Source organism: Aeribacillus sp. SP014, assembly GCF_054055575.1.
On sequence record NZ_JBSRXI010000001.1, the window covers coordinates 2892197 to 2949867 of the forward strand.

Annotated in this window: 54 protein-coding genes, 1 other RNA gene, 3 pseudogenes and 2 other annotated features (2 of these 60 running past the window's edge); of the genes and pseudogenes, 7 read left to right on the forward strand and 51 right to left on the reverse strand. The window is 39.8% G+C overall.

The features are described 5' to 3' along the window. The 8 genes from dnaK to gpr all read right to left on the reverse strand — a co-directional run. On the reverse strand, positions 1–1777 hold the 5' portion of the coding sequence (dnaK, locus tag ACVIJU_RS14140; protein ID WP_063388025.1) for a molecular chaperone DnaK. 56 nt of this gene lie to the left of the window's left edge; 1777 of the gene's 1833 nt are visible here — the first part of the coding sequence; the start codon lies at positions 1775–1777; its stop codon lies beyond the left edge, outside the window. Between the two features lie 33 nt (positions 1778–1810). Then, entirely contained in the window at positions 1811–2443 is a 633-nt protein-coding gene (gene grpE / locus ACVIJU_RS14145; protein WP_261308784.1) for a nucleotide exchange factor GrpE, read from the reverse strand. Between the two features lie 52 nt (positions 2444–2495). Further along, entirely contained in the window at positions 2496–3521 is a 1026-nt protein-coding gene (gene hrcA / locus ACVIJU_RS14150) for a heat-inducible transcriptional repressor HrcA (protein WP_063388023.1), read from the reverse strand. An 81-nt stretch (positions 3522–3602) separates the two neighbouring features. After that, positions 3603–4748, reverse strand: coding sequence for a radical SAM family heme chaperone HemW (hemW, locus tag ACVIJU_RS14155; RefSeq protein WP_340734003.1), 1146 nt, complete (start codon positions 4746–4748; stop codon positions 3603–3605). Positions 4749–4811: 63 nt separating this feature from the next. Further along, the gene (gene lepA / locus ACVIJU_RS14160) at positions 4812–6641 is read right to left on the reverse strand and encodes a translation elongation factor 4 (RefSeq protein WP_327848029.1); all 1830 of its coding nucleotides are present in this window, start codon (positions 6639–6641) and stop codon (positions 4812–4814) included. A 184-nt stretch (positions 6642–6825) separates the two neighbouring features. After that, the gene (locus ACVIJU_RS14165; RefSeq protein ID WP_456687697.1) at positions 6826–7173 is read right to left on the reverse strand and encodes a DUF3679 domain-containing protein; all 348 of its coding nucleotides are present in this window, start codon (positions 7171–7173) and stop codon (positions 6826–6828) included. A 23-nt stretch (positions 7174–7196) separates the two neighbouring features. Beyond that, positions 7197–8366 (reverse strand): stage II sporulation protein P, encoded by a 1170-nt coding sequence (gene spoIIP, locus ACVIJU_RS14170; RefSeq protein WP_063388019.1) that lies wholly within the window; start codon positions 8364–8366, stop codon positions 7197–7199. A gap of 74 nt (positions 8367–8440) precedes the next feature. Continuing rightward, on the reverse strand, positions 8441–9535 hold the full coding sequence (gene gpr, locus ACVIJU_RS14175) for a GPR endopeptidase (RefSeq protein ID WP_063388171.1): 1095 nt from the start codon (positions 9533–9535) through the stop codon (positions 8441–8443). A gap of 195 nt (positions 9536–9730) precedes the next feature. On the opposite strand from gpr, the gene rpsT reads away from it, so the two are divergent. Further along, positions 9731–9997: a 30S ribosomal protein S20 gene (gene rpsT / locus ACVIJU_RS14180; RefSeq protein WP_063388018.1), complete on the forward strand. Its 267-nt coding sequence runs from the start codon at positions 9731–9733 to the stop codon at positions 9995–9997. Between the two features lie 15 nt (positions 9998–10012). On the opposite strand, the gene holA is transcribed toward rpsT, so the two are convergent. After that, entirely contained in the window at positions 10013–11065 is a 1053-nt protein-coding gene (holA, locus tag ACVIJU_RS14185; protein ID WP_063388017.1) for a DNA polymerase III subunit delta, read from the reverse strand. 287 nt (positions 11066–11352) lie between these two features. On the opposite strand from holA, the gene ACVIJU_RS14190 reads away from it, so the two are divergent. Next, entirely contained in the window at positions 11353–11484 is a 132-nt protein-coding gene (locus tag ACVIJU_RS14190; protein ID WP_065095531.1) for a YqzM family protein, read from the forward strand. Positions 11485–11584: 100 nt separating this feature from the next. Here the strand turns inward: ACVIJU_RS14190 and ACVIJU_RS14195 are convergent. The 3 genes and pseudogenes from ACVIJU_RS14195 to ACVIJU_RS14205 all read right to left on the reverse strand — a co-directional run bounded on the left by ACVIJU_RS14195 (position 11585) and on the right by ACVIJU_RS14205 (position 15165). Further along, positions 11585–13949 (reverse strand): annotated as a pseudogene (locus tag ACVIJU_RS14195) (DNA internalization-related competence protein ComEC/Rec2). Then, positions 13921–14481, reverse strand: a complete 561-nt coding sequence (locus ACVIJU_RS14200) for a ComE operon protein 2 (RefSeq protein ID WP_063388016.1) — start codon at positions 14479–14481, stop codon at positions 13921–13923. Before ACVIJU_RS14200 ends, ACVIJU_RS14195 begins: the two are co-directional and overlap by 29 nt. 33 nt (positions 14482–14514) lie before the next feature. After that, positions 14515–15165 (reverse strand): helix-hairpin-helix domain-containing protein, encoded by a 651-nt coding sequence (locus ACVIJU_RS14205; protein ID WP_456687698.1) that lies wholly within the window; start codon positions 15163–15165, stop codon positions 14515–14517. Positions 15166–15299: 134 nt separating this feature from the next. Here ACVIJU_RS14205 and comER point away from each other — a divergent pair, with 134 nt between their 5' ends. Next, positions 15300–16124: a late competence protein ComER gene (comER, locus tag ACVIJU_RS14210; RefSeq protein ID WP_456687699.1), complete on the forward strand. Its 825-nt coding sequence runs from the start codon at positions 15300–15302 to the stop codon at positions 16122–16124. 72 nt (positions 16125–16196) lie between these two features. Here the strand turns inward: comER and ACVIJU_RS14215 are convergent, their stop codons facing one another. The 8 genes from ACVIJU_RS14215 to ACVIJU_RS14250 are packed head-to-tail and all read right to left on the reverse strand — an operon-like array spanning position 16197 to position 21229. After that, positions 16197–16946 carry a class I SAM-dependent DNA methyltransferase gene (locus tag ACVIJU_RS14215; RefSeq protein WP_232515575.1) on the reverse strand — a complete coding sequence of 250 codons (750 nt, stop codon included), beginning with the start codon at positions 16944–16946 and terminating at the stop codon, positions 16197–16199. Further along, complete coding sequence (gene rsfS / locus ACVIJU_RS14220; RefSeq protein WP_063388012.1) at positions 16934–17287, reverse strand: ribosome silencing factor; 354 nt, start codon at positions 17285–17287, stop codon at positions 16934–16936. The genes ACVIJU_RS14215 and rsfS overlap by 13 nt, the downstream gene beginning before the upstream one ends. A gap of 13 nt (positions 17288–17300) precedes the next feature. Further along, a complete protein-coding gene (gene yqeK, locus ACVIJU_RS14225) occupies positions 17301–17861 on the reverse strand; it encodes a bis(5'-nucleosyl)-tetraphosphatase (symmetrical) YqeK (protein WP_456687700.1) in 561 nt (186 codons plus the stop codon). After that, complete coding sequence (locus ACVIJU_RS14230) at positions 17851–18420, reverse strand: nicotinate-nucleotide adenylyltransferase (protein WP_066250550.1); 570 nt, start codon at positions 18418–18420, stop codon at positions 17851–17853. Before ACVIJU_RS14230 ends, yqeK begins: the two co-directional genes overlap by 11 nt. A gap of 22 nt (positions 18421–18442) precedes the next feature. Next, positions 18443–18739 (reverse strand): ribosome assembly RNA-binding protein YhbY, encoded by a 297-nt coding sequence (yhbY, locus tag ACVIJU_RS14235; protein WP_456687701.1) that lies wholly within the window; start codon positions 18737–18739, stop codon positions 18443–18445. Next, positions 18736–19581 carry a shikimate dehydrogenase gene (gene aroE, locus ACVIJU_RS14240; protein WP_066250548.1) on the reverse strand — a complete coding sequence of 282 codons (846 nt, stop codon included), beginning with the start codon at positions 19579–19581 and terminating at the stop codon, positions 18736–18738. Before aroE ends, yhbY begins: the two co-directional genes overlap by 4 nt. Before the next feature lie 26 nt (positions 19582–19607). Continuing rightward, the gene (gene yqeH, locus ACVIJU_RS14245) at positions 19608–20714 is read right to left on the reverse strand and encodes a ribosome biogenesis GTPase YqeH (RefSeq protein WP_456687702.1); all 1107 of its coding nucleotides are present in this window, start codon (positions 20712–20714) and stop codon (positions 19608–19610) included. Further along, positions 20714–21229 (reverse strand): YqeG family HAD IIIA-type phosphatase, encoded by a 516-nt coding sequence (locus ACVIJU_RS14250; protein WP_063388006.1) that lies wholly within the window; start codon positions 21227–21229, stop codon positions 20714–20716. The genes yqeH and ACVIJU_RS14250 overlap by 1 nt, the downstream gene beginning before the upstream one ends. A gap of 317 nt (positions 21230–21546) precedes the next feature. Here ACVIJU_RS14250 and sda point away from each other — a divergent pair, with 317 nt between their 5' ends. Together sda and sigK are read left to right on the forward strand one after the other, a co-directional pair. Beyond that, entirely contained in the window at positions 21547–21687 is a 141-nt protein-coding gene (gene sda, locus ACVIJU_RS14255) for a sporulation histidine kinase inhibitor Sda (RefSeq protein WP_063388169.1), read from the forward strand. A 278-nt stretch (positions 21688–21965) separates the two neighbouring features. After that, positions 21966–22685, forward strand: a complete 720-nt coding sequence (sigK, locus tag ACVIJU_RS14260; RefSeq protein ID WP_063388005.1) for an RNA polymerase sporulation sigma factor SigK — start codon at positions 21966–21968, stop codon at positions 22683–22685. A 465-nt stretch (positions 22686–23150) separates the two neighbouring features. Here the strand turns inward: sigK and ACVIJU_RS14265 are convergent, their stop codons facing one another. The 21 genes and pseudogenes from ACVIJU_RS14265 to cymR form a co-directional block, all read right to left on the reverse strand. Further along, on the reverse strand, positions 23151–23384 hold the full coding sequence (locus ACVIJU_RS14265) for a YrhC family protein (RefSeq protein WP_063388004.1): 234 nt from the start codon (positions 23382–23384) through the stop codon (positions 23151–23153). Between the two features lie 90 nt (positions 23385–23474). Next, positions 23475–24170, reverse strand: coding sequence for a 5'-methylthioadenosine/S-adenosylhomocysteine nucleosidase (gene mtnN / locus ACVIJU_RS14270; protein WP_063388168.1), 696 nt, complete (start codon positions 24168–24170; stop codon positions 23475–23477). Between the two features lie 109 nt (positions 24171–24279). After that, the gene (locus ACVIJU_RS14275; protein WP_456687703.1) at positions 24280–24948 is read right to left on the reverse strand and encodes a DUF1510 family protein; all 669 of its coding nucleotides are present in this window, start codon (positions 24946–24948) and stop codon (positions 24280–24282) included. Between the two features lie 53 nt (positions 24949–25001). Next, the gene (locus ACVIJU_RS14280; RefSeq protein ID WP_144596741.1) at positions 25002–26759 is read right to left on the reverse strand and encodes a peptidoglycan D,D-transpeptidase FtsI family protein; all 1758 of its coding nucleotides are present in this window, start codon (positions 26757–26759) and stop codon (positions 25002–25004) included. A 69-nt stretch (positions 26760–26828) separates the two neighbouring features. Then, positions 26829–27305, reverse strand: coding sequence for a transcription elongation factor GreA (greA, locus tag ACVIJU_RS14285; RefSeq protein WP_063388001.1), 477 nt, complete (start codon positions 27303–27305; stop codon positions 26829–26831). A 195-nt stretch (positions 27306–27500) separates the two neighbouring features. Beyond that, positions 27501–28772, reverse strand: coding sequence for a peptidase U32 family protein (locus ACVIJU_RS14290; protein WP_456687704.1), 1272 nt, complete (start codon positions 28770–28772; stop codon positions 27501–27503). A 24-nt stretch (positions 28773–28796) separates the two neighbouring features. Next, positions 28797–29726, reverse strand: coding sequence for a peptidase U32 family protein (locus ACVIJU_RS14295; protein WP_063387999.1), 930 nt, complete (start codon positions 29724–29726; stop codon positions 28797–28799). Continuing rightward, positions 29723–30373 carry an O-methyltransferase gene (locus tag ACVIJU_RS14300; RefSeq protein WP_456687705.1) on the reverse strand — a complete coding sequence of 217 codons (651 nt, stop codon included), beginning with the start codon at positions 30371–30373 and terminating at the stop codon, positions 29723–29725. Before ACVIJU_RS14300 ends, ACVIJU_RS14295 begins: the two co-directional genes overlap by 4 nt. A gap of 120 nt (positions 30374–30493) precedes the next feature. Further along, positions 30494–31624 carry an endolytic transglycosylase MltG gene (gene mltG / locus ACVIJU_RS14305; protein WP_339210150.1) on the reverse strand — a complete coding sequence of 377 codons (1131 nt, stop codon included), beginning with the start codon at positions 31622–31624 and terminating at the stop codon, positions 30494–30496. 140 nt (positions 31625–31764) lie between these two features. Continuing rightward, on the reverse strand, positions 31765–32043 hold the full coding sequence (locus ACVIJU_RS14310) for a DUF1292 domain-containing protein (protein WP_063387996.1): 279 nt from the start codon (positions 32041–32043) through the stop codon (positions 31765–31767). A 15-nt stretch (positions 32044–32058) separates the two neighbouring features. Continuing rightward, positions 32059–32475: a Holliday junction resolvase RuvX gene (gene ruvX, locus ACVIJU_RS14315; RefSeq protein WP_094246262.1), complete on the reverse strand. Its 417-nt coding sequence runs from the start codon at positions 32473–32475 to the stop codon at positions 32059–32061. 1 nt (position 32476) lies between these two features. Beyond that, a complete protein-coding gene (locus ACVIJU_RS14320; RefSeq protein ID WP_063387994.1) occupies positions 32477–32743 on the reverse strand; it encodes an IreB family regulatory phosphoprotein in 267 nt (88 codons plus the stop codon). Between the two features lie 71 nt (positions 32744–32814). Beyond that, positions 32815–35451: an alanine--tRNA ligase gene (gene alaS, locus ACVIJU_RS14325; RefSeq protein WP_094246263.1), complete on the reverse strand. Its 2637-nt coding sequence runs from the start codon at positions 35449–35451 to the stop codon at positions 32815–32817. A gap of 72 nt (positions 35452–35523) precedes the next feature. Continuing rightward, positions 35524–35730, reverse strand: a binding site (T-box leader). 49 nt (positions 35731–35779) lie between these two features. Continuing rightward, positions 35780–36841 (reverse strand): AI-2E family transporter, encoded by a 1062-nt coding sequence (locus ACVIJU_RS14330; protein ID WP_063387992.1) that lies wholly within the window; start codon positions 36839–36841, stop codon positions 35780–35782. 72 nt (positions 36842–36913) lie between these two features. After that, on the reverse strand, positions 36914–37099 hold the full coding sequence (locus ACVIJU_RS14335; protein ID WP_094246265.1) for a hypothetical protein: 186 nt from the start codon (positions 37097–37099) through the stop codon (positions 36914–36916). A gap of 199 nt (positions 37100–37298) precedes the next feature. Then, the gene (gene recD2, locus ACVIJU_RS14340; RefSeq protein WP_456687950.1) at positions 37299–39371 is read right to left on the reverse strand and encodes an SF1B family DNA helicase RecD2; all 2073 of its coding nucleotides are present in this window, start codon (positions 39369–39371) and stop codon (positions 37299–37301) included. Continuing rightward, positions 39310–39675, reverse strand: a complete 366-nt coding sequence (locus tag ACVIJU_RS14345; RefSeq protein WP_456687706.1) for a YrrC family ATP-dependent DNA helicase — start codon at positions 39673–39675, stop codon at positions 39310–39312. Before ACVIJU_RS14345 ends, recD2 begins: the two co-directional genes overlap by 62 nt. A 21-nt stretch (positions 39676–39696) precedes the next feature. Next, positions 39697–40351, reverse strand: a pseudogene (locus ACVIJU_RS14350) (tetratricopeptide repeat protein). A gap of 81 nt (positions 40352–40432) precedes the next feature. Further along, positions 40433–41548: a tRNA 2-thiouridine(34) synthase MnmA gene (mnmA, locus tag ACVIJU_RS14355; RefSeq protein WP_063387989.1), complete on the reverse strand. Its 1116-nt coding sequence runs from the start codon at positions 41546–41548 to the stop codon at positions 40433–40435. A gap of 15 nt (positions 41549–41563) precedes the next feature. Beyond that, complete coding sequence (locus tag ACVIJU_RS14360; protein ID WP_327863353.1) at positions 41564–42709, reverse strand: cysteine desulfurase family protein; 1146 nt, start codon at positions 42707–42709, stop codon at positions 41564–41566. A gap of 18 nt (positions 42710–42727) precedes the next feature. Beyond that, complete coding sequence (gene cymR, locus ACVIJU_RS14365) at positions 42728–43147, reverse strand: cysteine metabolism transcriptional regulator CymR (RefSeq protein ID WP_063387987.1); 420 nt, start codon at positions 43145–43147, stop codon at positions 42728–42730. A 135-nt stretch (positions 43148–43282) separates the two neighbouring features. On the opposite strand from cymR, the gene ACVIJU_RS14370 reads away from it, so the two are divergent. Then, positions 43283–44560, forward strand: coding sequence for a replication-associated recombination protein A (locus ACVIJU_RS14370; protein WP_063387986.1), 1278 nt, complete (start codon positions 43283–43285; stop codon positions 44558–44560). A gap of 132 nt (positions 44561–44692) precedes the next feature. On the opposite strand, the gene ACVIJU_RS14375 is transcribed toward ACVIJU_RS14370, so the two are convergent. The 5 genes from ACVIJU_RS14375 to ACVIJU_RS14395 all read right to left on the reverse strand — a co-directional run bounded on the left by ACVIJU_RS14375 (position 44693) and on the right by ACVIJU_RS14395 (position 49328). Continuing rightward, a complete protein-coding gene (locus ACVIJU_RS14375) occupies positions 44693–45460 on the reverse strand; it encodes a tRNA threonylcarbamoyladenosine dehydratase (protein ID WP_063387985.1) in 768 nt (255 codons plus the stop codon). Between the two features lie 42 nt (positions 45461–45502). Beyond that, a non-coding RNA gene (gene ssrS, locus ACVIJU_RS14380) (6S RNA) lies at positions 45503–45695 on the reverse strand. Between the two features lie 66 nt (positions 45696–45761). Next, positions 45762–47537, reverse strand: a complete 1776-nt coding sequence (gene aspS / locus ACVIJU_RS14385) for an aspartate--tRNA ligase (protein ID WP_066250519.1) — start codon at positions 47535–47537, stop codon at positions 45762–45764. A 15-nt stretch (positions 47538–47552) separates the two neighbouring features. Next, entirely contained in the window at positions 47553–48821 is a 1269-nt protein-coding gene (gene hisS / locus ACVIJU_RS14390; protein WP_144596729.1) for a histidine--tRNA ligase, read from the reverse strand. Between the two features lie 61 nt (positions 48822–48882). Beyond that, positions 48883–49101, reverse strand: a binding site (T-box leader). A 59-nt stretch (positions 49102–49160) separates the two neighbouring features. Then, positions 49161–49328, reverse strand: a complete 168-nt coding sequence (locus tag ACVIJU_RS14395) for a hypothetical protein (protein ID WP_158640147.1) — start codon at positions 49326–49328, stop codon at positions 49161–49163. A 139-nt stretch (positions 49329–49467) separates the two neighbouring features. On the opposite strand from ACVIJU_RS14395, the gene ACVIJU_RS14400 reads away from it, so the two are divergent. Further along, positions 49468–51153 carry an SH3 domain-containing protein gene (locus tag ACVIJU_RS14400; protein WP_165381952.1) on the forward strand — a complete coding sequence of 562 codons (1686 nt, stop codon included), beginning with the start codon at positions 49468–49470 and terminating at the stop codon, positions 51151–51153. 31 nt (positions 51154–51184) lie between these two features. On the opposite strand, the gene dtd is transcribed toward ACVIJU_RS14400, so the two are convergent. The 5 genes and pseudogenes from dtd to secDF form a co-directional block, all read right to left on the reverse strand. Beyond that, positions 51185–51625 (reverse strand): D-aminoacyl-tRNA deacylase, encoded by a 441-nt coding sequence (gene dtd, locus ACVIJU_RS14405; RefSeq protein WP_063387981.1) that lies wholly within the window; start codon positions 51623–51625, stop codon positions 51185–51187. 15 nt (positions 51626–51640) lie between these two features. Next, complete coding sequence (locus ACVIJU_RS14410) at positions 51641–53824, reverse strand: RelA/SpoT family protein (RefSeq protein WP_327863352.1); 2184 nt, start codon at positions 53822–53824, stop codon at positions 51641–51643. Between the two features lie 224 nt (positions 53825–54048). Further along, complete coding sequence (locus tag ACVIJU_RS14415; RefSeq protein ID WP_063387979.1) at positions 54049–54561, reverse strand: adenine phosphoribosyltransferase; 513 nt, start codon at positions 54559–54561, stop codon at positions 54049–54051. Between the two features lie 20 nt (positions 54562–54581). Beyond that, positions 54582–56961 (reverse strand): annotated as a pseudogene (gene recJ / locus ACVIJU_RS14420) (single-stranded-DNA-specific exonuclease RecJ). 423 nt (positions 56962–57384) lie between these two features. Then, a protein-coding gene (gene secDF, locus ACVIJU_RS14425; protein WP_117016753.1) for a protein translocase subunit SecDF crosses the window boundary here: on the reverse strand, positions 57385–57671 show its 3' portion. It continues 1936 nt past the right edge of the window; 287 of the gene's 2223 nt are visible here — the last part of the coding sequence; its start codon lies off the right edge, out of view; it ends in the stop codon at positions 57385–57387.

Sequence of the window (57671 nt, forward strand, 5' to 3'; positions counted from 1 at the left end):
TTTTGTTTTCAGAATTATTTTGTTGATTATTTGTCTGTGCTTGTTTAGCCGCTTCCTCATAAAGTTTTACAGAAAGGTTTTGAACGATTTCTTGAAGTTCTTCTTTTTTCGCTTTTATTTGATCGAAATCATTTTTATCAATCGCTTCTTTTAATGCGTCTTTTATTTCGTTTGCTTTTTTCACTTCTGCTTCATCAACTTTTCCTTGCAGCTCTTTTAATGTTTTCTCTGTCGTAAAGACAAGCTGGTCAGCTTCATTTCTCAATTCTGCCTGTTCTTTTCGTTTTTTGTCAGCTTCAGCGTTTTCTTCCGCTTCCTTAATCATGCGCTCAATTTCTTCTTCGGATAATCCCGTGGATGATTTAATTGTAATTTTTTGTTCTTTTCCAGTTCCTAAATCCTTAGCACTTACGTTTACAATTCCGTTTTTGTCGATATCAAACGTTACCTCGATTTGCGGCACTCCTCGCGGCGCAGGCGGGATATCTGTTAATTGGAAGCGTCCTAATGTTTTATTGTCAGCAGCCATCGGACGTTCCCCTTGCAGAACGTGAATATCGACCGCAGTTTGGTTGTCAGCAGCAGTTGAAAAGATTTGCGACTTGCTCGTTGGGATCGTAGTGTTCCGTTCAATCAGTTTTGTAAACACTCCGCCCATCGTTTCAATTCCAAGCGATAATGGAGTAACGTCTAGGAGCACAACGTCCTTCACATCACCTGTGATGACACCGCCTTGAATTGCAGCACCTAACGCAACGACTTCGTCCGGGTTAACACCTTTATGAGGCTCTTTGCCAATTTCCTTTTTAATCGCTTCTTGAACAGCAGGAATCCGAGTGGAGCCTCCGACTAAAATTACTTTATCGATATCGTTTTTCGTTAAACCAGCGTCGCTCAATGCTTGGCGAACAGGACCCATAGTTTTTTCTACAAGATGCGCAGACAATTCTTCAAATTTTGCCCGCGTTAATGTCACTTCCAGATGAAGCGGTCCTTGTTCACCTGCAGTAATAAACGGCAAAGAAATTTGTGTTGATGTTACGCCTGATAAGTCTTTTTTCGCCTTTTCCGCAGCATCCTTCAATCTTTGCAGAGCCATTTTGTCTTTGGAAAGATCAATGCCATTTTCTTTTTTAAATTGATCTACTAAATAGTCAATAATGACTTGGTCAAAGTCATCACCGCCGAGATGGTTGTCGCCCGCTGTTGCTCTTACTTCAAAAACACCGTCCCCAAGTTCAAGAATGGACACATCAAATGTACCGCCGCCCAAGTCATAAACTAAAATGGTTTGATCTTCATCCATTTTGTCAAGACCGTAAGCTAAAGCAGCTGCAGTCGGCTCATTGATAATCCGTTCAACTTCAAGACCGGCTATTCTTCCTGCATCTTTTGTTGCTTGGCGCTGAGCATCGTTAAAATAGGCAGGAACAGTAATGACAGCTTTTTCTACTTTTTCCCCTAAATAATCTTCTGCATACGATTTTAAATGCTGCAAAATAATGGCAGAAATTTCCTGTGGTGTATATTTTTTTCCGTCAATCTCCACTTTGTAGTCAGTTCCCATGTGGCGTTTAATAGAAATAATTGTATTTGGATTCGTGATCGCTTGGCGTTTTGCAATTTCACCTACTTGACGCTCGCCGTTTTTAAATGCAACAACCGACGGTGTCGTCCGGTTTCCTTCTGGGTTTGGAATCACTTTCGGTTCGCCGCCCTCCAGAACCGCTACACAAGAGTTCGTTGTTCCTAAGTCAATACCGATGATTTTACCCATATATCACAACCTCCTGCTAATTATCATATGTAATTACTCATTAACCTTTACCATAGATGGTCGAATAACCCGGTCTTTCAGTTTGTAGCCTTTTTGCAGCTCTTCCACAACAACATTGGATTCGAAATTTTCGTCTTTCACTTGCATTACCGCTTGATGAAGGTGCGGATCAAACGGTTTCCCAACCGCTTCGATCACTTCAACTCCTTCATTTTCAAGTGCTTGAAGGATCTGACGGTAAACCATTTCCATGCCCTGCAAAACGGATTTTGTTTTTTCATCCTCTGCCTCAATTTTCAACGCCCGTTCAAAATTATCAATAGCAGGCAAAAGATCTGATATTAAACTTTGCGCACGATATTTTTGCTGTGCTTCCATATCAAGCCTGCTGCGCCGGCGAAAATTTTCAAAATCGGCCTGAGCTCTAAGCATGCGATTTTCCATTTCCTCCAGCTTTGCCTCAAGCTCAGCGATCTTTTCATTCGCTTTCACCAATTCCTCTTCAGCATTTGAAGAAGATTGTTCTTCACCTTTTTCCTCTTGGCTGCCCTCTTGGCGCAATTCTTCTTGATCAGGCATTTCTTCTTTCTCGTTTTCGGCTTTCTCGTTATTGTATTCAACTTCTTCTTGGATTGTTTGTTCTTTTTCAGTCTGATCGTTTGCCATCATTTCACCTCCCTTAAAGTGCAAAGGAAAAGGGATGGAGAATTCCCCCATCCTATCCTTGATATAGCTTTGTTAAAACTTGTGATAAATCTTTCGAGAAAAATTTTAAAAGGCTGATGACCCTTGAATAATCCATTCGTTTCGGGCCAAGCACCGCGACTGTGCCGATTTGCTTCTCGCCAATTGAATAGGTGGCAGTAATTAAGCTGCAGTTTTCCATAGCAGATATTTTATTTTCCGTGCCAATTTTCACCGTAATGCCTGACGGGTTTGTCTTTAGCAAATCATACAGTTCATCTTCTTGTTCTATGAAATCTAAAAATGTTTGAATTTGAGAGACATCGCGGAACTCCGGCTGGCTCAAAATATTCGTTTTTCCTCCGAAATATATTTTTTCGTGACCTACATTCAGCGTGCCAGTAATCAATTTTAATAAAATATCATAATTTCTAATATGCTTCCGTAAAATGTTTGCAATTTCCTTGTATATTTTATCCTTTAATTCGCTTAGAGGCACGCCAGCAAGCTTTTCATTTAAAATATTTACGATTTTTTCCAGTTCACTCATGTCTATTTTTTCTGGAAAAGTAATCATTTTATTCTCAACATGGCCTGTGTTCGTTACAAATATGGCAACCGCCTTATCTTCGTTAATTGGAACGATTTGCAAACGTTTGAGTCGGTTCTCCGAAACTTTCGGACCTAAAACAATCGCTGTATAGCTTGTAAGCTCAGATAAAATTTGAGCTGATTTTTGAACAAGCGTTTCTAATTCATATATTTTCTCGGCGAAAATGGATCTTATCGCCATAATTTCTTTTTTCGTTAATTTTTTTGGTGACAATAAATGGTCGACATAGTATCTATACCCTTTTTCGGACGGCACTCTGCCTGATGACGTATGGGTCTTTTCAATCAATCCTAATTCTTCCAAGTCCGCCATTTCATTTCGGATTGTAGCCGAGCTGAACGTAATCGATTCCTTTTTCGATAAAGAACGGGAGCCAACCGGCTGAGCATATTGAATAAAATCATCAATTATAATTTGCAAAATTAATAATTGACGATCTGTCAGCAAGGAACATCACCTCTGTTAGCACTCATATTACTCGAGTGCTAATTCTATGATAAAGTTATCAAATGAAAGAAGAATTGTCAATTAACTAACTGCGAGAAATGCTTGAAATACTTCATTGCCTAAAAGCATTCCTTTTCTTGTTAAAAAAAGATGTGATGCACTTTCAGATAAAAGACCTTTTCTTAATTGTTCTTCAATTTGCGGGCCAAATACTTCCCCAACATCTAATCCGTATTTATCTCGGAACCGTTTTTTGGAAACCCCTCTAATCGTCCGCAATCCGAGAAACATTTCTTCCTCCATCATTTCTTCTTTTGTCAGCATATTCTCCGAAACAAAAGCCGTTCCATTATTTTTATAAATCATTTCAATATATTTTTTCAGCGGTCGAGCGTTTTCCCGCCGGATCCCGTCCAAATAGCTGTGTGCTCCAGCTCCAAATCCATAGTAATGGTTATTATGCCAATACGTTAAATTATGTTTGCTTTCAAAGCCTTTGCGTGCGAAATTGCTTAATTCATACTGATGGTATCCGTGTCGTTCCATTTCATTCATAACGGTCTCATACATAAACGCCTCTTCCTCTTGAGAAGGAAGCAAAAGCTTTCCTTTTCGCATTAAATTATAAAACACCGTTTTCGGTTCTACGATTAGCGAATAAGCAGACATATGCTGGACCTCTAATGAAAAAGCAACGGAAAGAGTTTCTTTCCATTCTTCTATCATTTGGCCGGGAAGACCGTACATAAGATCTATGCTAATATTTTCAAAGCCTAGCGATCTTGCCCGTTCAACTGCTTGAAAAACTGTTTCTTTATTATGAGTCCTTCCAATTTTTTTCAGCAATGAATCTTGAAAGGCTTGCACTCCGATGGATAGGCGATTGACTCCGGCGTTTTTCAATACAGACAGCTTCTCCATCGTTAATTGATCTGGATTGCATTCAACTGTAAATTCAACTACGGATTGCATCGGCAAAGTTTGATGTATGCTCTCCATTAAATGATCGAGCTGTTTGGCTGACAGGGAAGTAGGCGTACCGCCGCCGATAAATATCGTTTTTAATTCTTCATTTAATACTTGATCCTCCATTGCCTTTTTCATTTCCAAACACAGTGCTTGCAAATAGTCATCAACAGGCTGGTTTTGTAAAAAAAATTTATTGAAATCACAGTAGTGGCATATTTGTTCGCAAAACGGGATATGAATATACGCGGCTTCAGCCATTTTTCATTCTCCTGCCTTTCCAAAGCGCTAATGCCGCAGCAATGGCTGCGGCACTCGTCAACATCATTTTTGGTTTTCATCCATTTTCAGCACAGCCATGAAGGCTTCTTGCGGCACTTCGACAGAGCCGACTTGTTTCATTCGTTTTTTTCCTTCTTTTTGTTTTTCAAGAAGCTTCCGTTTACGCGACACATCTCCACCGTAACATTTTGACAACACATTTTTACGTAAAGCTTTAATCGTTGAACGTGCGATGACCTTGTTTCCAATTGCAGCCTGAACAGGAACTTCAAATTGCTGCCTTGGAATAAGCTCTTTTAATTTTTCAACGATAGCTTTGCCGCGTTCATAGGCGCTGTCACGATGAACAATGAAGGATAAAGCATCGATTTTCTCCCCGTTTAAAAGAATATCCATTTTCACAAGTTTTGAAGGTTTGTAGCCAATGAGTTCGTAGTCAAACGAAGCATACCCTTTTGTGCTTGATTTCAACTGATCAAAAAAATCATAAACGATTTCCGAAAGGGGGATTTCATAAACAATATTGACTCTCGTTTCATCCAAATATTGCATATCTATGAATTGGCCGCGTTTTCCTTGGCAAAGCTCCATCACCGCACCAACATAGTCGTTTGGAGCCATAATCCCGGCTTTCACATAAGGCTCTTCTATTCGGTCAATTTTTTGCGGATCCGGCATGTTCGAAGGGTTATCAACTTGAACCATGCTGCCGTCTGTTAAATAAACATGATAAATAACGCTAGGCGCCGTCGTAATTAAATCAATATGAAATTCCCTTTCAATTCTCTCTTGGATGATTTCCATATGCAGCAGACCTAAAAAGCCGCAGCGAAATCCAAAGCCCAGCGCTTGCGATGTTTCAGGTTCAAATTGCAATGCGGAGTCATTCAGCTGCAATTTTTCAAGAGCATCACGTAAATCGTTGTATTTTGCCGTATCTATTGGATACATCCCGCAAAAGACCATCGGATTTAATTTTCGGTACCCCGGCAGTGGCTCGGCAGCCGGATTGACAGCGCTAGTGATCGTATCACCAACTCGTGTGTCACTGACATTTTTAATGGAAGCCGTTAAATAACCGACGTCGCCAACCGTGAGCTCCTGTACAGGATGCGCTTTTGGCTTGAATACACCGACTTCCGTTACTTCAAATTCTTTCCCCGTCGCCATCATCTTTATACGGTCTCCGACTTTTACCGTACCATCAAAAACGCGTATATAAGCAACAACTCCACGGTATGCATCATACAGAGAATCAAATATAAGCGCTTTGAGAGGTGCGTCTGGGTCACCTTGCGGAGCTGGGACTTTTTGAACAATTTGTTCTAAAATTTCTTCGATGCCGATTCCTGCTTTTGCTGATGCCAACACAGCCTCAGAAGCATCAAGCCCAATCACGTCTTCAATTTCTTGTCGCACTCGTTCAGGCTCAGCGCTCGGCAAGTCAATCTTATTAATAACAGGCAAAATTTCTAAGTCGTTGTCAATCGCTAAATAGACGTTCGCCAGCGTTTGCGCTTCGATCCCTTGCGCCGCATCCACAACTAAAATGGCGCCTTCACAGGCAGCCAAGCTTCTCGAAACCTCATACGTAAAATCAACATGTCCAGGGGTATCAATTAAATGAAAAATATATTCATTCCCGTCTTTCGCTTTATATGATAACTGAACCGCATTCAGTTTAATTGTTATACCTCTTTCGCGTTCAAGATCCATCGAATCGAGCAGCTGCTCTTTCATTTCCCTTTGGGTAACAGCAGCTGTTTTTTCCAGAATCCGGTCAGCTAGTGTTGATTTCCCGTGATCTATATGAGCAATGATGGAAAAATTGCGAATTCTCTTCTGGCGTTCTAATTTTTCTTCCCTTTTCATATTTTTGTCACCACTCCTACTAGCCAACTACACTAGCTTTGATTATATCAGTAGAAAATTGGAGATTCAATGAAAATTTATTCTGTGATTGAATACGCAAAACAGGGATCAGAATGACTGTCTGAACCCTGTTTTGAAATAGACTAGACCTGCGGATTGCTTCAAGTCTTTCTTTTAAATTTGTTTAGGTGTATGCTTCAATCAGTTCCAATATTCCTTCAATGAACGCTGACGTTCCTTTCTGCACTAGATTCGCAAGCGATTTTCCAATTTGAGAGAAGAAATTGAATGCCTCTATTTTTTCAAGCTGCTCCTGCTTTTTTTGTAAATCGTGGCTTGTCACTTGATTTCCCAAAATCGTGGCTTCCAGTTTTCCGTCGTCCTTTTGCTTTAGTTGAACGGCTTCGACTGTCTCTTCCGTCTCATAGCCTCTCATTTGTTGAATGCCATGGCTCGCTTGCTGTATGCCAATTATTACTCCTAAAAACATAATGAAGGTTAGAAGCAGACTTTTGGCCATAAACTTCGCCATCAAACATTCCTCCTTTCAAGCCGTCACTCGTTCTGAACGCTCCCGCTCACCTTTTCTGCCTGCCAATAATATTCGCTAAATATGTTTGCAACAGCTTCGACAGTTCTGCTGAGTTCTTCCATGTTATTATCAACTCCCCCGAATTCAATCAGCAGCGAATTCTCTGATAAGTCTTGATTGTAAACGCCGTTAACTCCTTCGCCTTTTTTGGAAAACACACCACGGCTTAAGCCCGGATATTTCTTTTCAAACAATTTGTGCAAATTTTGTGCAATTTTTTTATTTTTATCAGCATTTGGATTATTCCCACCAATCACAAATGCAATTTTGGCATAACTCTTTCCATTAATCGTAATGGTTGTTTTATCCCTTTTTTGTGAATCACGGTGGATGTCGAAAATGTATTGAAGATCTCGATTCGATGCCAATGCTTCTTGAACAACAGGTCTTGATGCATCATATGATTTGTAATATTTCCATTTTTTCTCATTTAATACAGTTTGAAAATTCGTTTTGTCCACAACCGCTCCTATTCCTCTTTCTTCAAGCTCCTGTCCAAACTTTTCTCCGACTAATGTGACATTCGCCTTTGAATGAAAAGGAGATTTTGCCCCATTTAATAAAGGATAATAAGATTCGGTCGTGTGAGTATGATAAATAAATACGACTTTTTTTCCATTCGTTGTTAAGTTAGGAGACTGTTTTGGCTTTTCCTCGCCTTCCACATCTTCAAGCTTGTCAATCGAAGCTTCCCTTTCCTCTAAAAGCACTTCTGTCGGGGGAGCGGATTCAATCGGCATGTTCGTATAATTCGTCCCTTCTCCAGCCACAATGATGTCGCCATCGAACAAAGTAAACCCTGGAAGCTCCCTTCCGAGCAAGCTGCGCGGATCATCAGGATTTATGCTTGTCGTTAATTGAAAAAGGACGGAAGAAACTGAAAAATCCGGTTTACTTTCTTCTAATCCTTGAGAAAAATAATGGTTTTCAAAGTTTAATAAATGAAGAAACATTCTGCCGTTTATATTTCCCGTGATTTCATGAATAGAACTAGAGGCGGGACGATATTCAATCTTAATCGACGTCAAAAGCCCTGTAATGAAAAACATAAAAATGATTAAAAAAAATCCCGCTAAGATGATTTTTTTTAAGCTTGTCCTATCAACTGTTACGACCATTCTGCGATGCTTCATGAAAATCCTCCTCCAAGGCTTGTCTACAAAATATGTATGACAGCACTTGGAGGAATAGAACTTTTACTTTGTTTTTAATGTGTGTAAGCCCCGGTATTTTCTTCATTCACCGCGGAATGGAGCGCCATGTTTAAACCGCTCGCAAGCACATTCGCCATATCTTCAATAAACATATCTACTTCTTTCGGTGTTACCATTAAATTATGTCCAAGTGGACTCAGCACTTCATGAATCAGCATTCTCTTTTCATTTTCTTCCAGTGTACCGATTATCCCTAAAAACTGCTTTCTCTCTTTTTCCTCAGGCAAATCTTCATCCGTCAGCTTCTTTTTTTCAGCAAAGCTAAACCAAGACGGAGCCAACGCATTTTTTGGGCGATTTCCTTCCCGCATTTCTCTGCCGAGATGCTTTAATATAAAATCAATCGTATCACTAGTTATCGTTACAGCATCAACTACTGTCGGAATTCCGATTGATATAACCGGAACGCCTATCGTGTCCACACTCAATTCTTTTCTTTTGTTTCCTACGCCGGATCCAGGATGGATGCCGGAATCGGCAATTTGTATTGTGCTGTTTACACGCTCTATTGATCTTGCAGCTAATGCATCAACGGCAATAATGAAGTCAGGTTTTGATTGTTTTACAACTCCCGTTATAATATCAGATGTTTCAATTCCCGTTAGCCCCATCACTCCTGGTGCAAGGGCGCTGACAGGTCGATAGCCTTCTTTGACGTTTTCTGGTTCAAGCTGAAACAAATGTCTTGTGACCAATAAATTTTCACATGTTAAAGGGCCTAAAGCATCTGGAGTGACATTCCAATTGCCAAGACCGACCACTAAGCAGCTTGCATCTTTAGAAATTTGCAGCTGTTCCAAAAAAGAACTGAAATGCTTTGCAAACATTTTGATTACTTTTTCCTGCAGTTCGGTATCTTTATTGCGGATTCCCTGCACTTCCAGCGTTAAATATTTACCTTTCTTTTTGCCGATTGTCTCAGCACCTTTATCCGTAATGTCCATATGGACAATTTTCATACCGTCTTCCTCTTCTTCTTGAACGATGACCCCTTCCATTTCTTTCTTTTTTTCAAGAGCCAAATCTCTCGCTTCAAGCGCCAAATCCGTTCTGATTGAATATTTGCTTAAATCAAGCGCGTTGTTCATCATTGTCACCCCAAGTTCATTTTTATCTATTTTTTCCAAAGTCATTTTATTTCATCCCATTTCTTAGCTTCAAAGGGGGATTTCATTTACATTAGTATTGCAAAAGAAAAAACCGTTTGATAGAATAACTTTTGTTCTATATCCAAAAAAGAATGCGGCAGCTTTGATTTTATATAGTCAGTAGGAGGTGAAACAATGGCTAACATTAAATCCGCTATTAAACGAATGAAAACAAATGAAACACGCCGTGCCCGCAATACATCAATGAAATCGGCTATGCGTACAGCAATTAAAAAGTTTGAAGCGTACGTTGTAAATAAAGATGTTGAACAAGCAAAAGAAGCGTTTAAAGTAGCTGCGAAAAAAATTGATAAAGCTGCTTCCAAAGGAATCATTCATAAAAATGCAGCCGCTCGTTTCAAATCACGCTTAGCTAAAAAATTAAACAGCTTATCAGCATAAAAATAAAAGCAATCATCAAGCTTTTATCCCGCTTGTTGATTGCTTTTTTTCTTGCTGAAACAGCTTCAGCAGCAAAAACTCTAACGCTAATTGTCTATCTTTTTTTCCTGTTTTTATTTCAAAATCTGTCTCCGCAAGAGCTTTTATGATGCTCTGCAATTCACTGGCAGAAAACTGCTTCTCCTGTTTTAAAGCCAGCTTAATGCGAAACGGATGAACCTTTAAGGATGACGCCATCCGATCCTGTCCGTAACCGGATTTCGAAAGCTGCTTCACTTGATATAATAGACGGAATTGTTGTGTAAGGAGGCTTAAAATTTTAATCGGTTCTTCGTTTATTTTTAACAAATCATAAAAAATTTTAAAGGCTTCTTCTGTTTTCTTTTTGACGACGGCATCAATTAAATCAAAAACATTTTGTTCAAGCGAGCGTGCAACGAGCTGCTTGACCATTTCTGCAGTCAACTTATTTCCGCTTCCAACATATGCACATAATTTTTCCATCTCTTTATCTATGATCATTAAGTTACCAGATGTTTTTTCCATAAGCTCATCGATCGCTTCTTTTTCCATCGCCACATTTTCTGCTTCCGCTTTTTCCTTTATCCATTTGACTGTTTCCTCTTCTGAAAAGGAATTCATTTCAACTACTGTTGCCGCTTTCTTTATTTGTTTTGTCAGCTTTTTTCTTTCATCAATTTTTTCATGTGGAAGCAAAAAGACAAAAACAGTAAACGGGGCAGGATTTTCTACATATTGTTCAAGTTTTTTAAGATTATGCTCCACTTTTTCTTTTTTCTTTTCGCTCGTCAAAAAATAAGGATTTTTCACAACAACCATCCTGCGTTCACCTAAAAACGGCATCGTTTCCCCATCTTCAACAGCCGTTTCTATATTTGTTTCTTCCATATCATAGACGGAATAATTAAATTCCCGTTCGTCTTCACTAATTGCCTCGGTTAACAATTTGCGAATTGTTTCATTTAATAAAAATGATTCTTTTCCATAAAATAAATAAAGAGACTGAAATTGTTTCTTTTTAAATGAATTCCATAAATCGACAATCATCTTAAGATTCCCCTAAAAAATGAAGTGTGCTTCATTCATCATATATGGAAAAAAATTTTTTCGCAACACTTCAACATATGGAGAATTGGCAGCGAAGCCAATCCTCCGATTTATATGAACGTTTTTTGTAAGCCCCGGGACACTTACAAAAAAACGATTACCCATTCATATATTCTCCCTTTCGAAAAAGAATATAGTTGTTAATCGTTAACATGAATCATTTTTAAGAATGTAGATTTTTTTGCTGAAATCGCTTATACTACTTATGACGATGAGGAGGGGTATAGATGAACGAATTTGAACAAAATGTAAGCAAACGTAATGATGCTGTTGATTCTGCCGTCGGTTTTATTGTTTCTTTTGGCTTTTTTGCCACATTGTTTATCATTGCAACAGCGATTAAATTGATCGGCTCGTAAAGAGAGAGGCTGCAAACGGCAGTCTCTTTCTTTTTGCTCCTTGTACAATCCGGACCCAGCCGTCCAATCATCTCTCCATTTTCAAGCTGTCAAAACTGCCCTATTTTGTTAATGTATCGTATGGCGGGTAGAATAAAAAGGTTCCTTGAGACTTTCGATATTTGTATTGGACAGCACCCATTTGATCTGTACGAAAAATGGATACGTTTTGTTTTTTTAATCGATTCAATACTTCTTGATGAGGATGTCCGAAACGATTGTTTCTTCCTGCTGAAATGACCCCGATCTTCGGATCAATTGTTTGTAAAAATATATCGCTAGTCGAAGTTCTGCTTCCATGATGCCCGATTTTGACCACATCCGCAGTCATTTTTGGATATTGTTTAATCATGTGCCGCTCTCCGCTTTCTTCAAGATCACCGGTAAACAGCCAGCGCAACCCGCCTATTTTTGCCATGAGGACGAGAGAATCATTATTTTTAGAATCCGATTTTGTGAAAGGAGAGAGAACGTGGAAAGCTGTTCTGCCTGTGATCCGATCTCCTGCTTCTAATTCAAATATTTCAATTCCTCGATTTTTCGCTTCTTTTACTATTTGCTTTTCAAGCTCTTCTCTGGAAAAATATTTTGGAATAACCAATTTGTTTACTCGAAATTGTTTGATTAAGGTTAATGACTCGCCGATATGGTCATAGTCTCCATGAGTTAAAAACAAAATTTCAATTTCCTCTACCCCTTTCGACTGAAAATAAGGGATAAGGACGTCCAATGCGATGGAAAACGGTTTTTTTCGCATCTGCCAGCTTTCTTTTTCAAATACAGCCATTCCTCCTGTATCGATTAAATAACTGTTACCTAAGCCGGGCTCTCTAATAAAAATGCTGTCTCCTTGTCCGACATCAAGAACTGTTACTTCTCCCGGCATGGTCATTTTTCCTGCTATCAAAAGCAATGCAGTGAGCAAGCTGCTGCACAATATCGGTTTTCCCCATTTTTTCATCGGCTTATGCTCCATTTGAAAGAAAACAGCAATAAAAATGACGCATTGCAGCAAAAATAAATAAACAGTCGGTTTTCCAGTTGTTATCATGAAAAAAGGCAAATTACTGAAAAATAATGCTGTTTTGGACGACAAAGTAAAAGAAGTGTGAAGAAGGGAAACAAATATTGAACCGATGGAAGAAGAAATTACGGTTAAAATGAGGGTGATCATGGTAAGCGGCAGCAAAAAGAACGTGTATAGCGGCACAAACATAATATTCATGATAAAGCTCAATAGAGAAAATTGATAAAAATAGTAGCATATAATCGGCAGTGAAGCAGTTTGGGCAACAAATGAAAACTGCTGCCAACAATTGCAATGAATTCCTGCATTTTTGAAAGATTTGTCTTGATAAAATTAGTGAAAATGTGACTGCGTAAGAAAGCTGAAATCCAAGATGAAAAACTTCATACGGGTCAAGAAATGTCATGAGAAGAAAGCTGAATGAGATTGAATCAGAAAGGGGCATATTTTGTTTAAAAAGTGTTCCTCCCATGATCAGCGCTGCCATAAGAGAGGCGCGGACGACAGGCGGAGCTCCTCCTGTTAACAATGCATAAAAGGGGAGGAAGCAAATCAAAATCATAATGGTTTGTTCTTTTGAAATGCCCAGCCGCAAAAGGAAGAAGTAAAGTGAGGCGATTAATATGCTTACGTGAAGACCTGAAATCGAAAGAATATGAACAATCCCTAGCTTTCGATAAGCGGCAAGATCTTCTTCTGGAATATTGTTCTGATAGCCTACCGTCAAAGCAAGGACGAAGCCGGCTGTTTTTTCTGGAAATTTATGATGAATCCATTCAATCATTTTTTGCCGGTAATTTTCCAAATGATCTTTCCATGACGGCTTATATGTACAATGCCCGATTTTGTCGAGCTTATACAGCCAGTGGATTTGCTGAAAATACAAATAGCGCTTATAATTAAACGCATTTTCATTTGTGTTATTTTTCGGTTTTTCAAGCTTTCCTGAAAAATTGCATATATCACCTGGCCGTATATTATTTGTACTTTTCATCTCTTGTTTTGTTTTCAATGTATAACGGGCCGTCAGCTTTTCTCCCTGATTCGTCTCGACCGCAAATGTCATCAGATCCCCGTCGATTTCAGGAGAGGAGATTACCTTTCCTTTTGCTGATAACATGCCTTCGTGATAATTTGTTTTATTTTGTTGATCATACCAATGAAAATATGGAAGCATGAACAAAAACGAGCAAGCAACGATGAAAGCTAATTTCCTTTTATGTTGAAGCCATAAGAAAAAAAGAAGTGCAGCAAAAATGAAAAAAGGAAGAAGGGAAGGAAAAGAGGTAGCGGAAACAATCGCCAACAATGCGGAAATCGCGACATATGCCCACTGGCCTCTCAAAAAAATAACCTCCTTTTCGATTAGATCAGCCGAAAAGTTGACGGGCTTGTTCATTCCATTTTTTCAAGTCCGTTTCTGATACGCCGAGATGTTTTAAAGCATTTAAAAGCTGCTCAACATATTCGCGCTTTTCTTCATTTTTTAAATCCAAAGTCGTTTCATCGAATGCGACTTTTTCTATATGAACACCTGCTTGTTCAAATAATTCCATTGCATATGGATGATTTTTGTAATCTTTTGCATAATATACACTTTGAATACCCGCTTGAATAATCGCTTTTGTGCAAGCTAAGCATGGAAAATGCGTGACGTAAATTTCCGCTCCTGCTGTTGCCACTCCAAATTTGGCGCATTGCAATATCGCATTCATCTCCGCATGGATCGTTCGAACACAATGGTTATCAATCACATAGCAGCCTTCATCAATACAGTGAACTCCTCCTGCGATCGAGCCGTTATATCCCCCCGCAATAATCCGTTTATCGCGGACAATCGTAGCACCGACAGCAAGTCTTGTACATGTGCTTCTCAGCGCAAGCAAATGGCTTTGCGCCATGAAATAATGATTCCAAGAAATTCGATCCACTTTTACCCCTCCGAATTTTGTAAACATTCTTTTTCAGTTTATCGACAAGTCTTTATGTTCGTCAACGCTAATCTCATTTTTGATCTTTTCAAACGTTTTTTCTCCTATACCGGTAACCTCCAATAAATCCTCTTCTTTTTGAAACGGCCCGTTTTCTTCACGGTGTGCGATAATTGCTTCCGCTTTTGCAGGGCCGATTCCCGTTAATTTTTGCAGCTCTTCCTTTGTCGCCGTATTAATATTGATTTTTTCTTTCTCTTGCGGTCTTTGTAAAGCATCAGCATTTGCGCCGCTTTCATCCATAAGAGCATTTTCGTCAATTTTTTCGCCTAGCTTTGGCACATAAACAACCATACCGTCTGTTAGCTTTCTGGCAAGATTCACACGATTTCCGTCTGCCTGGTCATTCATTCCTCCAGCTTTTTCGATTGCTTCAAACACCCTGCTGGATGACGGCAATTCATAAACACCAGGCTTACGAACAGCCCCCTTTACATCAATAAAAATCATCGTCGTCTGTTCGTTACGGTGCTCATTCTCTTCTTCGTCATCATCTTCTCTGCTTTTTTGCATCGGCGTTCGTTCATCCGTTTCCAGCAATGGTTCATCGGAAACTTCGATCTCGTTTGAATCACGCCAGTTGTTGATGATAAAAAACAAAATGGCAGCGAAAATGATTAACAAAAAAACCCCATACTTTTTTATAAAAAGGAAATGGTTCATACACATGAATTCCCCTTTCTAAATATTCATTCATAAAATAAGGCAGCAGAACATATCGTGTAGGAGAACAATGTTAAAAAAAGGAGGGGTGAAAAGTGAAAATAGGGTTTATAGGAACCGGCAATATGGGGCGTATTCTCATTGAAGCTTTTTGCGAGGCAAAAGTATCAACACCCTCATCGTTGTTTATAACGAATAGAACGATTCAAAAGGCATATGCCATCAAACGGAAATATCCTGAAATACATGTTTGTACATCAAGTATAGAGGTCGTTCATCAAAGCGATTTCATATTTCTATGCGTTAAGCCTTTAGATATACACCCCCTTTTAAAGGAACTGAAAACTTGTTTACAAGAACATCAATGTTTAATTTCCATTACGAGCCCGATTTCAGTCGAGCAAATCGAATCGGCTGTTCCATGCCAAGTAGCCCGAGTCATACCAAGCATAACAAACAGGGCTAAAGCGGGAGCTGCTTTGCTGACATTTGGAAATAGATGCAGCGAACATACAAGAAATATCATTCTTTCCATGTTTGAAAAAATATCAAAGCCAATCTTAATAGAAAATAACATTACCCGTGTTGCATCTGATATCGTCAGCTGCGGACCGGCTTTTTTCAGCTTTTTGCTACAAAAATTTATTGAAGCTGCTGAGGCGGAAACAGACATTTCGAAAGAGGATGCGGTTCAATTAGCAAACGAGATGATGATCGGCATAGGCAAGCTGCTTGAAAGCGGGTATTACACGCTTCCGACATTGCAGGAAAAAGTGCACGTAAAAGGGGGAGTTACCGGAGAGGGGATTAAAGTGCTTGAAAATGAACTAGGCGACATGTTTCATCATTTATTTCAAAGCACCCATGCAAAATTTGATGAAGATTTACAAAAAGTGAGGCATCAATTTGACAATGAATAATATTCTGCAGGGCTCATGAAAATTCCTGCTAAAATGAAAAAAACCATCGAAAAAAAATTACATTCGATGGTTTCAACTTTTTTTCGCAATATAAAATATTCGTTCCGCCTGCTCGATGTCCGGGCTTTGAAAAATTCCATCCGTTATGTCAACGATCGTAAAGCCGCACTTTTCCAACATATGTCGGTACTCAGAAATTGAAAAAGTTCTTTGATAATGGTCTTCATCCAACCGTACATAATCCGTTCCATTGTTCACAAAGAAGGTTAATTCATGAATGACACTGTTTGGATATTCACCGTCAAAGCATTTCCAAATATAGCTGACATCCTCATCATTATCAGCGAATACAGCATGTTTAAATATTTTCTCCATTTTATGAACAGAATGGGCATCAAACAGAAATAAGCCGTTTCGGTTCAAGTGATCGTATACGGCTTGAAACGTTTTGACCACATCCTCTTCCTTCAACAAGTAGTTGATGGAATCGCAATTTAATAACACCGCATCAAAAGGCTTGTAGCCTTTAAGCTCCCTCATATCTTGTTCAATAAAGAGTGCATCAAACCCTTTTTTCATCATCTTTTCCTGGGCAACGGCGAGCATATCTCCGGAAAGATCGACACCTGTTAGCTCATACCCAAGCTCTGCCATCCTATACGATATTTCTCCTGTTCCACAAGCTAAATCTAGCACCCGGTTCCCGCCGTTTCCATATCGTTGAATCGCTTGATGCAAAAATTGCGCCCATTCATCATAAGGAACATCTTTCATTAATCGGTCGTACACAGATGCAAAATGCTTATAAATCAAGCTAACCACTCGCTCACTTCTTCGCGTGGAGCATCTCCCCATAATTTTTCTAAATTATAATAGCTTCTTTCATCCCTATGGAAAACATGAGCGACGACATCTCCTAAATCAATGAGAACCCATTTTGCCTCGTCAAACCCTTCGAGACGCTTGACGGGAATTCCGTTTTCCTCCGCTTTCTCTTTCATTTCTCTGGCAATTGCTTGCACATTTTTTTCGTTATTCGCATGGCAAATCATAAAATAATCAGCTATTAGAGAGATTCCTTGCATGTTTAATACTACGATATCTTCTGCTTTTTTATCGCTGCCTGCTTTAACAGTTAAAGCTAGAATATCACGCGAATTCATCCACTTCACTCCTTCAATTTTTCATTACGAGCGCATTATAAGTTTTAAACGTTTCAGGGTAAATCGGCTGCTTTTTCTTCATTAAAAATGCAATCGTATTGGATATCGACTGAACGAGCGCTTCATTTAAATCTTTTTGTGCCAATTCCCTGACTTCATCGACTCCGGGGAAGCTTCTACCCGGTTCAATATAATCAGCTAAATAAATCACTTTTTCAAGAAGAGTCATGTTTTCTCTTCCGGATGTATGGTAGCGGATCGCATCTAAAATTTCTTTATCAGAAATGCCGACTTCCTTCTCGACTAAATAGGCGCCAACAGGTGCATGCCAAAGTTCTGTATTATATTTCAGCAAGTCCTTCGGCATATTTTGTTCAATAATAATTTTTCTCATTTCATCTTTTGGCCGAAATTTGGCATAATCATGAAAAATAGCTGCTAATTCTGCCTTTTTCACATCGGCGCCGTACCGCTTTGCCAAACTGATAGCTGTCTCCATTACACCTAAAGTATGTTGATAACGCTGTTTCGTTATCGCCTTTTCCACAACTGCTAACGCTTTTTCACGTTCCATATAATCGATTCTCCCCTATATATTGAATAACTTTTTTGGGCAGAAGATAGTCAACCGCTTGTCCGTTTTTCAATCGCTCTCTGATCATTGTAGAGGAAACATCAAACTGAGGAACTTCCACCTCTTTTACGAAAAATGTGCTCTCATTCGAGTATCCGTTACGTTTCACGCCGACAAATTGCACCATATCCATCAATTCCTCTATTCGATGCCAATGAGGCAAATTTTCAATCATATCTGATCCAATAATAAAATAAAATTCTTCGTTTGGATATCTTTCTTTCAATATTTTCACTGTGTCATACGTAAAAGACGGACCCTCTCTTTCAAGTTCAATTAATTGGACTTGAAAAAATGGATTTCCTTCAATTGCTCTTTTCAGCATATTTACCCGGTGGTGTGTTTCTGTCACCGGCTCCTTTTGTTTATGGGGTGGAATATTGTTCGGCATAAACCATATTTTGTCCAGATTAAGAGAATGAAGAACCTCATTGGCCATTAATAAATGTCCGTTATGGGGCGGGTCAAATGTCCCCCCAAAAATTCCGATTTTACCCAATTTTTCCGCACCATCCGTTCGTTTATTCAGGCAAAATGATTTGTTTTTTTTCTTTTGATTCTTTATATAAAACAATGACATTTCCGATGATTTGGACGAGATGGGCATTTGTCCCATCAACAAGTGCTTGAGCAACTGCTGATTTGTCTTCATCACAATTTTTCAGCACGTTCACTTTTATGAGCTCTCTTGCTTCTAAACAATCGTTCACCTGCTGAAGCAAATTTGAATTTACTCCGCCCTTTCCAATTTGGAATATCGGGTTCAGATGATGTGCAAGAGAGCGTAAAAAACGTTTTTGTTTTCCAGTTAAAGTCATGATTTTCCTCCTAATTTTTCATATACGAGCTTTTTCATTCGACTGACATCAGGTTCCACATTCGTCCATATTTGAAACGCACATGCCCCTTGATAAACAAACATTCCTACTCCGTCAACAGTTTTAAGGCCCAGCTTTTCAGCCTCTTTTAATAACATCGTTTTCAGCGGATTATAAATGATATCAGCAACGACAGTTCCGCCGTGAACGCGTCCGGTTAATTCAATCGGCTTTTCTTCGATATTCGGCTTCATCCCGATGGATGTCGTTTGAATGATTACATCATATTCATTGGACGTTTGATCGAGTTGTTGGAATGAATAAACGTTTCCTTTTGTCTCATAGCTGCAGTTTTCCTTTAACAGATGAGCCCGCTCTGCTGTTCTGTTTACAATATCAATGAACGCAAAGCCTTCTTTCGCCAGCGTTGTATAGATCGCCCGAGCGGCTCCGCCCGCCCCGATCAGCAGCACTTTTAAATCTCGGGGATTAGTATTGTCAATATGCTCTTTCAATGACAGGTAAAATCCGTATCCGTCTGTGTTAAAACCGATTAATCTCCCGTCTTCGTTTTTTACTGTATTTACCGCGTGAAGCAATTGAGCCGATTCATCCAACTCATCAAGAAAAGGAATGATTGACACTTTATGCGGAACCGTTACATTAAACCCCTTTATGCCAAGAGCCTTCATCCCTTTTACCGCTTGCTCAAGCTCTTCCCCTTTTACTTGAAATGCGTGATAGCGGGCATTCATATTTAAGTAATCGAAAGCATCGTTATGAATGAGAGGGGAAAGCGAATGACCGATCGGGTCGCCTATTACTCCGTAAACTTGCTCCATTTGAAATCCTCTCCACCTTTTTGTTTTTATATTAATGAATGACGGACGCCCACATGTACATCTTTAGGTGCATAAGCAACGACTCTTTTCGGTCCATCGTGGATCGTTACCCATCCAAGACCTGAAAACACGATATCTTTCTTTTTTCCATTTATAGTGAATTCGTGCGGGACAAGTTCTGGAAAGGATTCGACTGCTTCTTTTCTAGGAGGGGTTAAAAGCTCCCCTAAATGTGTTGCATATAAATGATCCGCCTTCTCCAGTTTTGTTCGATGAATGTCAATGCTGTTCGGAATATAGCACACAATGGAGGAACGTCCTCCCTTTATATAATCCAGTCTTGCCAATCCGCCGAAGTATAAAGTTTGCCTTTCATTTAACTGGAACACTCTAGGCTTAATTTCTTTTTTCGGCGATAGAAGCTTTAGGTCGCGCTTATCAATAAAGTGCGCCATCTGATGATCATTGATAATGCCTGGTGTATCGTATAAAACTGCGCCGTCATCTAACGGAATTTCAATTAGATTGAGCGTTGTGCCGGGATAATGGGAAGTTGTAATGATATCCCCTTCTCCCGCAACCTCCTTCAAGATTCGATTAATAAAAGTTGATTTCCCAACATTTGTACATCCAACAACATACACGTTTTCTCCGTTGCGATAATGATCTATTTGCTCTGCCGCTTCTTTAATGCCATGTCCCTTTTCTGAGCTGATTAAAAGCACATCCAATGGCGTTAATCCATACTCTTTTGCTTCTCTCTTCATCCAACGAATAACCTTTTCTTTTTTCACCGATTTTGGAAGGAGATCTGCTTTATTGCCGATTAAAATGACTGGATTGTAGCCGATAAAACGCTGTATGCCGTTGATCCAGCTTCCGTTAAAGTCAAAAATGTCGACAACCTTCACAACAAGAGCTTTCGTATTGCCAATGCCGTGCAAAATTTTTAAAAAGTCCTCATTTGTTAACGAGACATCTTGAATTTCGTTATAATGTTTCAGCCGAAAACACCTTTGGCAGATCGGCTGTTCTTTCTCAAGAGCAGCTTTTGGAGCATATCCAATTTCAGAAGGATCTTCCGTTTGAATTTTTACTCCGCACCCGACGCAAACCTTCTCATCCAAACTCATCACTCCTCCCAATGCAGCATGCCTTTCTGTTTTAACAATTTTAAAATTTTCCTTTCAATTTTCCTGTTGATCCGGGTCCAAAAGCCGTCAGTAGACGATACAGGCACAACTAAAATCGTATGAAAACCGCAGAGATTCCCTCCGAGAACATCTGTCAGCAGCTGGTCGCCGATCACAACAACTTCTTCTTTTTTCAGTCCCATCTGCTCAGCCGCTTTTTTAAACGCTTTTGCACGGGGTTTTCCCGCTTTCGAAATGAACGGAATATTCAGCGGTTCAGAAAACGAACGGACGCGTTTTTCGTTATTATTTGAAACAATTGTCACTTTAATCCCGTTCTGTTCCATCATTTCAAACCAATTTTTCAATTTCGGAGTTGCGTTCGGCCTGTCCCATTCTACTAAAGTATTATCTAAATCGGTAATAATACCTTTTATACCTTTTTCCTTTAAAAAATGAGGATAAATATGAAAAACGCTTTTCGCATATTCTCCGGGCAAAAACCTTTTCAGCAAATTGAACACCTCTTAATTCAATAAATAGACTACTGTTAAACTATTTTTCATCATACCGAATTTCGAGTTTACTTTCAAAACAATATTGTTTTCACAAAAAAAATTCGACAATTTTTTAACATATTCAACAGCTGTGGATAATTTTATACACAATATCCACCTATTCATATCAATCTTTAGTAAAGTATATAAACAAACTACCCACAGCTTTTCCACCGAAGGCTGTGGATAACAGAACGGTTGTTCTCTATTAAAAAACATGGTAAATTTATGGTAATAAATAAAGGAGGTGCTTTCTCCATAACATGATCGCTTCTATGAAAAATTTATCGGACGAATTTTTAATTGAATCTTACTATAAAGCAACCGAAATGAGGCTTAGCAAAGAATTCATCGAATTAATAGAATTGGAAATAAAGCGCCGCTCGCTCTCTCACTTATTAAAAGCATCATCTTAGCGGTGTCTTTTTTTTTTGCTTAAAAACCTACCCCCGGCGCATGGCTGCATGTTCCACAGCCGCTAAACTCCTTTAACAGATAATCGTTGATGTCAATCCACAATGACTTAATACCTTTCAACTGATGATCTCCGATACCAATCCATTTTTCTTCACTGTCTCATTATAACTAAAACTCAGCTGTTTTCCATACTCTTTCCCCTTTTTCATGAAGGACATACAAGGACAAAGCCGCAATCACATACAATTTAATAATACGTAATGCAGGGGTGAAAAACATGTCTGGAATTTTGACTGCACTAAGCTATTTTATAAAAGAATTGGTTTTTCTCGTTTCATATGTAAAAAACAATGCTTTCCCTCAACCGCTTTCCCCAAATGAAGAAAAAAAATATCTCCGCCTGATGGCCGAAGGAAATGACGAAGCAAGAAATATATTAATTGAACATAATTTGCGCCTTGTCGCTCATATTGTCAAAAAATTTGAAAATACAGGTGAAGACTCGGAAGATCTCATATCCATCGGCACAATTGGTTTAATTAAAGCGATTGAAAGCTATTCCGAAAACAAAGGGACAAAGCTTGCTACATATGCCGCAAGATGCATTGAAAACGAAATTTTAATGCATCTCCGTTCCTTAAAAAAAACAAAAAAAGATGTTTCCCTACACGATCCTATTGGCCAAGATAAAGAAGGAAACGAAATCAGTTTAATAGATGTGCTAAAATCAGAAAATGAAGATATTATCGACACGATTCAATTGAATATGGAGCTGGAAAAAATTAAGAAATATTTATCGATTCTAGACGAAAGAGAAAAAGAAGTCATTATCGGTCGGTTTGGATTGAATACGCAGCAGGAAAAAACGCAGCGTGAAATTGCGAAAGAGCTCGGCATTTCGAGGAGTTATGTTTCCAGAATCGAAAAAAGGGCACTCATGAAAATGTTTCATGAGTTTTACCGAAATGAAAAAGAAAAAAAGATGTCAAAAGAATAAAAGGAAAAGCATTTTCAACGAGATTTTGTGCGAAATTTGCGAGAGTTCCTGAATGATTTACTCGCGTAAAACTGCAAAATTCATTTTAAAGTGGTGGCTTTCCGATATGTGACATCCCATAAAAACTCAAAATTAACCTTTGCTACAGGTTTTCCAGCGCATTGGCGCAAATCGAGATATAAAAACGAATCTCAAAATTGACCGATTAATAAAAATCGCAGAAAGCGAATCCGCTGTTTGACGTAAAATGGTGGTAACATGATTTGACAGGATGCGAACGTTACGGTTGAGAGCCCATTACAACTGCTTTCAATCTGTAAAAAGGCAGCCTTTATTGCAGCGCTAGTTGCTGTTTTCATATGAAACAGAGCAATGCCGCCTTCATTCACCTAATGTTTTATCAAAAAAGAGAGGCTCAAAAGAGTCAGCTATACTGACTTTTTTGAGCCCTTTTTCAAGAAATGATTAAGATTGCAACTTATCAAGCTTTTTTTGATATTTCGATGACAATTTAAAAAATAGAATAGAGCTGGCTAACATCATCGTTGAAGTTCCGATTAGCATTATTTCTTGTATATTTGTCCGAGGTGAATGATTAGGAATCCATATTCCGATGTATAAAAAGGTTCCGACAGCTAGCAGAACGAGAGCAAAATGCTTATAGTCTTCTATTAATTCTTTTAATTTTTTCTCCTCCATGATATCACCTAATCGAATTAGTTATTCTATATTATAAAAGAATAACATATCGATTCGGGCTGATAGACTTGTAATAGTTTCCATTTACAATCAACTTAGTTCTTCAATCATTTTCAGAACCAATTCCGATGAATTGAAAGCCGCTTTGTCTAAAAATTGTTCAAAGGAAATGTTCGACTCTTTTCCGGCGATATCTGAGAGCGCCCGGATGATGACAAAAGGTGTTTGAAATTTGTAGCACACTTGCGCGACAGCAGCAGCTTCCATCTCAACAGCGTACAAATGGCTGAATTTAGACCGGACAAAAGCTACTTTATCGGGGTCGTTCATAAAAGAATCCCCCGTTGCGATCGCCCCTTTTACCGTCTGAATTCCTGAAATGTCTTTTGCTTTTCTTTCAGCGATTTCAATCAGTTTTTCATCGGCCTTAAAGGATGGAGGAAGCCCGGGAACTTGACCATATTCATACCCAAAAGCCGTCACATCTACATCATGATGGCGAACCTCTGTGGATATGACAACATCCCCTACGTTTAAAGACTCATGAAATCCTCCGGCGGAGCCGGTATTGATCACATAATCCGGCTGATATCGCTCCAGCAGCAAAGTGGTGCTTACGGCTGCATTCACTTTTCCAATTCCTGATTTTAATAAAATCGTATCAGTTTGATTGTATTTCCCAATCATAAAACTGCAGCCTGCAATCTCCTCTTCTTTTGTACAATCCAATTTCTCGCGCAGGATGCGAACTTCTTCTTCCATTGCACCAATGATTGCAATTTTCATATTCCAACATTCCTTTCTATCATGAATAGCTATAAAAATCATAAAAAAAGATCCCTCAAGTGTTTGACAGTCAGCTTTTTACACATGAGGGTCTTTTTTGTTTTTCAGTCTATTTTAATACTTCAACTCTAGTCGGTTTCCAGCCCTCTCCGTCTATCCATGTAATGGATACTCTATATTTTTTTCCGTCTGCTTTGTTTTGAATCGTTCCTTTCGCATCATTCGGGCTTCCGTTATTGCCGATCCAAAGGGTCTGCATATTTTCAAGAGAAACACCTGTTGCATAGCTTAATGCTTTTTCCATTTCCTTCCAATCTACAGATGACTTTTTATAAGTCGTAACGTGCTCACCTGTCTGGACTGTTCCGATCGGCTTCCAATTTGGATTTTCAATGATTTGTTCAACATCGGAACCCGCTTCTCCTTCAGTTACTGTTGCACCTTCAAAAGGATCATCGCTCGATTCCTTTTCTTCATTTGCTGATTGTGTATTTTCGTCCTCTTCCTCCTTAATTTCATTACTTTCATTCTGTTCAGCTGCTTTTTCTTCTTCCTGCTGATCGTTAGATTGTTCAGCTGTCTCTTCTTCGATATTTTTAGATGAGCTTGATTGCTCTTTTTGTTGTTCACTGTTGGAATTCGCTTGTTCAGTACCGCCTCCCAAAAAAAGCTGAGAAGCAATAACGAGGATGAGTAAGGCGACAATTCCAATTAAAATATTTAAAATCAAATTCGTTTTTCGTTTTTTATCCCGAATTTCATAACGAGAACCCGCCATTCCCCGTCAACTCCTTTGTTTCTCCAATCTTTGAGTTATTATTTTAACATACTTTATTCTTCATTAACATTATAAATCTGTTCAACCATTTCGTAAAAAACATCATTTGTCTTTGCTCTACCGCTCGTTTTGTTCATATCAACAACAACTAAGGCATATTTCGGATGTTCCGCAGGAAAAAAACCGGCAAACCATTTATGATATAATTTTTTTCCATTGTCGTTCAATGTTCCCGTTTCGGCAGTGCCTGATTTGCCGGCTACTTTAACAGGCAAGCTTTGAAACGCTCTGCCGGTTCCATCAGGATGAGCGACTACTTGAAGCAGGAGATCCGTTAATTTTGATGATGTTGCAGGGGAAATTTTTTCTCCTTTCATCAAATGGTTCTTGAATGTATACATCGTTTCTCCGTTTTTATATAAAATTTTATCCACGACTTTCACTTCTCTTTTTTCTCCTCCGCGAGCAATTGTAGCCATCATATTCGCGACAGCTAGAGGAGTAACCTTTACATTTTTTTGTCCGATGGAGGTTTGTGCGATGGCCTTTGCTGACTTTTTGTCGCTGTCATCTCCCCAAATCGTTCCTCTTTGCTCCCTTGGAAATTGTTTAAATTGATCGTAATGGTATACTTTTCCCGACCAGCCTGAGAAGCTGAGAAGGCCAAGCTTTTCTGCGTATTCTTCAATTATATTGCTCTTTTTTTGTATTAATTCCTGACCGATCGTAGCAAACGCATAATTGCAGCTTTTCGCAAAGCTTTCTTCAAACGTAAGCGTTCCAGCCCGCTTTTCTTCCTCTTTTTCTGTTTGGCCGTAGACATTCCGGTCACAATTAAATGTTCTTTCCGGTTTGATCATGTTTGTGTCGATCGCTGCTGCAGCGATAACGGTTTTAAAAACAGAACCAGGAAACATTGCCGAAAGCATTTTATTTTCATATGTTTTTGGATCATTCCGGTCCAGATCCGGTTTGGAGGCCATTGCAACTACTTCGCTGTTTTCAATGTCTAACAGAACGAGGCCGCCTTCATTTATTTGATGTTTTGTTAAAATTTGTTCAGCTTTTTCTTGCAAATGTTTGTCAATTGTTGTTTGAACGGCAATTGGGTAAAATGGATTGGAATCGGCAATATATTTTACATTGACGCCGAAAAGAGGCCTGCCGAGACCATCAACATGATATAAAAGTCTTGACGCATCTTCCGGCTGCAAAAATTCATCAAACGCCTCCTCCAGTCCAGTCACGCCTACTTCAGGACTTAATGACGTGATCTCTTTGTCAGGGTATCTTTTTTTCCATTCTGTTTCATTTTCGCTTGTCATCCCAATAAGATGGGAAGCAATATTGTCTGATTGCTCTGTTTTCATAAAGATGCCGAATACTCCCGGAATTTTTAACTTATTGATGGCTTTTATATCCTGTTCATCAAGTTGAAATCCTTTTTCTTTATTCAACAAAATAGGTTCATTTTTCGTTCCTTTCAATAATTGTTCGATTTCATCCTTGCGAACAGAAATGGCTGCCGCCAATTGATCGATCGGCCATTGATAATTTTTCAGAAATGGAAATAAAACGAGCGTAGGCAAATATGTTTCGTTCAAAGGTTTATTTTCACGATCAATAAATCGACCCCGCCCATCATCTATAATTACTTCTTGTGTCCTCTGTTTGACGCTTTCTTTCATCAAATTGACATCTTGTTCTGAAAATGACTCGGTTTCAAGCAGTTGAATTTGCGCAAGTCTATATATGAGAACACCCATTAACAAAATGATGAAGACGCCTATATATTTTATTCGCTTATTCATAAAAAAACACCTCGTCTTATATTTTCGACGAGGTGCGCACATCTTAAACTATATTAAAGGCTATCAACATTAATCAACACGTACAATTTTGACTGTCATATCGCCGCCAGGCGTCTGAACTACAACTTCTTCCCCTACTTGACGGCCGAGCAGGCTTTTAGCCATCGGAGAATCATTGGAAATTTTCCCTTCGAAAGGATCTGCTTCTGCACTTCCGACAATTGTATAAGTTTCTTCTTCTCCATCAGGCAATTCAATAAACGTAACAGATTTTCCAAGTGAAACAGTTGTTTTATTTTCTGTGTCTTCTTCAATAATTTTCGCATTGCGAATCATATTTTCGAGCGTTGTAATGCGTCCTTCTACAAAAGCTTGCTCTTCTTTTGCTGAATCATATTCAGAGTTTTCTGATAGGTCGCCAAATGATCTTGCCACTTTTATTCGTTCTACAACTTCTTTTCGCTTTACCGTTTTTAAATACTCAAGTTCTTGTTCAAGTTTTTCTTTCCCAGCTTTCGTCATAGGAAATACCTTTTCTTCCGCCATAATAGTCCTCCTTTTCTTTATATCCCCCTAATGGTTCCTAAAAAATGAAAGAACTTTTCTGCCGTTCTTTCGACAGAAAAGAATCTTTTATAACATAGTTATAGAAGGAAATATTTATCTATGATATGTTATTACAAAATAATCGGCAGTTCAAGAAACGTTTTGCTTTTTTATAAAAAAATCCAGATTCTTCCCCTATCTTGTCTCTTTTCTCATCATATTATACGGATATAGCGGATGCTCGCACTTGAAGCGGATTATTTGCAAAGGATGTCTTGCTGCATCCAATTCATTTCCGTCTTCATCCCAAATTTTATCGATGACAATGCGAAAATTGTCAATTTGCGGACCGAAAAATTCTACTTCGTCACCGGGTCTGAAATGGTTTCTTTGCTGCAATGTCACCATTTTCGTTTCTGGATTCCAGTCAAGCACAAGCCCGACAAAGTCGTATGCTGTTTTTTTGCTGTGAGTGCCAAATAATTGCTCTTGATAACCAGGCACTCCTTCAAAAAAGGCAGGAGCCGTTTCTCTGTTCGCGCATTTATCCAATTCTTCCAGCCATTCCTGTTTCATGACAAAATGATTGGGATCGGCGCAGTATGCATCAATGACTTTGCGATATACACTGACAACAGTTGCAACATAGTGAATGGATTTCATGCGGCCTTCAATTTTCAAGCTGTCGATCCCCATTTCAATCATTTTCGGAATCGACTCAACCAATTTTAAGTCTTTAGCGCTCATTGCAAATGGCGAGTCTTGCTCATCAAACATAGGCACTTCTTTGCCTTTATAATATTCATATAAATCATAATCCCATCGGCAGGACTGACAGCATCCTCCTCTGTTTGAATCTCGCGCTGTCATATGATTGCTTAATGTGCAGCGGCCTGAATAGGCAATGCACATCGCGCCGTGAATAAACGTTTCGATTTCAATATCTACTTTTTCTTTTATTTCTCTAATTTCTTCAGCGCTCGTTTCCCGTGCTAGAACGACCCGCTCCAAACCTTCCTCCTTCCAAAATTGGACAGCTTTCCAATTCGAAAGGGATTGCTGGGTGCTTAAGTGGACTTCCAATTTTGGGGCTACCTTTCTGCACGTTTCAATAATGAGGGGATCTGCGACAATGACCCCTGACACTCCCGCGTCTTCGAGCGCTTTTAAATATTGATCGAGTCCAGGGATGTTTTCATTATGTGCATAAATGTTTGTCGTCACATATATTTTTGCCCCGTACTGATTAGCAAATTGAACTCCTTCTTTAATTTCCTCAATGGAGAAATTATCGGCATTGGAACGCAAGCCGTACTCTTGTCCGCCAATGAAGACGGCGTCAGCACCGTACATGACGGCGATTTTTAATTTCTCCAAATTTCCGGCAGGTGCAAGAAGTTCAGGTTTTTTCGTTATGACCCTTTTGCCGTTGATAATTGTTGAAATTTTATCTTTCACAACCGGCATGCGAACTCCTCCTTTAACGTTTTTTTAATAAACGGTCTCTTTAAAGAAAAATCCTGTATCCAACGGGCGGTTTGGCGGCTGTATTTCCTCAATTTCAGCGTACAGCTTATCTTTAACATTTTCATATTGCTCTCGATCCTCAGCGCATAAATCGATCGCCTTCCGATACTTTTTCGTCACTTCTACAATATATTCCGGAGTTTTCAGCACGCCATCTATTTTAAAAGAATCAATTCCTGCATCAACCAGTTCCTCCAGCTCGTCAATGATGCAAATATCATTCGGACTCATAATATGGGTTCCATTTTCATCCTCAAAAATTGGATATTTGTTATTTCTCTCTTTATCATGCAAAAACATATTTTTGCCGTATTTATAATTGTGAATTTCCATCGCTTTCCCACGATATTCAAAATAATTGCCGATAAGAGATCTTTTGGACTGAAACATGCACGTCATTCCGTGGACTTGGACTTCTATTTCCACTTCTGCATGCTCTTTCGTTTCAATGACAGCTTCCATGCTTAACTCCCGAGCTAGTACTGCACGCTTGGCGCCTTTCCTTCCCCAATAGTTGCATGCATACCAGTTGGTTGCGGTTGTTTCCGTATTCCAATGGAGCTTCATCTCCGGAGCAACTTCCCTAACAGTCATTAACACAGCTGGATCACCGAATACAATCGCATCTGCTTTCGCATTATGAACAAATTTTACATAATCTGCAAGCTCGTCTACTTTATCATTATGAAAAATTGCATTCATTGCAACGTATACTTTTTTTCCATATTGATGGGCAAGGTCAATCGCATCTAATACATCTTTTCGATGAAATTCCCCTGCAAGCCTTAAGCCATAACGCTGTTCGCCGATGATAAAAGCATCTGCGCCAGCTTTGCAAAGGCTCTCAATATTTTTGACATTTACAGGTGTGACGAGCAGTTCGGGTTTTTTCATTCCCCTTCACCCCTTTTTATACTGAAGGCTAATCCGTCGCCTATCGGAATAATAACGGTATCCCAATCGGGCTGATTCATTAGCCATTCATTATATTCTTTAATTTTCTTCGCTAAAGATTTTAACCTTTTTGATTCTATCATTTCTTCAGCGACTAGTCCTTTAAAAAGAACATTATCCGAAAAAACGACCGCTCTTTTTGACAGCAAAGGTTCATATGCTTGAAAAAAACGTTTATATTGCCCTTTGCTCGCATCGATAAAGAGCGCATCAAACGGACCGTCAAGCTTGACTTCCTGTACGATTTCTAGAGCATCACCGTGATAAATGGTAATTTGATTTTCAAGACCGCAAGCTCGAATATTTTGTTCCGCTAGTTCAAATCGATGAGGATCTATTTCAATCGTTACAATTTTTGTGTTCGGCAGCGCTTTTGCCATCCGAATCGCCGAATAGCCGATCGCCGCCCCAATTTCCAATATTTTGTTCGGCTGATGGAGCTTTAAAATATGAAGCATGACAGACAGCGCCCGCTCTTCCATAATCGGCACCTTCTGCTCTTTTGCATATGCTTCTAATTGAACTAATTTTTCATCTTTGTTAGTAGAAAAATTTGCTAAATATTCCTCAATTTTTTTGTTTGGCAAAATGGACACTCCTAAAAAACTCCCTTAATCAAAGAAGAGTTCTGTTCGAACTCTTCAAGTTTGTTTTTTTAGCTCGATATATTTTAACATAAAAGAAAAAGGAATGCGAATCGCAAACCTTTAATCCTTTTCCGTAATATGCTTAGCTTTTTCTTTGTTATGCTCATCCAGCGTCTTCGTAAATATAACTTCCCCTTCTTTCGTTGCGAGAAAATAAAAATAGTTTGTATCGGCAGGATTTGCTACAGCATCTAGTGACTGCTTGCCAGCATTGGCAATCGGCCCCGGCGGAAGTCCTTTATTTTTATATGTGTTATAGGGAGAATTGACTTCTAAATCTTTATAGTATACGCGCTCCTTATGCTTTCCTAATGAATATAAAACGGTTGGATCTGTCTGGAGAGGCATGTTCTTTTCTAAACGATTGTAAAAAACGCTGGCTATTTTTTCCCTGTCGGCTTTTTCCGTCGCTTCCTCCTCCACTAAAGACGCTAATGTTAAAAATTGATGAGTGGAAAGACTCAGCTCTTTCATTTTGTTTCTATAAGGAACAAGCATTTCATCTGTCTTTTTAATCATTGTTTCAATGATTTCCGACAAAGGAGGAGATTCCTCATAAAACGAATAAGTAGCCGGATACAAATATCCTTCCAATGCATATTTTATACGTCTGTTGAAAATGTCATCTGTTATTGTATTAGGATACTTTTTTTGCATTTGTTTGATAAACTGCTGGTTTGTTAATTGGTTCATAATTTCTTTTTTTGAATAGGGAGTATGTTTGGCGATGATGTCAGCAATTTCTGATAGTTGCAATCCTTCCGGGATCGTCAATTTAATAGCTGCTTCTCCCATTAATTCGCCTTTTTTTAAGCGTTCAACGATTTCTTGAATCGTCATAGATTGATTAAATTGATAATTTCCTGCTTGAAACCCTGATTCATTTTTAAATTTCACGTAATATTTAAACACGATCGCACTTTTAATGATGTCATTTTTTTCTAAAATAGAAGCAATTTGCGATACGGAAGATCCAATCGGAATTTGTACCTTTACAGGTTCCTTATTATCCGGATCAACAGGCTTTAATGCAGATCGCACATATAAATACCCGCCGCCAATCACTCCAGCAAATATAACAACAAAGGCAATCAGGACAGTTAACACAGTTTTTCGAACAATTTTCGCTATATGCAGTTTTTCTTGGAGTTTCTTATCCAAAAATTCCTTATTCGAATCCGAATCCGCCATCAATTCATCCTCCTTCCGTCCCGATTATTATACTACATACACGCATTTATTCGTCAAAAATCTCCATTTTTTATAGGAAGAAATTGTTTTTTCATTTGGATGTAAATCACCTCAACAAAAAAAGCACCGCAAAACGGTGCTTATTCCTCTTCTAAAAATGTATTTAAAACGGCCTCGATCATTTCCCATTCTTCATCGGTTTCCACAGGCTCCAGCTTCCCGCCTTCACCGTCTTCATTGGGAATGTAGCTTGCTGCATGAATTTCTATTCCATCTTCGTCTTCCTCATCATCGATGCCGATCGGATAATAAAGAACGTAAGATTTGTCAAATTCGTCCGAATTAAACGTAAACAAAATTTCGTATAGTTGTTCATTACCGTTTTCATCAATAACGGTAATATGTTTTTCACCTTCCACTTATTTCACCTCAATTTATTGTTGACTGTCCAAATAACTTTGCAAAATAATCACCGCAGCCATTTTATCAATGACTTGCCGTCTTTTTCGCCGGCTTACATCCGCCTCAATGAGAAATCTTTCGGCTTCCATCGTCGAAAGGCGCTCATCCCATAAAATGACCGGAAGCTGAAACTGCTCCTTCAAAAGCGCGGCAAAGCGCTCGCTTGCTTCTCCCCTTGGTCCAACGGTGCCGTTCATATTTTTCGGATACCCGACTACTATTTTTTCTACCTCGTATTTCTTTATCAGTTCAGCGAGTCTTTGAATCCCGAACTCGCCTTCATCTTCATTTATGCTGATCGTTTCCACACCTTGAGCAGTCCATCCCAGCTCATCGCTTACCGCAACTCCTAATGTTTTTGAACCTAAGTCTAACCCAATGATTCGCATTTTATTCCTCACGGTTGTTTTTCAAATAAAATTTTACAAGCTCTTCAATTAATTCATCTCGTTCAATTTTTCTAATCAGATTGCGTGCGCCGTTATGTCTAGGAATGTAAGCAGGATCTCCGGACAACAAATAGCCGACGATTTGATTGATCGGATTATAACCCTTTTCTTCCAGTGCATTGTATACGGCACTTAGAACTTCCTTGACATTTGTCTCAACAGGTTCTTCTGAAAAATTAAACTTCATCGTTTTATCGAAGGAACTCAATTTTTGCACCTCTTTCCTAGACTAAAAAGCGAATCTGCTTGTCTACATCCATTTTACACTATGAATGGAATTTATGAAACGGATTTCACCCAGTCTTCGACAAAACGAAGAGCTTCAGCTAACCGTTCAGGATTTTTCCCTCCCGCTTGAGCCATGTCAGGTCTTCCGCCGCCGCCGCCGCCACAGCGGCTTGCAATTTCCTTAATTAATTTTCCAGCATGGAACCCTTTGTCAACTAAGTCTTTTGTGATGCCGGCTGCTAAATTTACTTTTCCGTCTGATACCGTTGCTAGCACAACAATAGCCGAGCCGAGCTTTTGCTTCAGTTCATCGACCATGCCGCGCAATCTGTTCATATCTTTCACTTGAACTTTTTCCGCAAGAACTGTTACACCGTTGATCGTTACCGCTTTTTCAGCGATGTTCCCCGCTTCCAGATTGCTAAGCTTCATCGTAAGAGATTCGTTTTCCCGCTGTAGTTCTTTTATTTCTTGCTGCAGACTGTCAATTCTCTCCGGCAGATTTTTTACATTCGCTTTCAGTTTTGCCCCAATTTCCTTTAACAATAAATATTGTTCATTCATAAACCGGTACGCTTCTTTTCCTGTCACCGCTTCAATTCGGCGGGTTCCTGCACCAATTCCAGTTTCGGAAACAATCTTAAACAGTCCGATTTCCGCTGTATTTGTTACATGGCATCCGCCGCAAAGCTCAAGCGAATAATCGCCTACTTGAACAACGCGAACAATTTTTCCGTATTTTTCTCCAAATAAAGCCATCGCGCCCATCGCTTTCGCTTCGTCAAGAGGCATGTGCTCGATAGAGACTGGAATGCTTTCCCAAATTTTCTCATTTACAATTCGTTCAATTTCTTCCAGCTCTTCTGTTGAAACTTGTCCAAAATGTGAAAAGTCAAAACGGAGACGGTCGGAAGCAACAAGCGATCCAGCTTGGTTGACATGTACGCCCAGCACGTCCTTCAGCGCTTGGTGCAGCAAATGTGTCGCTGTATGATTTTTCACGATGGATTTTCTAGACTCTGCACAAACGGAAGCGTAAACTGCTGCTCCTTTTGTCAAAACGCCTTTTTCGATGACAGCCCGGTGCAAGTGTTGGCCGTTCGGCGCTTTTTGCACATCTTTTACGTTTAAGACCACATCATCATTTTTGATGATTCCTTTGTCAGCAATTTGACCTCCGCTTTCAGCATAAAAAGGCGTCTCGTCCAATATAATTTGGACCTCTTCCCCGCTCTCGGCTTGATCGACTAATTCCCCATCTTTTATGATCACAAGCACCCGTGCATTTGCTTCTAGGGTATTGTAGCCAACAAATTTGCTTTCCTCTTTTAATTCCACAAGAATTCCGCTTTGCACTTGCATCGAGTCGACATCCTGTCTGGCTTTTCTTGCACGTTCTTTTTGATGCTCCATTTCTCGTTCAAAGCCTTCATAATCCAGCTCCATGCCTTCATCTTGTGCGTATTCCTCCGTCAATTCCACTGGAAAACCATATGTGTCGTAAAGCCGAAACACATCTTCGCCTGGAATTATTCGGCTACCCTGTTCTTTCTGCTTTTTGATTACATCCGCTAAAATGGCAAGCCCTTCATGGAGAGTCTCATGGAAACGCTCTTCCTCATTTTTAATTACCTTTTGAACAAAGGATGCTTTTTCTTTTACTTCCGGATAGTAATCGTTCATAATTTCCGCTACAACCGGAACTAATTCATACATAAACGGGCGGTCTATGTTGATCGTTTTTGCATACCTAACCGCTCTGCGGATAAGACGGCGAAGTACATACCCTCTGCCTTCATTAGAAGGTAGCGCGCCGTCTGCAACAGCAAATGTAACCGTGCGGATATGGTCGGCAATCACTTTAAAAGCGACATCTTTCTCTTTGTCGGTTCGATAAGCTTCCCCCGAAATCTTTTCGGTAGCTTGAATGATCGGTAAAAAGAGATCTGTGTCAAAGTTGGTCGGCGCATTTTGAATGACAGAAACCATTCGCTCTAAGCCCATGCCTGTATCAATATTCTTTTTTGGAAGCGGAGTGTAAGTTCCATCAGGATTATGATTAAATTGAGAAAAAACAAGATTCCAAACTTCCAAATAGCGTTCGTTTTCACCGCCGGGATAAAGTTCCGGATCATTTGGATCGTTTCCAAATTCTTCTCCACGATCATAAAATATTTCAGTATTTGGTCCGCTTGGCCCTTCACCAATATCCCAAAAATTTCCTTCCAAACGGATAATTCGTTCTTCCGGCAACCCGATTTTATTTTTCCAAATGTCATACGCCTCTTCATCTTCCGGATGAATAGTAACTGATAATCTATTTGGGTCGAAGCCAATCCATTTTTCGCTTGTTAAAAATTCCCATGCCCATTCAATCGCTTCTTCTTTAAAATAGTCGCCGATTGAGAAATTTCCGAGCATTTCGAAAAATGTATGATGGCGCGCTGTTTTTCCGACATTTTCAATATCGTTTGTTCGGATTGATTTTTGTGCGTTAGTAATTCTCGGATTTTCAGGAACAACCCTTCCGTCAAAATATTTTTTCAATGTTGCGACACCGCTGTTGATCCACAATAGTGACGGATCATCAACCGGAATTAAAGAAGCGCTCGGTTCAACCGAATGTCCTTTTTCCTTAAAAAAATCTAAAAACATTTGACGAACTTGTGCTGAAGTGAGCTTTTTCATGGCATTCCTCCTAAAATGTCTTCATTTTTCTCGCAAAATAAAAACTCTCGCCTATGTAAATGCTCTGATTTACACAGGGACGAGAGTTACTCGCGGTACCACCCTGATTATGAGCCAATTGCTCATCACCTTCATTTGCCGTAACGTGGCATTTTCGTCAGGTTTTGCCTGCACTCAGAATTAGCGTTCTGTTGCCCTTCATCTAGAGCTTCTTTCAGCCTCGGAAGCCCCTCTCTTTTAAGATGGACTGCAACATACTCGATTCGTCATCGCTTTCATGCACTTATTCCATGTCTATCACGAATTATAGACAAGGAAAAATCGCTTGTCAATGCGCTTTCCTTAGACGGATGATATGCAGCAATATCTCTTTCAGAACAGTGATAAAAGGCACAGCTAAAATTAAACCGATCACTCCGCCGATTTCTCCGCCCGCCAAGAGCGCCATAATAATCACCATCGGATGCATATGCAGGCTTTTCCCAACGATGAAAGGGCCAAGAATATTACTTTCAATAAATTGCAGCCCAAAAATGATGAAAAGCACTACAATTATTTTGTTAATGGAGAGCGTTGCAGCGACCATCAAAGCAGGAACCGCACCGATAAATGGACCGAAATAAGGAATAATATTGGTCATTCCGATAATCGTCCCTAAAATTAACGGATATTTAATTTTAAACAGCCAAAACAAAATCGAAGCCGCCAGCCCGATCAGAAAACAAACAAATAGTTGCCCCCGCAAATAACTTCCGAGCGACTCATCGACGTTTTCTAAAAAACGTCTCCCTTCACGTCTCCATTTCTTCGGGGTGAAGTACCAAATGGCTTTTTTCATTTTCTCATAATCTTTCAACATATAAAAAACGAGAAAGGGGATGACACCAATAATAACAGCATAATCAATAATTGACTTCATGCTTGAAAGCATCCGTTCAAGAAAGGCAGCAACGGATGTTTCCATTCCAGCAATAAAAGATTCAATTCGATGATGAATTTCTCCAGGTAAATTGGTTGTTCCGTCATGAATTTTATCCGTCCAGCTTTGGTAATATTTTGTAAACATAGGGATATTTTCGGAAAGGTCTTTCATTTGTTCAACAAAAATTGGGACACCTTTATAAAAGCTAAAACCGACTCCTCCGAAAAAAATAAAATAGATGATGAGAATCGAACATGTTCTTGGAACACCTGAACGGTAAAGTTTTTCCACTACGGGATGAAGCAAGTAGGTAATGAAGCCGGAAAGCATAAAAGGAATTAAAACAGCTTTTAACATTTTGAAAATAGGAAACCAAATGACTTTTAGCTGAAGAACCATATATACAAACAATGATAAAATGAGAAAAAAAATGATTCGGAAAAGCCATTTCCGCTCTCGCTCATTCATCCCGCATCCCTCCTCTTTTTATTTTGAGGAATGCTCACGAAAATATGCATGAAGGCGCCCATTTTAGGCGCCTCAAATCGCACGATCTTCTTCAGGAAACAAGTCATCTAAAGAACTTAGTGTTCCGTCTTCTTCTACTTGATGTGTGTGAATAATGCCTTTTGTAACGGTAAGCTCAATAAAACAATGCCAACAATAATACTGATTGACTCCGATTTTTCCAATATCTTTGCTTTTACAATTCGGACATGTTAACAAACAGGGACACCTTCTTTATTCATTTATTTAATTATTTATTAATCCGGTATATTCTCGCTATGCACACTACTATTTGTTACCATTTTCCAAAAAATTATACGTCTCTATAAAGCATGCTTTTTTATGCTTAAACAATTTGTCCCCTGTTTGTAGCATCATCTGTCAATCGTTATCGATCTTATGGAAAGGAACAAATTTATTATCCTTCGCCCTCTTCCATAAAATCATATGGAGTGATGTTCTCCATCCCAATGTTGGCATCTTCTAGTGGAAAAGGAAGCTCCTCTTTCAGCTCGGCAAGTTCAGACGTTTTCAGCCTCTCTTTTAAGGTTGTCTGCCTCATCGACTCCTGATTGTTGTATACTCCCATTTTTAACGCTTCCCATTCTCCGCACATAATTAAAAATTGCTTGCTCCTTGTAACCGCTGTATAAATCAAATTTCTTCTCAACATCCGAAAGTAGCCTTTTACTACCGGCAAAATGACAATCGGAAATTCGCTTCCCTGCGCTTTATGGATGGAGCAGCAGTAAGCATGAGTAAACTGATTAAAATCTTGCTTCGTATAGGTTACTTCGATACCGTCGTAAGAAATGACCACCATATCTTCTTTTTCGACATTTTCTTTTGCGTAAAAAATAGAAACAATCTCCCCAATATCGCCATTAAACACGTTTTGATCAGGCTGATTGACGAGCTGCAGCACTTTGTCCCCAATTCGGTAAATAACGTTACCATGCTTGATCTCTCTTTTTTCTTTTGAAGGGGGGTTTAACATTTCCTGAAGCATTTCATTCAACTGATCAATGCCGGCAATCCCTCTGTACATCGGTGCCAACACCTGTATATCCTTCGCAGAATATCCTTTTTTCAAAGCGTTCTCAATTACTCTCGTTATAACTTCTTTTATTTGTGATGTTGTACAAGGAATAAACGATCTGTCTTGTGTCGTTTGCAAAAGGTTCGCTGGAAGAGTTCCTTGGCGGATTGAATGGGCCAAATCAATAATTGTAGATCCTTCTGCTTGTCTATAAATATCTGTCAGCGTAACAACTGGGATTCGTCCGGATTGAATCAAATCGCGAAGCACTTGGCCGGGTCCAACGGACGGAAGCTGGTGTTCGTCTCCGACAAGAACAATTTGTATGTCCGAAGGAAGCGATTTAAACAATTGATGCATGAGCCAAATATCAACCATTGATACTTCATCAACAATCAGAAGCTTTCCAGAAATCGGATGATCTTCATTGTGTTCAAACCCTTCTGAACCATTCCATCCTAAAAGGCGGTGGATTGTGACGGCAGGAAGACCGGTTGCTTCTGCCATTCTTTTTGCAGCTCGTCCAGTAGGTGCCACCAGTACAATGGGAAACGGCTCTTCCTTCTTTTGATATTCTTTTGGGTTCAATGAAAGGCCATGGAGGTTCGCATAAATTTCAACGATGCCTTTGATAACGGTTGTTTTTCCCGTTCCAGGCCCGCCGGTCAGCAAAAGAATCGGCGAATGAATAGCCCGCTGAATGGCTTCTTTTTGAGAGGGGGCATACTGAACATTCATTTTTTCTTCCAGTTTTCCTAACTCCAGCAAAAATTCTGATTCAGGAAACATATCTTGAAATTGGTTTTGGGTTAAAATTTCTTCAATGTTATTGGCAAGTCCCACTTCAGCATAGTAAAGAGAGGGTAAATAAATTCGATCTTCCTCGACGATAATTTTTCGATCTTCTTCCAATTCAAGAATGATTCTTTCAATATCCTGATCAGATATGTCTTCTCCATTTTGGGTGAGCAATTTTTTCGCTTTTTCCATCAGCTGAACTTTTGTAACATATACATGTCCTTCTTTTACAGCATCTTGTTCAATAGTGAACAAACAAGCCGCCTTCAGCCGGTCGGGATGATTGCCGGAGATCCCAAGCTCTCTCCCAATTTCATCCGCTCGAATAAAGCCGATCCCTTCAATATCTTCCACCAATTGATATGGGTTTTTTTGAATGATTTTAAGCGTATCCTCCCGATATAGCTGATAAATTTTCATCCCAAGTGCAGGCCCAATGCCAAGCTGATTTAATCCGATTAAAACCCCTTCTAAACCTTGATGTTCCTTCAGTGTTTCAGCCAGTATTTTGGCTTTTTCCTTTGAAAGCTTCTTCACTCTTTTTAATGAATCGGGATCCTCCAAAATAATCGAAATCGCATGTTCGCCCAGTTCATTCACGATCGCTTTCCGCTGTTTTTTTGCCGATTCCTTTAAAAAGCCCGCTTGATAAATATTGAATAACTCCTTCTTTCGTAGTTGGAAGCTCCTTTTGAAAACGCTCGGCTTGAAATTGTACGCCGAATTTTGGATGGTATTTTTTCGCGCCAAAAAACGTATAGCTGTCATGTAATTGGAGAAGAGGAAAAAAACCCGTCACGGTCACTTGATCTTGCTCAAACTGTTCATTCGTCTCTTCAATTTTCACTTTAATAACAGTATAAAAATTTTGCTCATTCTGGAACACAATATGTTTAATGACTCCGCGAACAAAAGGAGTACTTTCCTCATGAAACAAACTCTCCTGTTGACCGCCCATCCTCTTTCCTCCTAATTTCGTTTAAATCATTTCTTCTAACAGCCTTTTCCCGTTGCCCGCAAGCAAATGATCCGGTTGAATGGAAAGCGCCATATCAAACATTTTTAAAGCTTCTTCTCTATTTTCTTCAAATGCGTACGCAACACCTAAAATTATAATAAGCATCTGCGTGATGTTGATCGAGGTCGATCGTTTTTTCAAACTCTTTTTTTGCTTCTTGAATGTGGCCTGCTTGTGCTAAACATAAACCATATTGAAAGTGAGCGCTGGCGTCTTGTTCATCCAGCTCAACCGCCCGCAAAAAATACGGAAGTGCAAGACGGGGCTGTTCAAGCTGGTAAAGAGACATTCCAAGCATAAAATAGACATCTTTATGAGCAAGCCCATACTTTTCCGCCTGATCAAAAAATGTTTTCGCTTTAAGATAATCTCCCGCATTATAATGAACGGTTCCAATGCCGTAATACGCAGTAGCCGTCCCTTTATCAATCTCAATCGCCTTTTCATAAAATTTCAATGCTCTTTCTGCATCACCTGAAGAGGCAAGCAAATTCCCAAAATTTACGTATAACACAGGGTCGTTTGGATTTTCTTCCAATGCTTCTGCAAAATATTTCGCTGCTTCTTCCCATTTCCCTTCTTTTATTGCTTCTAAAGCCAGTTGATTTTTATGCATCCATTTCATCCTTTCACATCCAAAGGCAAAGAGGCTGCGCCAAGTTAACAAATCTCATTCCGATCGGTACAGCTTAACTCTTTAACCGACATACCACAGTTTTTCGCCGTTGCGAAATACTTTATCGATAATGCCGCCTCCCAGACATTCCTCTCCATTATAAAAAACGACAGCTTGTCCTGGTGTAACGGCACGGACCGGCTGTTCAAACGAAATTTGTGCAGTTTGATCACCGATCATTTTCACTTTTACTGGCTGATCAGGCTGGCGGTAGCGAAATTTTGCGGTGCAAACAAGCTCATCTGTTGGTTTTACACCGGTTATCCAGTTTACATTTGTTGCGATAATGGAGTCTGAATATAAATGTTCATTATGAAATCCTTGTTCAACATATAAAATATTATTTTTTAAATTTTTTCCAACCACAAACCAAGGATCGCCATTTCCTCCTATTCCGAGTCCATGGCGTTGACCGATCGTATAATACATAAGCCCGTCATGCTTCCCTTTTACCTCACCAGACAACGTCTCCATTTTGCCGGGTTGAGCAGGTAAATACTGGCTTAAAAATTCTTTAAAGTTCCGCTCGCCAATAAAGCAGATGCCTGTTGAATCTTTTTTCTTTGCTGTTGCCAAGTTTGCTTTTTCCGCAATTTCTCTAACTTCTTTTTTTTCAAGATGCCCGATGGGGAACATGACCTTTGACAGCTGCTTCTGATTCAGCTGATTCAAAAAATACGTTTGATCTTTGTTTGGATCCTTTCCTCTGAGCAATTTGTACACACCATCGCGGTATTTTACCCGTGCATAATGACCTGTTGCGATATAGTCCGCGCCTAAGTCAGCTGCATGCTCCAAAAAAGCTTTAAATTTAATTTCTTTATTGCACATGACATCGGGATTTGGCGTTCTTCCAGCTTTATATTCCTCTAAAAAGTAAGTGAACACTTTATCCCAATACTCTTTTTCGAAATTCACTGCATAATAAGGAATCCCAAGCTGATTGCATACACGGATTACATCATCATAATCTTGCGTTGCCGTACATACGCCATTTTCATCCGTATCATCCCAATTTTTCATAAAGACCCCGATGACTTCGTACCCTTGTTCTTTTAGGAGCAAAGCAGTTACAGATGAATCTACTCCGCCAGACATCCCGACTACGACTCTTGTTTCATGCGGCGCCTTTTCCATCTCTCTCACCTCTTTCTATTTTGACGTTAACCTTTTAACAATCTCGGCTGTTTTTTTGGCAGCCGATTCAATTTGTGCCTCCGTATTTCCTAAGCCGAAGCTGAATCGAACCGATGAAGTTATTTCTTTTGAATTTTTGCCAAACATTGAAACGAGCACATGCGACGGTTCAACTGATCCTGCTGTACAAGCTGAGCCGCTTGATGCCGCAATTCCCGCCAAATCGAGGTTGACAAGAAGCGATTCAACATTTGTTCCCGGAAAGAAAACGTTTAATATATGAGGCAGGCTGTTGTCAATCGAGCCGTTCACAGCGAAGGAAATGCCCTCTTGTTCAAACACATCGATCATTATTTGTTTAAAATGCACATATTGCTCTGTTTTTTCCTTTCTTGTTTGTTCTGCAATTTTTGCGCTTTCCGCAAACCCGATAATCGCTGGAACATTTTCCGTTCCGGCTCTTCTCTTCAATTCCTGCTCACCGCCATGCATGCGCGGAGTGAATTTCACCCCAGCTTTTGCATATAAAAAACCGATCCCTTTCGGCCCATTTATTTTATGACCGGAAACCGACAGCAGATCGACATTCAGCTCGCGAACATCAATTGGAACGAGTCCGTATGCTTGAACTGCATCGGTATGAAAATACGCTTGATGGTTTTGTAATAAGCTTCCTATTTCTGAAATAGGCTGTAAGGCACCTACTTCATTATTTCCATACATGACTGTGACAAGAATCGTTTCATCTTTTAAAGCTTTTTTAAGATCATCGACAGAAATAACTCCCGATTGATTGACAGGCAAATACGTAACGTGAAATCCGTTTTTTTCTAGATAGCGGCAAGATTGGAGGACAGCCGGATGCTCAATTTCTGTTGTGATAATATGGTTTCCTTTTTCTTTATTAGCAAGCGCTGTTCCAATCACCGCTAAATTATCTGCTTCTGTTCCTCCGCTTGTAAATATGATTTCTTTTGGATCGGCATGAATACTTTTGGCAAGGATCTCTCGAGCCTCATCCACTTCTCGTCTGCTTTCTCTGCCAAAAGAATGGATGCTAGACGGATTGCCGAAATAATCCTTCATAAAGGTTGTCATTTTATCCAAAACTGCGGGATGGACTGGCGATGTTGCCGCATGATCCAAATATATCCGTTCCAAAGTTAATTCCTCCCGACTTTAAATGTAAAACATGTAAGCGTCCTGCTCATTATCTCCTGTATGGCTTGCTAAATCATCAAGTGTCGTGTTGTCAAGAACGTCCTTCACCGCATCGCGGATTTTTAACCATAGATGCCTTTGAGCAGGCGGTTCATCTTCAATTCCTTCAACAGGGGTGATCGGTCCTTCCAACACACGGATAACGTCACCAGCCGTTATTTTGGACGGATCGTTCGCTAAAATATATCCGCCATAAGCTCCGCGAATGCTTTTGACAAGTCCGGCATTGCGGAGAGGAGCAATTAATTGTTCCAAATAATGCTCTGATAAATCATGAGATTGTGCAATACTTTTCAAAGATGTCGGTCCTTCTCCGTACTTTCGCGCCAATTCAATCATAATCGTTAAACCATAGCGTCCTTTCGTTGAAATTCTCACGTTTCTACACTCCTATTTTTTAGTTTTTTTCAAGATTTTCACCATCTTGGTTCTACTTTAAACTTTAGACATTATAGCATATTATTTTATTAGTGGGTAAATGAGATGATATGATTTTTATTTGGGAGCGATAAAATGGAACCTTTAGCGTATAGAATGCGTCCAACCAAAATAGAAGATATTATTGGACAAGAACATTTAGTTGGAAAAGGAAAGATTATTGAACGAATGGTGCGAGCTAAATATTTAAGCTCGATGATTTTATACGGACCTCCTGGAATCGGAAAAACATCTATTGCAACAGCAATAGCAGGCAGCACTAACACGCCTTTTCGAAAGCTGAATGCGGTTGTCCACAATAAAAAAGATATGGAAATTGTTGTAGAAGAAGCAAAAATGTCAGGGCAAATCATTCTCATTTTAGATGAAGTGCACAGACTTGATAAAGGGAAACAAGATTTTTTGCTTCCATATTTAGAAAACGGCATGATTATTTTAATCGGTGCAACGACAAGCAATCCGTATCATGCCATTAACCCGGCGATTCGGAGCCGCTGTCAAATTTTCGAATTGCACCCTCTTTCTCCAGATGACATTATGATTGCCCTGAAAAGAGCTCTTACAGACCCAAGAGGACTGAGCGACTTTCCTGTTCAAATCAGCGACGAAGCTCTAAGACATTTTGCCGAAAGCTCCGGCGGAGATGTGCGTGCGGCGTTAAATGGATTGGAACTCGCCGTTTTATCAACAAAGGAAGATGAGAATGGGAACATTTGCATTACGGTTGAAATTGCTGAAGAGTGCATGCAAAAAAAGAGCTTTTCCCACGATAAAGACGGAGATCATCATTACGATGTTTTATCTGCTTTTCAAAAGTCTATCCGCGGGTCCGATGTAAACGCAGCGCTTCACTATTTGGCCAGATTAATTGAGGCAGGGGATCTTTCTTCGATTGCAAGGCGTTTAACGGTCATCGCCTATGAAGATATTGGTCTTGCAAATCCGCAAGCGGGACCTAGAACTCTTTCGGCTATAGAAGCAGCAGAGCGCATCGGTTTTCCCGAAGCACGCATCCCTTTGGCCAATGCGGTGATTGAACTATGTTTATCCCCTAAATCAAACTCTGCTTATAAAGCGATTGATGCAGCTTTAGCCGACATTCGCTCAGGAGTGACAGGCGAGGTCCCTTCCCACTTGCGGGATGCTCATTATAAAGGAGCAAAGCAGCTTGGCAGAGGAGTGAACTATTTATATCCGCACGATTATGAATCAGGCTGGGTAAACCAGCAATATTTGCCTGACCCCATCAAGCATAAAAAATATTACAAGCCAAAAAGAACGGGCAAATTCGAGCAGGCTTTAGCGCAAATATATGAAAATATCGAGAAAAAGAAAAAAGAAAAGGACGAATAGGAAGCTTCGGTCATGTCCGCGTCATCTTGAAAATATAAATAGGATTGTCCAAAATGTCAAAACCTCATGGAAAACGTAAATAAAAGGGGGCGTCAATAAGCCGAAAAACGGCTTATTTGACACCCCCATTTTTTAATCGTCGTCGCCGACACGATAAATTTTTATATCCTTCAGCAATTCATTAATCACATGGCCAGCCATAATCAATCCGGCTACGGATGGCACAAAGGCATTTGATGACGGGGGCATTTTTGCTTTGCGGATCGTTGATTCGTTATTGCCGACTTCTTTTCTGACATCTTCTCTAATAACAACAGGGCGTTCATCAGAAAATACGACTTGAATTCCCTTTCGGATCCCTTCTTTTCGCAGTTTCGTTCGAATCACTTTGGCAATCGGATCTGTATGTGTTTTTGAAATATCTGCTACTCGGAAACGGGTTGGATCCGTTTTGTTGGCTGCCCCCATGCTTGAAATAATAGGAATATTCCGTTTCAGGCATTCCTTCATTAAATGAATTTTATAGCTGATCGTATCGCTGGCGTCAATCACATAGTCAGGGTTTAGCTTAAAAAAGTCTTCATACGTCTCTTCCGTGTAAAACATTTTTAATGCAATTACTTCACAATCCGGATTAATGTCAGCAATTCTTGCTTTCATTAAATCCACTTTCGGTTTTCCAACCGTCGACAAAAGCGCATGGATTTGCCGGTTAATATTCGTAATATCGACATCATCTTTATCGATCAAAATCAATCGCCCGATGCCTGATCGTGCAAGAGCTTCGACGGCAAAAGATCCAACTCCGCCAACCCCTAAAACGGCTACGGAGCTGTTTTTCAATTTATGTAAACCTTCTTTTCCAATCGCTAGTTCATTCCGGGAAAACTGATGAAGCAAAAAAAATCACTCCAATTTGACAAAATTCAGTGTACAAACTAAAAAAGTCCCAATTGTGCCGTCGCCGTTTCCTTCGTTTTGAACCCGCTCTCAGCAGGTGGGTGCCCTGTTCTAAAGCTTTGTAAGTCCTCGTGCCATATGCATTTGAGGCATTTACTCACTTTAGAAACTCCGGGCTCCCATTTAAATCGTTGTTCGGTCAAAACTAGGTGTACGACGCACACATCAGGACTTAAATTTTGAATAAAGAATATCATAATTAGCATGAGATTTCAAGATAAAAAACAAATAATGGAAATTATTACCTTGAGCTATGTTTCACTTCAAGATGCAGTTCATCCAATTGCTCTTTGCTTACTTGGCTTGGTGCCTCCGTTAACAAACAGCTCGCACTTGCTGTTTTCGGAAAGGCAATCGTATCCCGTAAATTTGTTCTTCCTGCCAAAAGCATTACAATCCGATCCAATCCTAGTGCAATTCCACCATGCGGCGGCGTACCGTATTCGAAGGCTTCCAGCAAAAATCCGAACTGTTCTCTTGCTTGTTCCTCTGTAAAACCAAGAAGTTTGAACATCTTTTCTTGAACGTCTTTTTCAAAAATCCGAATCGACCCTCCGCCAAGTTCATATCCATTTAACACTAAGTCATATGCTTGAGCCCGCATTTTGAGAGGGTCTTTCTCAAAGTACTCCAAGTCCTCACGAAACGGCATAGTAAACGGATGATGCAATGCATAATAGCGGCCGTCTTCTTCATTATATTCAACGAGCGGCCAATCCGTAATCCATAAAAATTCAAGTTTATCTTCTTCGATCAGCCCTAAATCTTTTCCTAGTTTTAATCTGAGAGCCCCCAACGAATCAGCAACAACATTCGGCTTGTCGGCAACAAACAGAAGCAAGTCTCCATTCTGTCCTTCAGCTGCTTGCAAAATACTATTTTGTTCATTTTCTGATAGAAATTTTGCAATTGGGCCTTTTACTTCATTTTCTTCTACTTTAAGCCAAGCCAAACCTTTCGCTCCATAATTGTGAACATACTCTTGGAGAGCATCTAGATCTTTGCGTGAAAATTCGTCTTTTTTTCCTTTTACATTGATTAGCTTTACTTGCCCTCCACCTGCAACTGCTTGACTGAAAACTTTGAAAGCGGAGTTTTTCACAATTTCAGATACATCAACAAGCTCCAGGCCGAATCGAACGTCCGGCTTGTCCGACCCAAAGCGCGCCATCGCCTCATCATATGGCATGCGTTGGAATGGAAGAGTAAGCTCGATTCCTTTCACTTCTTTTAACACATGAGCCATCATCTTTTCGGTTAGATTCATAATATCTTCTTGGCTCATAAAAGAAGTTTCTATATCTATTTGGGTAAATTCCGGCTGTCTGTCTGCGCGCAAATCCTCATCGCGGAAGCATCTTGCAATTTGATAATATTTATCAAATCCTGAAACCATTAGAAGCTGTTTGAATATTTGCGGCGATTGCGGGAGCGCATAAAATTCCCCCTCATGGACGCGAGAAGGGACAAGATAGTCCCGTGCTCCTTCCGGTGTGCTTTTTGTTAAAATGGGGGTTTCCACATCAATAAATCCATTTTCATCCAAAAAGTTGCGAATCGCTCTCGTAATTTGATGCCGCATTTTTAACGTTTCAAACATGACTGGACGGCGCAAATCTAAATAACGGTATTTTAAACGAACCTCTTCCGAAATGTCCGCTTTTTGATCCGCAAGTGAAAAAGGAGGAGTTTTGGCGCTGTTTAAAATGGTTACCGATTGAACAACCACTTCCACTTTTCCTGTTCGAATGTTCGGATTAATCGTCTCTTCCGATCTTTTCACCACTTCGCCTTCAATGTCCAATACATACTCGCTGCGGATTTTCTCAGCTATTTCTAACGCTTCCTTTGAAACTTCAGGATTAAAAACAATTTGGACAACTCCTGTCCGGTCGCGCAAGTCGATAAAAATAAGTCCTCCTAAATCGCGGCGTCTTTGCACCCATCCTTTTAAAACGACCTTTTCGCCGATTGCTTTTTCGGAAATTTCTCCACAATAATACGAACGTCCAAACATCCTACATACTCTCCTTTACTTTCTCTCTTTTATATACTCTGCAAGTCGTTCAAATGCCACCGCATCTTGTTCGCCTGTTGCCATGTTTTTTACGTTCGCCACCCCTTTTTCTAATTCCTCATCACCTATGATGATGACAAATTTGGCTTGAAGCCTGTCCGCTTGCTTCAGTTGTGCTTTCATTTTCTTATTTTCATAATCTTTGTCTGCAGAAATGCCGGCTTTCCGCATTTCCTGCAATAGAGATACCGACCGTTCCTTCGCCCGATCTCCCAGTGCCACAATATAACAATCTAGACCTTTTTCAATCGGAAGAGCGATGTTTTCAGCATCAATTGCTGCTAACAGGCGTTCAATGCTTAAAGCAAAGCCGATCCCCGGCGTGCTTGGCCCTCCGGCTTCTTCGACCAAGCCGTTATATCTTCCGCCGCCGCATAAAGTCGTAATCGCCCCAAACCCTTCCGCATTGCTCATGATTTCAAATGCTGTATGGTTATAATAATCCAATCCGCGGACGAGATTTGGATCGATTTCATACTCAATGCCAAGCTCCGTTAAATATTTTAACACTTGATCAAAATATTGCTTTGATTCATCGTTTAAAAAGTCAATGATGGAAGGGGCGCTTTTCATCAATTCATGCTCGCGGTCTTGTTTACAATCAAGTATTCTTAACGGATTTTGCTCAAGCCGCTTTTGGCAATCAGAGCAAAATTCTCCAATTCTCGGCTTAAAATGGTTGACTAAAGCAGCACGATGTGCAGCTCTGCTCTCTTGATCTCCCAAACTGTTAATGACAAGCTTCAATTTTTTTAAGCCGAGCGATTGATAAAACGCCATCGCCAAAGAAATAACTTCAGCATCCAGCGCAGGGTCGTCCGAGCCGAGAGCCTCCACACCGAATTGAACAAATTGCCGAAAACGCCCTGATTGCGGTCTTTCATACCGAAACATCGGACCGATGTAAAAAAGCTTTACAGGCTGGTTCGGATCTGCGTACATTTTCTTTTCAACAAAAGCGCGGACGACTGCTGCCGTTCCTTCCGGTCTTAATGTTAAACTTCTTCCTTTCCTGTCGGAAAAAGTGTACATTTCTTTTTGGACAATATCGGTTGATTCGCCTACACCCCTTTGAAATAATTCCGTATGTTCAAAAATGGGGGTTCGAATTTCTTGAAAGCGATAAAGACGGCATATTTCCCTAGCTTTTTTCTCAACATATTGCCATCTTGAAGCCTCCGACGGCAAAATATCCTGTGTACCTCGCGGGATTTGAAAAGCCATTGTCGATTCTCCTCCACTTATAAAATAAATTCCATAAAAAAACCCGTCCCCTGACGATTCCCGTAGGGACGGGAGAGTCTCCCGTGGTGCCACCCTAATTGAAGCAATGCTTCCACTTAAAAGTTAACGCCTATTTACGTTTCCTCCTACTTTTACACCTTTCAGAGGAAAACCTCCGGAGTGTTCTTCACTAAGCGATCATGGGGAAAGGCTTTCAGCCTAAGGCCTTTCCTCTCTGTCCATGTGCATCCCAGCTACTTGTCTCCGTCATCGGTTGTTTATGTACGTTATTTTTAAATCTAGAATTTTATATTATCATACGAACAATACTGTGTCATGTCAAGAACGGCTGAGCCGATCACGGAGCTTTTTCGCCTCCTCTTGATTTAAACCATGCTCAAACGAAACCTCTATTAAAATATCCTGCATCGTACGATCACTGAAAGAAATACCAAACTGGTCATGAAAAATTGATGCGGAGAAAGAATGTTTTTCACTGGACCGCATATTTTTCCCCTTTCTTTTTCATCAGAATTTGCGTCTTAGTCTTCCCGCAAAAAAATGAAAAAATACTCAATGTAAAAAAGGAAATGCCGAAATAAAAATAGAAATAGTTTTTTGCATGAATGTGAAAGGAGCATGGCCATTGCGAAAAAAATGCTTTTTAATCGTTCTGTTGCTTTCACTGCTTTTTACTTCTACCGCTCCAGTTTTTCATTCAGCCCAAGCGGATACGCAATATGCAGTCATTAAGCAAGATAAAGTAAATGTCCGGACAGGTCCCGGTTTAAGCTATCCCGTAATGAAAAGCGTTCGGTACGGTGAAAAATACCCGATTGTCGCAAGAAAAGGAGATTGGGTGAAAATTCAATTAAAACAGGGCTCTTCCGGGTGGGTAGCCGATTGGCTTCTTTCAGTAGAAACCGAGCTTCAAAAAAAGGATTATGTCGTTTCTACGACTACCGGGTTAAGAATCCGTTCTGGCCCCGGGACAAACTATAAAGTTGTTGGACAGTTTCCTAAAGGGGAAAAAGCGCATGTGTTGATGAAACAGGGGAAATGGGTGAAAATTTCCTATAATGGCCGGCAAGGATGGGTCTCTTCGGCATATGTAGCTCCAGCAGCCAGCAAAACCCCTTCGAATCAGAAGCATAGCCTCGGTACGGTTACAGCCACTATATTAAATGTTCGTTCAAAACCAAATGCACAATCATCAATTACCGGCAAGCTGACAAAAAACATGAAAGTTGAAATCATTTCGGAACAAGGCAATTGGTATAACATTCGCTACAACAATGTGACGGGGTGGGTGTCGAAGCAATATATTACCAAAGCAGCAGCTAAAAGCAGCAGCACTTCCCCGCAAAAAGGAAGGATTACAGCCAGTTCGTTAAATGTTAGAAGCGGCCCGTCTTTACACTCAAAAATTGTCGGTACCATTAAAAAAGGAACAGAGGTAGAAATCATAGGTGCAAACGGAGATTGGTATCAAATTAGATATGCGAAAAACAAAACAGGCTGGGCATCCAAAAGATATATCGAAGCTGGCTCAAAGAAAACAAACGGCGCTCAATCAGTTGTCCTTTTATACGACGGAACAAATTTGCGCAGTGCACCTTCCACTTCTGCAAAAATTGTTCAAAGAGGAAACAAAGGGCAGACTTTTCCAATTGTAGGGATTTATAATAATTGGTATAAAATTCAGCTCCGAAACGGTCAAACAGCTTATGTAGCAAGCTGGGTCGTCACAACAACAAGCGAAAACAATTCCAATAAAGGGACAAGCATACCGTCAAACGGTAAAAAAGTCATTATCGATCCGGGCCACGGAGGCTATGACAGCGGGACGATCGGTGTCAGAGGGACGCTGGAAAAACATTTAACCTTAAAAACAGCTAAACTTGTGTACAACAAATTAAAAAGAGCAGGTGTAAATGCAGTTTTAACTAGAAGCGACGATACATATATCAGCCTGCAATCCCGTGTAGGAATTTCTGTAAAAAACAACGCAAACGCCTTTGTGAGCATCCATTATAATAGCTCAATCATTCCAAGCGCAAATGGAATCACAACTTTTTATTACAATTCTACAAAGGATAAAGCATTAGCAAATGTAATTCACAAAGAGATGGTGAGGCATGTCAATTTAAGAAACCGCGGTGTTCAATTTGGAAATTATTTTGTGCTGCGTGAAAATAAACGTCCTGCTGCTTTGCTTGAACTAGGTTTTTTGAGCAATCCTATGGAAGAGTGGACAGTCAGCACAAACGCTTACCAAGAGAAAATCTCACAAGCGATTTATAAAGCGGTCGTCAAATATGTAAACTCATAAAAAAATCGTGAGCAGCTCGCTCACGATTTTTTTATTTGCTTTCGATAATCAATGTTACTGGGCCAACGTTTGTAAATTCAACAGCCATCATCGCTCCGAAAGAACCCGTTTCAACACGTACGCCTTTTTCTCTCAGTTTGTCGTTGAAAGATTCATATAGTTTTTCAGCAATATCCGGTTTGGCTGCTTGCATAAAATTTGGCCTTCTTCCTTTCCGGCAATCGCCGTACAGCGTAAATTGGGAGACGGATAAAACTTCGCCCCCAACATCTAAAAGAGATAAATTCATTTTCCCTTCTTCATCCTCAAATATGCGCAAATTGGCCACTTTATCCGCTAAAAACTCTGCATCTTTTTCCGTATCCTCGTGCGTAACACCGACTAGCACCATTAAACCGAACTCAATCGAACCAACAACTTGTCCATCTACTTTGACATTTGCATTCCTTGCTCGTTGTACTACAACTTTCATCATGTATTTCCTTTCTTAATTCATAATTCTCCGCACTGAATATACATCCGGTATTTGCTTGATCCGATCCACAACTTTTTGAAGATGGCTGACATTTTGAATCGAAATTCCTAAATGGATGTTCGCTACTTTGTTACGGTCCGTTCTTCCCGAAATTGTCGTAATGTTTGTCTTCGTCTCTGTTACAGACTGGAGCACTTCATTTAATAAGCCGCGCCGGTCAAAACCTAAAATCTCAATTTCCACATTGTATTCCTTCCGGCCGTCCAGCTGATTTTCCCATTCCACTTCAATTAACCTGTCTTTTGCATCCTCTTTATTGACATTTGGACAATCAGACCGGTGAACAGATACCCCTCTTCCTTTTGTAATAAATCCGACAATATCATCGCCAGGAACTGGGTTGCAGCAGCGGGAAAGCCTGATTAACAAATTATCAATACCCTTTACAGACACTCCTGCATCACGGCGCTTCGGCCGCCTTGCACCTTGTTGAACCACCTTTTCCATCAATTTTTCCTGCTCTTCTATATCCCGCTGTTTGCGAATTTTTTCGACTAGGCGGTTTGCAACCTGTAAAGCAGTAATGCCGTTGAAGCCAACCGCCGCATACATATCGTCCTCGTTTGAAAAATTGAATTTTTCCGCGACACGTTTTATATTTTCCTGAGTAAGGACTTCTTTCACATCAAAATCCATCGCTTTAATTTCTTTTTCAATTAATTCTTTTCCTTTTTCAACATTCTCCTCTCGGCGCTGCTTTTTGAAAAATTGGCGAATTTTATTTTTCGCTTGAGAGGTCTGCGTCAATTTAAGCCAATCTTGGCTCGGACCGTAAGAATGCTTCGACGTCAATATTTCCACTATATCTCCGGTTTTTAATTTATAATCAAGAGGCACTATTTTTCCGTTTACTTTTGCTCCGATCGTCTTATTGCCTATTTCAGAATGAATTCTGTAGGCGAAATCAATCGGAATTGACCCGGCGGGAAGCTCAATGACATCTCCTTTTGGAGTAAATACAAACACCATGTCAGAGAACAGATCAACTTTCAATGCCTCCATAAATTCTTCGGCGTTGGAAGAATCGTTTTGAAACTCCAATATTTCTCTAAACCAGCTCAGTTTTTTATCAAAAGATGTAATGCTTTTTCCTTCTTTATAAGCCCAATGGGCAGCAATCCCGTATTCAGCGATCGCATGCATTTCGTATGTGCGAATTTGAACCTCAAGGGGATCCCCCTTCGGACCGATGACAGTCGTGTGAATGGATTGATACATGTTTGTTTTTGGCATTGCAATATAATCTTTAAATCTGCCAGGCATCGGCTTCCAGCATGTGTGAATGATGCCAAGCACTGCGTAGCAGTCTTTTATGCTGTTCACAATAATTCGCACAGCCAGCAAATCATATATTTCGTTAAATTGTTTATTTTGGTGAACCATTTTTCGATAAATGGAATAAATATGCTTCGGCCGGCCGTACAGCTCTGCCTTTATCTTTACTTCTTCAATTCGCTTCTTTAAATCTTCAATTACCTCTTCAACATACTTTTCCCGTTCTGCACGTTTCTTTTTCATCAAATTGACAATTCGGTAGTATTGCTGCGGATTTAAATACCGCAAGGCTGTATCTTCAAGTTCCCATTTGATTTTTGAGATTCCGAGGCGATGGGCGAGAGGAGCAAATATTTCCAACGTTTCATTGGCGATTCTTCGCTGCTTTTCCTGCGGCAAATGTTTTAACGTACGCATATTGTGAAGACGGTCTGCCAGTTTAATTAAAATGACCCGAATGTCCTTCGCCATAGCGACAAACATTTTCCGGTGATTCTCCGCCTGCTGCTCTTCTTTTGATTTATATTTAATTTTTCCCAGCTTTGTTACTCCATCCACAAGCATAGCGACTTCATCGTTAAATTCTTGTCGAAGCTCGTCTAATGTCACATCCGTATCTTCCACAACATCATGTAAAAAGCCGCCGGCAATCGTTGTAGGATCCAGCTCCAAATCTACTAGAATCCCGGCAACCTGCACCGGATGCATAATATATGGTTCGCCTGATTTGCGATATTGCCCATGATGGGCGTTTTTTGCAAACTCGTATGCTTTTTTTATAAACTCTATATCGTCAGGCGGAAGATACTTTTCCGCTTTTTCGAAGATCTGTTCAGCTGTCAACATTTGTTCGTTTGCCATGGGATCACCTTTAATTGTATATACGTTATTGTTTTTATTATTAAATAAAATTAACAAACATGTAAAGAGAAGAATACGATCCTTTTGAAAAGGGGTAAAAAAAATAGAGCTGCTGCAGCTATTTTACGAGTGGATGGAAAATATTACAATTTCTAAAGTTTTTCATTTTATTGTTTTAAAAAAAAGCACCCATTAAGAGTGCTTCATTTATAGATTTGCGCCGATTAATATTTAATCAATGCTAATATATCATAGCCTTCAAGCCTTTTTCTGCCCTCAAGATAAGACAATTCAATTAAAAAGGCAATGCCGGCAACCTCTCCGCCAAGCTGTTCCACTAATTTAATGGTAGCTTCAATCGTTCCTCCAGTCGCCAGCAAATCATCGGTTATTAACACTCGCTGGCCAGGCTTAATCGCATCTTTATGAATGGTTAATGCATCTTTTCCGTACTCAAGCCCGTATTCCACCTTGATCGTTTCGCGCGGAAGCTTGCCTTCTTTTCGAACAGGTGCAAAACCAACTCCGAGAGAGTAAGCAACTGGGCAGCCGATGATAAACCCTCTTGCTTCTGGACCGACAACAATATCAATCTTCTTTTCACGCGCATATTGAACAATTTGGTCTGTTGCATATTTAAATGCTTCCCCGTTGTCCATTAATGTTGTGATATCTTTAAAAGAAATGCCCGGTTTTGGAAAATCTTCAACAATTGTCACGTATTTTTTTAAATCCATCACTCGTCCTCCTCGGTTGTTTACCATTCATGAACTTGTAAAAATTTATCGGCATCTCGTTTCAAGACTGCCTTTTCAAACCATTCCTTCAGTTCTTGATAAGAAGAATAGAGAAGCTGCTGTTCCAGTTTCATTTGATCCAGCTTCTGCTGATATGTCCCGGATTCTGATAAATCCCGTTTTTTCACCTTTTTGTTTAATGTAATCACACCATTGTTTATTGTAACAAATTCAAGTTCAAAAAACACCTTTGTCATAAAAAAGAATCGTTTCTTTTGTCCAGCCACGGTATTTGGCTAAATCTTCCCCATATTTTTTGTAATCGAAAGAACTTTTTTTCGTTAAGAATGCGTAATACCATTTAAAATGCTCTCTTGTCGGCATTGTTTGAAAAAAGTGGTCTGCATGCTGATAAAAAATAGCATAAATTCTTTCAGGCATTCCTTGCTCAAATGCTGAAACAAGAAATTCGATTGCCGGGGGCATATCGAGAAATACAACATACTTATTGGAAACATCTATATTTTTGTAATCCTTTATTTCTGATATTATATGAATTTCATGAATGTACGGTTGATCTTTATATAATTTTATAGATTCTTCATGAAAGGCGATCAGCAATCGTTTTTCAGCAGGAAGTTTAGAGAGCAAAGCCTCCGTTCCTCTTGAACCTCGCCAATCAAAAAGCTGCCACGCTGGCACGGCAAGGTCTTGAAGCAATAGCTGCGGCTTTTTTACATAATTCCATTCGTTGATCGCAAGCTCACCGACAATAGAAACGTTTGCGAAAGGAGATATTTCTTCTGCCAATTCTCCCTGTCCAAAGCCGACGACATCTAATTCAAATTCCTTCTCCTCAATCTTCATTTTCAAATGATTTCCGTTTACCCCAATTTTTCTAACATCTGCCGCATTGACATTCTCTAGTAAAAAGAGCGGCTTCGGATTATCGACTCCGAAAGGGGCAAGCTTCTCCAGCTCTTCGACTGCTTTTATTGTGACATGCTCCAATGAACAGGCACATTCAATGTTTTTTACAGGAATAAAATCTTCATCTGAAAGCTGACTATTTGCAAGATCGATCATTTTTTGGCGCAGCTCGTCAATATGCTCTGCTTTCAGCGTCATGCCAGCAGCCATCGTATGGCCTCCAAAATGAGGGAGAAGCTCCCTGCATTCCGATAAGTTTTTAAATAGATCAAACCCTTGAATGCTTCGCGCAGACCCTTTGGCAAGACCTGTCTCACGATCAATGCTCAACACGATGGCAGGACGGTAAAATTTTTCGACCAATCTGGAAGCAACGATTCCGATCACTCCAGAATTCCAGTTTTCTTTTGCGACGACTAAAACAGGATTGTCTTCGATTGGAAAATTTTTCTCAATTTCCTTAATCGCTTCGTCCGTTATCTCTTGTACAAGCTTCTGCCTTTGCTTATTTAATTGATCGATTTCCTTAGCAAGCATATCAGCTTTTTCTTTATCATCTGTCAACAACAATTCAACGGCAGGATCGGCTTCTTGCAGCCTCCCTGCCGCATTGATTCTCGGTCCTAAAACAAATCCTATCGTTTCCTCATTTACGGAAGATTTGTCCACTCCAGCAATGGAAAGAAGCGAATTTATGCCAGGTCTTGTCGTCGTTTTTAATTTTTCAATCCCTTTTTTCGCAAGAAGCCGATTTTCTCCGTATAGAGGTACTAAATCAGCAATTGTTCCAATGGCTGCGATCTCTATCAGAGATTCTGGAACCTTTCCATAAAGGGCATGGGCCATTTTAAAAGCAACGCCTACACCTGCCAGCTCCTTAAAAGGATATGTTGAATTTGGCAATTTCGGATGAATGATCGCATACGCATCAGGCAAAACAGGCCCCGGTTCATGATGGTCTGTTATAATGAGGTCGATTCCAAGCCTTTTGGCTAAATCCGCTTCATTGATTGCCGCGATGCCGGTATCAACTGTTATAATCAGCCTGCATCCTTTTTCATGAATCATTCGGAAAGCATGTTCGTTTGGCCCGTATCCTTCTGAAAATCGATTCGGTATGTAAAAATCGACGTTTGCCCCCAATTCCTTTAATGCCGTCAACAGGACGGCAGTGCTGGAAACGCCGTCCGCATCATAATCACCGTATACGACAATCTTTTCACCAGCGCGGATTGCTGCAAAAATACGCTCACATGCCCGCTCCATCCCATCCAACAAAAAAGGATCATGAAATGAAGGTTCCTTTATATGTAAAAACTCTTTTGCTTCTTCAACATTTTGAATGCCGCGATTCACAAGTAATCGAGCAGTCAAATATGTAATATTCAAAGAGTCGATTAATGCTCGAACAGCCTCTTCGTTGGACTCATCCCTATATAAACGATTCCAACGAAATTTAGATCTCAGCATGATTTCACCCCTCAACTTCTCCTATTATACAGAACGAAATGAAATGTTTTCAAACACTATTTTTAAGGTTATGTTTCTTCATAAGAAAGAGAGGGGCTGTCCGATGAGTTCCTAAAATGAAGGAGTTTGGAGAAATACATTGTGAAGGACAAAAATAATCGAATAAAATTTGTAAATGTCCTTCATAGAAGCAATGAAGTCCAACAGGAAGCAATTGTATGTGCTGAATGTCCGTCATAAAACTTTTGAAGAACCTAATTCAGAAAGAGAGCATAAGAAAAGTCCTTCATAAGACTTCTGAAGCATAAACACAAGATAGGAAAAATAGTCTGTCCGATAAATCCCTAAAATGAAGGAGCCCCAAAAAGTCAGTTAACCCTGACTTTTTGGACAGCCCCTTCGAACTTTTACAGCGGCTGTTCACTAGTTTTCTTTTACAGAACGTTTTTCAATTTGCTTCCATTTCCAAACGAGCCAAAGCTGGCTGGCGATAAACAAAGAGGAATAAACGCCTGCGATCAATCCAACCAACAAAGCAATCGAGAAATTTAAAATGGACGAGCTTCCGAATAAAATGAGAGCGACAACAGCAAAGATCACGGTTAAAACGGTGTTAATCGATCTTGTAAAGGTTTGCCGCAAGCTTTTGTTGACAATTTCCGCAAGCTGCTCAAATGTTTTTATTTTTTTCGCTTTTCCCATGTTTTCTT

Bases quoted from the DNA above. Each gene is read 5' to 3' on its own strand.
- ACVIJU_RS14290 (WP_456687704.1), bottom strand. From the start codon at position 28,772: ATGCCGGTTGTGAAAGATAAAATTTCAACAATTATCAACGGCAAAAGG.
- yqeK (WP_456687700.1), bottom strand. From the start codon at position 17,861: ATGGAACGTGAAAAAGCGTTAGCAGTTGTGGAAAAGGCGATAACGAAA.
- alaS (WP_094246263.1), bottom strand. From the start codon at position 35,451: ATGAAAAAGCTCACTTCAGCACAAGTTCGTCAAATGTTTTTAGATTTT.
- mltG (WP_339210150.1), bottom strand. From the start codon at position 31,624: ATGGCGGATTCGGATTCGAATAAGGAATTTTTGGATAAGAAACTCCAA.
- sda (WP_063388169.1), top strand. From the start codon at position 21,547: ATGAAAAATTTATCGGACGAATTTTTAATTGAATCTTACTATAAAGCA.
- ACVIJU_RS14415 (WP_063387979.1), bottom strand. From the start codon at position 54,561: ATGGATTTAAAAAAATACGTGACAATTGTTGAAGATTTTCCAAAACCG.
- ACVIJU_RS14280 (WP_144596741.1), bottom strand. From the start codon at position 26,759: ATGAATAAGCGAATAAAATATATAGGCGTCTTCATCATTTTGTTAATG.
- dtd (WP_063387981.1), bottom strand. From the start codon at position 51,625: ATGAAAGTTGTAGTACAACGAGCAAGGAATGCAAATGTCAAAGTAGAT.
- hemW (WP_340734003.1), bottom strand. From the start codon at position 4,748: ATGGCTGAAGCCGCGTATATTCATATCCCGTTTTGCGAACAAATATGC.
- gpr (WP_063388171.1), bottom strand. From the start codon at position 9,535: ATGAACAACGCGCTTGATTTAAGCAAATATTCAATCAGAACGGATTTG.
- lepA (WP_327848029.1), bottom strand. From the start codon at position 6,641: ATGAAAAGGGAAGAAAAATTAGAACGCCAGAAGAGAATTCGCAATTTT.
- yqeH (WP_456687702.1), bottom strand. From the start codon at position 20,714: ATGAGTTTGGATGAGAAGGTTTGCGTCGGGTGCGGAGTAAAAATTCAA.
- rpsT (WP_063388018.1), top strand. From the start codon at position 9,731: ATGGCTAACATTAAATCCGCTATTAAACGAATGAAAACAAATGAAACA.
- ACVIJU_RS14190 (WP_065095531.1), top strand. From the start codon at position 11,353: ATGAACGAATTTGAACAAAATGTAAGCAAACGTAATGATGCTGTTGAT.
- rsfS (WP_063388012.1), bottom strand. From the start codon at position 17,287: ATGAATTCGCGTGATATTCTAGCTTTAACTGTTAAAGCAGGCAGCGAT.
- aspS (WP_066250519.1), bottom strand. From the start codon at position 47,537: ATGTTTGGACGTTCGTATTATTGTGGAGAAATTTCCGAAAAAGCAATC.
- spoIIP (WP_063388019.1), bottom strand. From the start codon at position 8,366: ATGAAGCATCGCAGAATGGTCGTAACAGTTGATAGGACAAGCTTAAAA.
- greA (WP_063388001.1), bottom strand. From the start codon at position 27,305: ATGGCGGAAGAAAAGGTATTTCCTATGACGAAAGCTGGGAAAGAAAAA.
- sigK (WP_063388005.1), top strand. From the start codon at position 21,966: ATGTCTGGAATTTTGACTGCACTAAGCTATTTTATAAAAGAATTGGTT.
- grpE (WP_261308784.1), bottom strand. From the start codon at position 2,443: ATGGCAAACGATCAGACTGAAAAAGAACAAACAATCCAAGAAGAAGTT.
- aroE (WP_066250548.1), bottom strand. From the start codon at position 19,581: ATGGAGCAAGTTTACGGAGTAATAGGCGACCCGATCGGTCATTCGCTT.
- ACVIJU_RS14265 (WP_063388004.1), bottom strand. From the start codon at position 23,384: ATGGAGGAGAAAAAATTAAAAGAATTAATAGAAGACTATAAGCATTTT.
- ruvX (WP_094246262.1), bottom strand. From the start codon at position 32,475: ATGCGAATCATTGGGTTAGACTTAGGTTCAAAAACATTAGGAGTTGCG.
- ACVIJU_RS14410 (WP_327863352.1), bottom strand. From the start codon at position 53,824: ATGGCAAACGAACAAATGTTGACAGCTGAACAGATCTTCGAAAAAGCG.
- ACVIJU_RS14275 (WP_456687703.1), bottom strand. From the start codon at position 24,948: ATGGCGGGTTCTCGTTATGAAATTCGGGATAAAAAACGAAAAACGAAT.
- ACVIJU_RS14345 (WP_456687706.1), bottom strand. From the start codon at position 39,675: ATGGGCGGTCAACAGGAGAGTTTGTTTCATGAGGAAAGTACTCCTTTT.
- ACVIJU_RS14330 (WP_063387992.1), bottom strand. From the start codon at position 36,841: ATGAATGAGCGAGAGCGGAAATGGCTTTTCCGAATCATTTTTTTTCTC.
- holA (WP_063388017.1), bottom strand. From the start codon at position 11,065: ATGATTGTCGATTTATGGAATTCATTTAAAAAGAAACAATTTCAGTCT.
- ACVIJU_RS14295 (WP_063387999.1), bottom strand. From the start codon at position 29,726: ATGAAAAAACCCGAACTGCTCGTCACACCTGTAAATGTCAAAAATATT.
- hisS (WP_144596729.1), bottom strand. From the start codon at position 48,821: ATGGCTTTTCAAATCCCGCGAGGTACACAGGATATTTTGCCGTCGGAG.
- ACVIJU_RS14370 (WP_063387986.1), top strand. From the start codon at position 43,283: ATGGAACCTTTAGCGTATAGAATGCGTCCAACCAAAATAGAAGATATT.
- ACVIJU_RS14395 (WP_158640147.1), bottom strand. From the start codon at position 49,328: ATGCGGTCCAGTGAAAAACATTCTTTCTCCGCATCAATTTTTCATGAC.
- ACVIJU_RS14165 (WP_456687697.1), bottom strand. From the start codon at position 7,173: ATGGCGAAGTTTATGGCCAAAAGTCTGCTTCTAACCTTCATTATGTTT.
- yhbY (WP_456687701.1), bottom strand. From the start codon at position 18,739: ATGACTTTAACTGGAAAACAAAAACGTTTTTTACGCTCTCTTGCACAT.
- mnmA (WP_063387989.1), bottom strand. From the start codon at position 41,548: ATGGAAAAGGCGCCGCATGAAACAAGAGTCGTAGTCGGGATGTCTGGC.
- mtnN (WP_063388168.1), bottom strand. From the start codon at position 24,170: ATGAAAATTGCAATCATTGGTGCAATGGAAGAAGAAGTTCGCATCCTG.